The following is a 57,671-nucleotide window of genomic DNA, read 5'->3' on the forward strand; positions in this document are numbered from 1 at the left end:
GCTGATGATTTCTGCTTTTTCCTGGAACTTTTCCTCCATCAGCCTGATGATGACTGCAGCTGCTGTCAGTCTTTGTGTCTTTCTTTTCAAAGACTCAGCCCCCAAAAAAGGAGGTGCCGCCTCTTGATTTACTGGAGTTTATTTTGGGGATTTCTGCAGATCGGCTGTTTTTCCTTCGGAGGCGCCTACGGTGCCATTCCCCTGATCCGCGACCTGGTATTGTCCCGGGGCTGGCTTGAGGAGGATGCTCTGACTTATATGATTGCAGTAAGTGAAAGCACGCCGGGGCCCATTATGGTCAATCTGGCTACTTATATCGGAAGCAGCCAGGCTGGTTTCTTTGGCGCTGTCATTGCCACCCTGGCCGTTGTGCTTCCCTCCTTTTTGATTATTCTGCTGATCACTGCAGTTTTAAAAACAGCACTGAAAAACAAATACTTTCAGGCTGTTCTCCAGGGACTTAAGCCCTGCGTCATCGGCATCGTTCTGGCTGCCGGAATCCAGATGACCGCCCGATGCTGCATAAGACTGGAAAATGTCCCCTGCAAATCCATGTTCCTGCGCCCCGACGGAATTTTAATTGCTGCTCTTCTGTGGGCTGCCATGCTGCTCAGCAAAAAATTGCGGAAAAAGAAGCTGTCCCCTATTCAGCTTATTCTGCTTTCTGTTCTGGCAGGAATCATATTTTACAGCTAAGAAATGCCACTGCCTGAATATTACTCATAAAAAAGAAAGAAGGTTTCCCTATGATACAGGATATTGCACCGCACCATTTTGACAACGCTTACCGGCCTGCGCCGCCATCTCCAGACAGCTATGCCCTCTGTTTTCAGGAACGAAGAGCCCTGCTGCTTCGCAAAGAAGATGGCTCCTTTGACTTCCCCCGTTTCCGGGATTTGGAAAAGGAAAACGAAGATATTTACCAGAACAGTACCTACCTCTTCGCAGTTGACGGTCAGACCTTTTATCTGCTCCAGAACCTCAGCATTCCGGCGCCCTCCGGCTTCTCCCTGGAAAATATCCAGTTTTTCCGCAGCGCCGCTCCCCGCCACCTGGCTTTTGCCGGGATCACAGGGTATCAGCTTTCCCAGTGGTATGAAAGCCGCCGCTGGTGCGGACGATGCGGTTCTCCCCTCCAGCATGATGAGAAGGAGAGAATGATGCGCTGCCCCAAGTGCGGTCAGATGGAATATCCCAAAATCTGCCCTGCAGTCATCATTGCTGTGACAGACAAAAACCGCCTGCTGCTGTCCAAATATGCTGGACGCACCTACAAGCGGTATGCACTTCTGGCCGGATTTACAGAAATTGGAGAAACTCTGGAAGAAACTGTAAAACGTGAGGTTATGGAGGAGGTCGGTTTAAAGGTCACCAATATCCGATATTACAAAAGTCAGCCCTGGTCCTTTTCTGATACTCTGCTGGCAGGCTTCTTCTGTGATCTGGAAGAACCGGGGCAAATTCGTCTGGATGAAAATGAACTTGCTCTGGCCGAATGGTTTGAACGGGAGGACATTCCCCTGGAAGATGACGAGCACGCCAGCCTGACTCACGAAATGATCCGGTATTTCCACGATCAGGAATCGCGATAAGCCGCTTCTGTCAAATCCTCAATCAAAAGCAATCCCAAAGGCCCCAGAAAAAAACCGGCAATTCCAAACAGCTCCAGCCCCACATACATGGCCATAAGATTTTCCAGGGGAGACAGGCCCACCTGGCTCCCCATCATTCTGGCCTCCAAAAATTCCCGAAGCAGATAACAGATTCCATACAGAACCAGAAGCGCCAAACCGCCCTTCCATTTTCCCATAAAGAAATTTATAAGAGCCCAGGGAATCAGCACCGTCCCTGTCCCAAGAACAGGAAGCGCATCCAAAAGCCCTATCCCTGTCCCAAGCAGAAAATAATAGGGATTTTTCATCAGCCACAAACCGGCTGTACATACAGAAGCAGTCAGCACCAGTATCACCCCCTGAGTTTTCAGCCACGCACTGACTGTCCCAGACAGCCTCCTCACAATAATTTCGTATTCCCTATAAAACATGGATTTCTCCATTCTGACCTTCCATGCATCCATCTCCTGAAGACAAAGCCCTGTAGATACCAAAAGAAGCAGCAAACATACACTGCATCCAATTCCCAGCTTTAACATCAGCAGGGAATTGCTCATCAGATAAGGAACCGCGCCGTCTGTCACCACCGTCAGCAGCCCTCTCAACATTCTTCGCATCAAAAAAACCAGAACATTGCTTTTCAGGCACAGTATTTCCTCCATGCTGTGGCACACTGCCGTCAGCCATACGTCCAGCTTCTCTATCCAGCCCGGAGCTGCAGACAGCAGCAGGGCCATTTCCCTACACAGCTTCTGCCCGCCGCTGTAGACGGCAACTCCCAGAACCGCCAGTACAGCCAAAAGCTCCAGTACACCTGCTGCCCCCAGCGGTATTTTGTATTCCCTTCCACGAAAGCAAAGGCGGCACCGCTCTTGCAGCCACCGGGCAGATGGCCGCAGCGCCGCAGCAATTCCCCAGGACAGCAAAAAGGGAATCACAAGAGGCAGAAGGAAGCGAAAGCTTCCATAGACTGCTCCTGTCATTCCCATAATTATAAAAATTTTCTTCAGTTTCTTATTCGGCTTACCCATGGACTCACCTGTTTCTGTTTTGTACTTCCTTTGTACTAATCCTAGTATAGCCCAATTCTTTGATTTTATAAGCCGCTTAGAAACTTTTTATAATTCCATTTTTTTACGGTGAAGCTCAGATGAGCTATTAATGTTTATCAAATTAAACTAAATGCTTGTCTGCATAGTCCATAACGCAGTTCCAGTCATATTCATCCAAGTCATGATTTCCTGTCTTAAAGTGATATCCAATTTCTCCATCATGAACTGGCCGTTCAGGCTTTGGCTGCTTTATCAAAGGCATTCCAGTTTTTCCCAAAAGGCGATACACAGGAGTTGCCTGTACCAGTGACTCAAACTGTCCTGCCGGATCTGCCCAGCTGTCAAAGGTTTTCGATGTAGTATATACCAGTCTGGGGGCTGCCAGAGCAATCAGCATGTGCTGATCAAACGGCATCGCATCCTCATTCTCCGCATATTTCTGATAATTACGGCAAAACCAATAAGGAAATCTTGTGACAATATCCTTGATTCGTTCCCCTTTAGACTGACGAGCCAGCGCATCTCCCGAATTGCCTGCACAGCTGCTGAGAGCCATGGCAAAACGCTGATCCTGCGCCAGTGTCCAAAGCGCCGTCTTTCCGCCTCTGGAATGGCCTGCAACTACCGCTCTTTTTTCATTAATCAACGGCTCCTGTTCAAAATAATCCATCATTCGGCTGGCTCCCCAGGACCATGCACTGAGCGCTCCCCAGGCATCATCTGGTCTGTTTTCTTTCAGTTCCGGAAACAGTTTGTGGAAGCCCATAGAAAATCCCTCATCATAATCAGGTGCAATATCCTGAGTCAATATTACTGCAGCCGCATATCCTCTGGATACCATTGTTTCTGCTGGCCAGAAGGGACTTAAAAAGTGACGTGCCGGATCCCCATCCTTAATTCCCCGGTTGCAAATCGTCAAAAGCACAGGAACCGGTTTTTCCTGCTCTGCCGGAATAAACACGACTGCCGGAAAGCTAAAATGAATCCCGTTTCTCACTGCAGTAATTTCAATCGTTCTGCGGATCGCCCTTCCTTCCATAATTTCTTTTCCCTGTCTGGAATCTGCTATCCGAATATCAATGGAAACATCACTCATATCCGGCAGTCTTCCATATTCTTCCCGTTTCAGCATATCCAAAATCTCTGGTCTGCGCTTTTCAAACCATACTTTTTCAGAAGTCACCGGCGTTCCATCCAGGCAAGTCAGTAAATCAGGAAGATGCCTTCCACAATCAGGTGCTTGATACATATTCAATTCCTCCTTTATCAACTCTTTTTTTGCATTTTTGTTTCTGTAGGCGAATGTCCAAACCATTTTTTAAAGACCTGAAAAAAATACGTATAATCATGATAGCCCAGCATTTCTGCCACCTCATATACCTTATTCTGAGGATCCTGAAGCAGCCGTTTAGCCATATTCATTTTCACCATAGTCAGGTACGTTAAAAATCCAATCCCTACCTCTCTCTTAAACAGCTTGCTGAACCACGATGTTGAAATAGAAAGCTCTTCACAAATCACGCCCAAAGACAGCTCACTATACAAATTTTCATCGATATATTCCAGCGCAGTACGTACAGCGGGAGAATAACTGCCCTTCCTGTTTCTAATATCCAGAAGCTGCCGCTGGAGACTGCCCTCCGTCTCTTCTTCATGGGGAAATACCTGCTCTTTTTTCTCCCTGAACCGTATCTTTTCGATACTTTTTTCTAAATCCTCTGCAGAAACCGGCTTCGTAAGAAAATCACTGACACCGTATTGAATAGCCTTACGAGCATACTCAAACTCTTCATATCCTGTTATAATAATAAATTTCCCCGGATACCCCTGCTGAGTCAGTAATCGAATCAATTCCAAACCATTGTATCCTGGCATCCGAATGTCAGTAACAACAAGGTCTGGCCGAAACTCCCGGATTTTTTCCAATCCCTCATAACCATCACTGGCAGTTCCTACCACCTGACACCCCAGTCTTTCCCAATCTGTTGTTTTTACCAACGCCTGAACCGCCATCTGATTATCATCAATGATAATGACCGTATTCGTTTTCATTACCGCCTTTCCGTTCCCCCCTTTCCCTGCAGGGCAGATCTACCAGCACTTCTGTGTACACAGAAGGCTCTGACTGAATATGAAGCCCGTACTCTTTTCCATACAATAAATGAATCCGTTTATTCACATTCCAGATTCCGATTCTCTTTTCTGACAGGCTTCGCTCCCGAATTTCCTTCAACCGTTCTGGAGAAATTCCCGCTCCGTCATCCCATATTGTGATGCAGAGATTGTCCTTTTCCCGGAAGGTTCGGACTCTTATTGTACAGACGCCTATTTTATTTTCCATTCCATGTACCAGTGAATTTTCGACCAAAGGCTGAAGGACAAAGGTAGGAATCATCATCTGACTGAGTTCTTCATCCAAATCATATTCCACCTTTAATCTTCCCTGATAAATTTCCTGGTTCAGCTGTAAATAATTATCAATATAATTTAATTCATCCTGTAAGGTACAAAACACCTCTGTACGTTCAATATTTGATCGATACAGCCGCGCCAGCTTCATTACCATACTGCCCACTTCACTGTCTCCATTTAGCAATGCCAGTGCATGAACCGACTGTAGCGTATTAAACAGAAAATGAGGATTTACCTGGGCCTGAAGCACATGGTACTGAAACTGCAGCATCTGGTAGTGGGCTTCCTGCCTTTGTTTTTCACTTTCCGCAGTTTTTTTCATTAATTCCTGAATTCTGCTGCTCATGTAATTAATATGGAACGCTATCATTCCCAATTCATCCTGAGACTTTATTCCACATACAGAAGAAAAATCTCCTGCCGCTACCCTATCAATATCATTCAGCAAAATCTGAAGCTTTTTTGCTGTTCCTAAAAATATCATGATAATACAACAGCCTGACAGGGATACTACCCCCAGCCCTAAAAACATCAGCGTCTCCATTACTTCCCGAAAACGTTCATGCTTTTTCTGTAAATCAACTACAGAAACCAGCTTTAGCGTATTCTGGAACAGTGTATATTCTGACATCACATACTGCTTTTCCCATCCCTCCAGCTGAAACCTGCCATTTTGATAAGATGCAGCTAACGCTTCCAGCTGATTGTCTGAAATATAGATAGGCGCTTCATTTTTGTCGTAAAGGATATAATATCCCACCTCTTTTAAATCATTATTTAAGAACAGATCTTCGATATCATCGATTTTTAAATCTGCCATAACATATCCGCAAAATTCCAGCTTGTCCATATGGAAGATCGCCCGGATTAAAATGATTCCTCCATTTCCATCACTGAGCCACATGGTTTTTCCAGGTACAGAATAACAATTATCATAGTCTGCCCCTTCAAAAATCTCTGTCAGCCTTTTTCTCGGGGGCAGCTTTCCGCTCCCCCTTACATACACATTTCCATTGTTGTCCAGCACTGCTGTCCATAAAATCTGATGCTGGTTATACGGCCAGTTTTCCAGTACCTTTCCAATCTCAAACCTGGCCTTCAGGCGTTTTGAGGTATCTCCTGAGTTATTTAACACATCCAGATTATCGGAAAAATTTTTGGATAAATCAACAGATAGAAATCCATTATTTTCCATTACATTTAAACGGCTGCTGATATTCTGCCGTAGCTGCTGGGACAATGCTTCTGCATTAGAAGTAATTTCCTCTTCCAGCTGCTCTGTGCTCATTTGATAAGTTGTCATAAGAAAAATACCAAAAATAGCAGCAACTGCAACTCCCAGAAGCATAATCTTGAAATAAATTGATTTCTGAAACTGAATGTTTTTGTGTAAATAACCCATATGCCAGCTACCCTTTCACAGCTCCAGAGGTAATTCCACTGATAATGTATTTCTGAAGACATAAATAAAGAATTAAAATCGGTATCATTGATAATAAGAATAACGCAAACGCCAATCCAAGTTCAATATTATTCTCTCCAAAAAAGAAATACTGCGTCAACGGAATGGTTCTTACCTCTTTCTTCTGCAGCAGAGTTAAAGACATCTGAAAATCATTCCATACATTTAATGCATTCAGCACCACAGATGTAAATATAATCGGCTTCATCAAAGGAAATACGATTTTCCAGAAGATCCCATACACACCAGCACCATCAATAGACGCTGCTTCCTCCAGCTCCCTTGGAATGCTTTTCACAAATCCCGATACAAGAAGAACGGTAAATGCTATCTGAAAAGATATTTTCACCAGTGTAAAACCATGAAGTGTATTCAGCAGCCCCCACTTCGCCATATCTACATACAAAGGGGTCATGATTGACTGGAACGGAATAATCATTGCTCCCAGAAAAATATAATAGATTGTGTTATAAAACCGATTATTCTTTCTTGCAATCATATAAGCAGCCATTGTACAAATAATGGTAATTACAACTACCGAAATTACTGTTGTAAAAAAGCTGTTCTTCAATGCCAGACCAAAATTGGAGGTTTCAATCGCATTGGTGAAATTTTCCCAATGTATTTCTTTCGGCCATGCCAATCGATTTGTCACCAGCTCCGGCTTTGATTTTACAGAATAAACCACTGCTATATAAAACGGACTGATTACCAGAAGTGTTACTGCAATTTTCAAAATCGCAGAAATCCAAGTTTTTATTTTTCCCATTATAATTCCACCTCCCTAGCGCGCAGCGCCTTTGAAAGTAAGGTACTGCAAAGAAAAATAGCCAGTGTAAATACAATCGCTATGGCCTGACCATATCCTGCTTTATTATATACAAACAGATTATTGTAAATAAGCATAGCAATCGTTTCTGAGGAGCGCCCCGGACCTCCGCCCGTAGCCGCCATAGGATAATCAAAAACCTTCATTCCCCATGCCAACAGCAATGTAAAATTGGCTGTAATGGCCGGACCAATTAAAGGAAGAGTAATGTTGGTAAATTTTTTCCATCTGGAACAACCCTCAATATCAGCTGCCTCATAATAATCCTTAGATACACCCTGAATCGCCGCAATATACACTACCATGCAGTATCCTGCATCTCTCCAAACAGAAATAATCGCCAATCCTACCATTACCCATGTTGTACTTCCTAAGGGACTGGGAATTCCTGTAAATTCATAAAGGACATCACTATATACATATCTCCAGATGTATGAAGACAATACAAGGCTTAAACAATAGGGTACAAAAATACAGGTTCTCAGTACACTGTTCAGCCTTGAGGTTTTTGAAATCATCAATGCAAATAAAAGTCCCAGAAAATTAGAGAAGAACATGGTCAATGCTGTGAATATCAGGGTATTCTTTGTAGCATTCCATACATTGGCATCCTTAAAAATTTTCAGATAATTGCTGATTCCATTAAATGTCTTTACTGGGCTTAAACCGTCCCATTTTGTAAAAGATATGGGAAAGCCCTGTAAAAATGGATATACAACAAATACAAGAAACAGAATCATTGCCGGTAAAATAAACGTAAACTCCTGTATCCTCTTTTTATAATTGTGTTTCATTCCTTCACTCCTTCTTGCTTATATGAAAATGCAGGACACCGGCGAAATATGGTGCCCGGTGTCCTGCTTCTTCAATCCTTATTCTTTATTCACGAATAGTTTCCATCTCTGCATCAATTTCCTTTATCAAGGATGGGACATCTCTTTCAGAATCATCTAGTGTCACAAAATACTGAAGTTTTGTCCGGAAAGCTGTAGAGAACTCAGACGTATAATCCGGTACCAGGCCCTTAGGAACAATTTTTCCAGAATCAATATAGGATTTGATTTCCTGGATAAATGCATCTGCATCATCAGTAGAAACATTTGTATTGCTGGACATTAATTTTGCTGTTTTCATCCAGATTTCAGATGCTTCGTCTGTTGCAAAGAAATTCAGCAGTTCTCTTACTTCTGCTTCATGCTCTGTTGTCTCTGAAACAATAAACACATCATCGATACCAATCCATAACTTTGCATCTTCCGGGTTATCTGACCAAGGAAGTGGGAACATACCAAAGTTTCCATCCGGACTTGCTGCCAGCACGTCTCCCATCAACCATCCGCCATTGATATACATTGGACGTTGTCCTGCTGCAAAATTCTGAATTCCCTGTGCCTGATCCACTGCAGAATCTCCGGCATCTTTATAAGATGCCATTTTAGAGAACATTTCAAAAGCATCTGCAACAATGGGATTATCAACCAGGTTTGCCTCTCCATTCTGGGACTTCAGCCACACCTGCTCATTTCCTGTTGCAGCTGCCATGGATGTAAAAAATGCATCCATCTCATGAAATACACCATGAATGAAATTATATGGATGTACCATCGGATAAATACCTGCTTCCATAAAGGTATCACAGACTTTGAAGAACTCATCCCTTGTTGTCGGAACCTCTAATCCATATTCCTCAAACATATCTTTATTATAGAAAACAGCTTTTACCTGTCCATCGATCGGGAAACCATATACGCCGCCATTTAAAGTACACTCATCCTTCAATACATCCAACGTATTTTCAAAACATTCCCAGTCTTTAATATCTTTAAAATAGCCTGCCTCCACAAACTCAGTCATGGTCTGCGGCTTTCCAAACATGATATCCGGTGCTTCTCCTGCTGCAATATAGTTTTTGTAGGTTGCAATATAAGAGGAAGAATTTACATTTTCAATATCAACCGTAATGTTTGGATGGCTCTCTTTAAACACGGCTAACATTTCGTCCAGAGCATCTCTCTTTGTCTGCTCTCCCATATAATGTACCAGACGAATAGTAACCGGTTCCTCCGAAGATGCACTTTCTTCAGCGGAAGACGCCTCCACCGCAGCTGCACTGGTCGCATCCTGTTTTGCTTCTGCAGAAGTTTCTTTTGCCGAACCTCCGCCGCAGGCAGTTAATCCTGCAGCCATTGCTGCTCCTAACAGGATTGAAGTTGCTTGTTTCCACTTTTTCATAATGATCCTCCTTTGCTTTGTTTTCACGCAATTACTATGGTTTTATTATAATAAAACGGTGATTATTTCAAAATATTGTTTTTTTGTCCTTATATAGTAGTTTTTTGTCTTATTTCTAATAATTTGCATGAAAGAGCAAAAAATTTCTTTCTTTTTTTATTTATTATGAATAAAACTAGTTTTTTCTATAAAAAAAAGCTTGAAAATGTGTATTCATTTCCATACACCTTTCCAAGCTCTGATTATCTATTCTTTTCCAGCCCTATTATCCCATCATCAAATATGCAAAGTATGCGGCGTAACACACCAACATAATAATTCCGTGACTTCTTACCAGCTTTTTCTTACCAGCTACGCAGACAAGAAGAAGCACTCCTGCGCCAATGGCAACTGCCGTATCAATCACAAAATTCGGTGCAAACTCAACCGGAAGAATTAACGCCGCCGTTCCCACAACAAACAGAATATTGAAAATATTGCTTCCTACGATATTTCCGATTGCAATATCTGCCTTTCCCTTGATTGCTGCAGAAACAGAGGTAAACAGCTCCGGCAGAGAAGTTCCAAGAGCCACAATCGTCAGTCCGATAAAACGCTCGCTTAAGCCTGCTGCTTTGGCAATCGCTGTTGCTGCATCTACCGTCACATCGCTTCCCAGAACAATCAGCACCAGCCCTACAATCGACAAAAGCACCAGCTTCCAGAACGGCTTTGCCTCCTCTGTTTCAACTACCTCCTGCTTATCTCGCATAGCCATTACAAAAAGATATCCCAGATACATTAAAAACAGAACCCAGAGAATCACGCCTTCCATAAAGCTTACCTGATTTCCTGTATAGCCCAGCGCCAGCAGCACTGCTGTGATAAACAGCATCCAGGGGATCTCATAGCGGATTGTAGATTTCGCCACCGCTACAGAAACAATTGCAGAAGTAATTCCAAGGATAATCAAAATATTTAAAATATTACTTCCTACGATATTTCCAATTGTAATCTCTGCACTGCCCTTCAAGGCTGCAGTAATGCTGACTGCCGCCTCCGGCGCGCTTGTTCCCATTGCCACAATCGTCAGACCAATCACCAGCTGAGGCACGCCAAGCTTATCTGCAATACCGGAAGAACCGTCCACAAACCAGTCGGCACCTTTTACCAACATAAAAAATCCCAGCGCCAGCAGCAATAACTGAATTACCATTTCCATCTCATTTCCTCCTCGTTTTCCATCGAATTTTCTGGTTTCTGCAGAGTTCTCACTTTTTTATTTCATAGGACGTAATTTCCTATGAATAAAAAAAGCGAGTCCCTCTGCTGAAATCAAGCCGGAAGCACTGCTGTGCAGTGTCTCCACGCTCTCTTCCAACAAAAGTCTCGCTGCTTCGTTACGAACCGGAGCTTCCTTTGAATTCTCAGGAATAACTCGTACTGACGGCTTCGCAAACACCTGAAACCAGGTGCCAACTACTCCCTTTTCTATGTTCAACACTATATCAGAATTTTCCTTTTCTGGCTACACCCGCCCCTGCATTTTAACACTTTCTTAACGCGTTTTTACAATCCTTCTACCTCAACCAGATTGGTATGCTGAGGATTTCCCTTTGCATACGGCGTCGGATGCAGAGAAGTCAGCACATTGATGGAGCCGCCCAGATCCGTTCCTGTTTTATCGGGACGATACCAGGCCCCCTGGGACAGGGCTGTTACTCCACGCATAATCCGATCTGTAATTTTTACTGGAATCCTTATCTGCCCCCTGTCATTTCGCACCAGAACCATCTGACCGTCTCTCAGTCCCCGGGCCGCAGCGTCCTCTGCATGCATCCAGAGCTGCTGGGGATCCAGACTGTGCATCGCCTTGTTATTATCATGAATACTGTGACAGCGGCGCTTTGTATGCCATCCAATCAGCTGAAGCGGATATTTTTCTGTCAGAGGATCCGAAGGCCCTTCCGGCGGCTCCACATATCTGGGAATTGCCGGAACAAACTCCCGGTATCTGGTTTCATAAATCTTTCTGGAAAAAATCTCAATCCGGCCGCTCTCTGTCGGGAAGGGATAATGCTCCGGATCCTGACGTTCTTTTTCAAAGGCAATCACAGGAGCCGTTTTTTTGTAGCGGTAAATTCCCTCTCGCTTCAGAACCTCATACTCCGGAAGCTCAGTTTCCTTTTCCCTGAGCTGGTTATAGCAATATTCCAGCCACTGCCCAACCGTCCGCCCCTGGGTAAACGCTTCCCAAAGCCCCAGCCGCTCTGCTACCTCAGACAGCCATTCGTACTCCTCTTTCCCCTCATACAGCGGTTCTATGACTTTATTATTAAAGCCGACAAAATTTCCTGTCTGCCATGGAAGGGTAATATTTTCACATTCAAACATGGAAACTCCCGGAAGCAGAATATCTGCAAATTTTGCGCTGGCAGTCATAAACAGGTCACTGCAAACAATAAACTCACATTTCCTGGTATCCTTCAGGATTTCTGCTGTTCTGTTAATATCACTGTGCTGGTTGATCAGCGTATTTCCCGCCAGATTCAGGATCATTTTAATATCGCTGGAAAGATGCAGGTTTTCCGGTTCATCAGCTTTCTGGGAAGCCTTCTCCCCATCCATCTCCATCCCCGGTTCTCTGCCTGCCATATTTCCGCAGGAAACACCGTCCAGTCCATTCATCTCATGTCCCCGCTCAACTGCCTCTGTCCACAGAAATACAGGAATTTTCATTGGATACGGATTTTCCGGCATGGGAAATACCGGCTCTGCATGACGGGTACAGTCTGCCACACCGCTGGCCCAGCCGCCGCTGATTCCTACATTTCCTGTCATACAGGCCAGAAGAATTGCCCCCCGGGCGCTCTGCTCTCCGCAGGCATGACGCTGGGCTCCATAGCCCTGTATCAGTGCCCCCGGCCTTGCTGTGGCATACCGGACTGCCAGACTGCGAATGGTTTCAGCCGGAACCCCGGTGATTGGCTCAGCCCACTCCGGCGTTTTTTCAATTCCGTCCTGCTCTCCTGTCAGCCAGGACAAATAACACTCTGACGGCTCCACACCATCCGGCATATGTTCTTTATCAAAGCCCAGACAACACCGATCCAGAAAATCCTGATCCTGCAGCCCTTCCTTTACAATCACATAGGCCATGGCATCCATCAGCGCGCTGTCTGTAGCAGGACGAAGAGGAATCCACTCTGCATCCAGCTGAAGCACCGTATCATTTTTCCGCGGATCTATGACAATAATCGGAATCCCCTTTTCCTTTGCCTTCTTTAAATAAAACATGGAATCACTGTCAAATTTTGTTTCTGCTGGATTATGTCCCCACAGAAGAATCAGGTTGGAATTCAGCCAGTCCTCTCTGCTGTTTCCTGTTTCACAGGTACCATACATCAGCGGCGTGGCCTGACGGATACAGGCTGTACTGTAAGAATTGTAATAATCCAGAAATCCGCCGTCCAGGCTTAAAAGACGTTTGGCCAGCTGATTTCCTCGGACCAGGGCGCTGACTCCTGTAGCATAGTTGACATACCTGGAGCCAGGACCGTAAGTATCGCGGATGCGGATCCATTCCCCGGCAATGATGTCCACTGCTTCCTGCCAGGAAATCCTCTCAAATTTTCCTTCTCCCCGTTCGCCAACCCGTTTCATAGGATATTTCAGCCGATCCTCACCTAAAAACGTTTTATGGTAGTTCATTCCCCGCACACAGGCCGCCATGGGAAATTCACAGCCGGCAGCTCTGGCCTCTTCCAGGCTTTCTGTTGTCAGCCGCTTAATCTGTCCGTCCTCCACATGGGCGTGGATCAGACAGCGTCCTCCACAGTTATTGCGTCCTGTTGTATGTATAATCATTCTGTTTTTCCTTTCTTTTTCTCTAGGGTCTCTTCCTTCATCTTTAAAAATTCAGGAAAACAGGAAAATACAGCATTCTCCGGCAAATGGGAAAATGTCATGGTCTTCCCTGTTTCCGGATGGGTAAATGTCAGCTTCCACGCTGCCAGGGCAATCTGCTCCCTGCCCATCCGCCCGCTGTTTGTCTGTTCTCTGGACATCTGTCCGCTGCCGCTCTCCCCACAGTTCATTTTTTTATCCATACCCGCAGCCAAAGCCGTTCCTCCAAACTGCGGATGGTAACGGTTATCTCCCCATAAAGGCAGTCCATGACCAGCCATCTGCACCCGAATCTGATGATGGCGTCCTGTAAGCAGCTGTATTTCTGCCAGTGTCAACGTTCCATAAGGCTCAACCTCCCTTGTTTCCACTGACCGGAAGATTAGTTCCGCAAGTTTTCCACCTTTTATCCCCTTATCCACAATTTTTGATGTGTTAGATTTTTCATCTTTCAACAAGTAATCCACATATTTGTCCACAGTATCCACAGGTTTTCCACAGACCACAGTAAGATATGTTTTTGACATTTTTCCAGCTGAAACCTGCGCACTTAACGCAGCTGCAGCCTTTTTTGTCTTGGCATAAACCATAACTCCACTTACAGGCTTATCTAATCTGTGGATAACTCCCACATAAGGTTCTCCTGATTTTGGGGAAAACTTGTGTATATGACGCCGGATCTCACTAACCATATCCGCACCAAATCCACGGCTGGACTGAGACTCCAGTCCTACCGGCTTCCAAACCACAATCAAATCCCTGTCTTCATATAATACGTTCAGCATATTTTCTTCCTTTCCGCCAAGGCGGTATCATTTGCAATAAATTTTTTCTCCAGACTTGCATTTTTCCCCCGCAGGGTGTATAGTATATAAAATGATATGACATAGTTTTTAAAACTACATATAATAGTATTGATTATAACATAAAGGAGTGATTTCTATGACACTGAAAATCAAAGATCCTGGAAGCGCCCTGACTCATTTTATTGCCATGATACTGGCTCTCGGCGCATCCTCTCCCCTGATTATCAAGGCAGCTCGGACCCCTGGATATACCCATGTGCTTCCGCTGGCTATTTTTATTACCAGCATGATTCTGCTGTATGCAGCCAGCACCATTTATCATACTCTGGATATTTCGCCAACGGTAAACCAGATTCTCAGAAAAGTTGACCACATGATGATTTTCATTCTGATTGCCGGAACCTATACACCTGTGTGCGTTCTTGTTCTGGGTGACAAAACCGGCTGGTCTCTGCTGGCTCTTGTATGGGGAATCGCCATTGCCGGAATGATCATCAATGCGCTCTGGATCACCTGTCCGAAATGGGTCTCTTCTCTTATTTATATCGCCATGGGATGGGTCTGTGTCCTGGCCTTTGGGAAAATCACTGCTGCGCTTCCAAAAAGCGCCTTTATCTGGCTTCTGACCGGAGGCATCATCTACACTGTAGGAGGGATTATTTACGCCCTGAAGCTGCCAATTTTTAATGCCAGATTCAAATATTTTGGCTCCCATGAAATTTTTCATCTTTTCGTCATGGGAGGCAGCCTGTGTCATTATATTATGATGTACGCATTTGTTGCCTGACCGCCTTCTCGCCCCGGCAGTTCTTCTCAGAAAGACTGCCGGGATTCTATTAGTTTCAGCTTCTCTGCCCTGCTCAGCTGCTTCACCGCCCATTCCCGCTGCATGGCCTGCTGCTTTGTATCAAAGGTTTCCCAGTAAACCAGAGCCACCGGACGGCGGCTTTTTGTATATTTCGCTCCCTTTCCCGCATTGTGGGCCTCCACCCGCGCTTCCAGGTGATTCGTCCATCCGCAGTAAAATGTCCCATCTGCGCAGCGAAGCAAATACATATAATTCTTTTCTTCCTGATTCTCACTGACCATCTTTCTGGTTTCCTCCTCTCCAGACTCCTTCTGGCTTATCCTTCTGCCCGGACTTTCTTTCACGCTCAGCCAATCCTCATTCCTTCCAGCCTCTTCCTAAAATCGGAAATAAATAAAAGGATTGTAGCCGCTGGCCATCATCTCACAGACTGACAGGAAAAACAAAATAACCAGGACTCCGTCGGTCACAGCACCCAGTCCCTTCTTCTCCAACTTCTCACGGAGAACCCCAAAAAAGGGCGTACAGAACAACAGAGAAAGCACAAACTGAAGAATAAATTTCTTACCAGTAACCAGCTCTGCCAGTTCCCGATCCAGGCTTCCCATCAGACAGCCGGAAAACATATCCCGCAGATACCACAAAGCCTTTTCCATCGTATCTGCCCGAAAAAACACCCAGCCAATTTCTACTGTCAACAACGTATAGATATGTCGGAATATCGAAGGCAGGCGTTCCAGAACTCTCCGCAGCCAAAGCTTTTCCAGAATCAGAAAAAAGGCAAAGTACAGTCCCCAGAAGAGAAAGTTCCAGCTTGCCCCATGCCAGATACCAGTCAGCGCAAATACAATCAGAAAATTCCGGCAGTTTTTTGCCAGACTGCACCGGCTTCCTCCCAGAGGAATATACACATAATCGCGAAACCAGGTTGAAAGGGAGATGTGCCATCTCCTCCAGAATTCACTGATACTTTCAGAAAGATACGGGTGATTAAAATTTTCCAGAAAGCGAAAACCAAAAATCCGTCCCAGACCAATCGCCATATCCGAATATGCCCAAAAATCCAGATAAATCTGAAGTCCATAACAGATAATGCCAATCCATCCGTAGATCATTCCCATTCCCGGCTTCAGTCCAAAAGCCAGATCTGCCGCTTTTCCCACTGCATTAGACAGCAGAATTTTCTTTACAAACCCTGCCATAAACCGGAAGGTTCCCTCATATACATCCTCTGCCCGCACCTGTCTGCTGCCGATTTCCCGCGCCACATCAATATAACGCACAATCGGACCTGCAATCAGCTGGGGAAAGAGCATAATATACAGGGCCAAATCCAGAATATTTCTCTGGACCTCCACCTTATCCTGATAAACATCAATCAGGTATGACATAATCTGAAAGGTAAAAAAGGAAATTCCAATCGGAAGCACAATATTGGGAATCGGTGATTCCACACTGCTTCCAAGGAGGGTGCCTGCCAGCCATGCAGCCGTATCCCCCAGAAGATTCAGATATTTAAATACAATCAGAACTCCCAGATTCCAGACAATCCCCAGCCAAAATATCATCCGGCGTCTGGCACTGGCCTTTTTCCTGTTATCCCCTTCCTTTTCCCTCTCCATCAAAAGGCCTGCTCCCCAGTTTACTACAACAGAAACTGCCAGCAGTCCCAGATAATTCAGCCCGCCGTACCCGTAAAAGCATACAGAACAAAATAAAAGCACTGCATTTTTCACCCTGATACTGCGGGTCAGGGATGCCGCCCCATAAAGTGCCAGGGTACAGGGCAAAAATATAAATAAAAATACCGGTGATGAAAATACCATGTTATTTTCCTACTCTTCCCGTAAAATTTCCGGATGTTCCAGAACATAGTCAATAAAACCAAAGCTCATATCAGAAACTGCCGTTTCATTCACCTCCAGCACGACCAGATCAATATCCCGCAGACATTCTCTCATATCCGCCTCCTCGTAGCTGGAAAATTCCTTCACCTGTCCGAATTCTTCTGTAAAAATCTGCCTGTTTTCCATAGAAACATTTTTCCCGAAATAATGATTCTGAATCAGGCAGGAAAGGCTCTGTCCCATAAAGCTTCCTCCCCGGCAGAGAAAACCGGGCGCATCTGTCTCTTCATCAGTAATCTCAATCACAGGCTCATAATACTGATCATAAGGCTTCCCAATGGTATTAAACACTTCAAAAGAATCTGCATCCGGGTAAATCGGATTTTCACAGGGGTTTGCTGTAATGGTCATTTCCGGAAGATTATAACCGCTTTCCTGCTCCAAAAACTCCCCGAAGGCCGCTCCTGTCATGTTTCCCACATATACAGACCAGTGAAGTCCTGTTCTGTAGAACAGAGGAACCCGGCTGTCAAATTCTGACTTGTGCTCCTCTAAATACCGGATACTGTCAAAATACCGAATACGGCTTCCAGATAAAGCCTCTGTCAAAAGCTCATAATTTCCCTCTTTTCTCGGCGGCGCCATAGCCTTGTCCACCCAGGGAAGCTGATCCTCCGTGTAACGAATCTTACAGGGCGTAATAAACACATACATCTGCTTTCCTGCATCCTCCAGAAGCTTCTGGAGGCATTCCAGCTTTTCCACCAGCTCATATGCCCCCTCTTTTGAAACAGGCGCAAAGTACTGCAGGTAATAGCTGACATTTTCCCAGCTGAAGAGATTCTTATCCTTACTCATGCTGTAATTGATATTTGATACCGTATCCAGCAGAGAAAAGGTAATCTCGTTGCGAAGCCGGACCATAAAAGGCTTTCCTGGCAAATACTGCTGCACATAAGCCTCAAATTCCGTCTGCGCCTGACCGTCTAACAGCTTCTGATCCGTAATTTCCGGAAACTGGGCCTGATTTTCCACTCCGCTGAACCGAAATTTTTCATCTGTTCCTTTCAAAATCAGCGGAGACAGCATCACGGCAGCTGCAGCTGCCGGAAGCAAAAATAATCGAATTGGTTTCACGTTCTTTTCTTCTTTCTTCAAAATAAATGGGCGAAGACTGAGTCTCCGCCTGTACAGGCCGCTCCCTGCGGCAAAACTCTTCCAATACGAAATAATCCTACCACACCAGCCCAAAAAAGAAAAGAGCAATCCGCTCAGCCTCTATGTAGCAGCGCCGTGTCTGCGCACGATCACCTGCGCTGCTCAGGCATTGCCTGAATCTATAGAAAGCATCAGCTGAATGCGGATTGCTATACTTTATTATATTCTTATTTTTCTCTGTGGTTCCTCTTTCCAAACTCTACCGGACTATCTCCTTCACCAGAATCAGACTATCCCCAGGGTGAAGCTCCTCTGAGGTCAGTCCATTGGTTTCCATCACATGCTCTGCTGTTGTACGGAACCGCTTGGCAATATCCCACAGACTGTCCTTTTCCTGCACCACATACCCGACGATTCCTGGCGCCTCCTTCAGCTTCCTCCTGTCAAGTGGAGAGGTCTGTGCCTGAAGAATCACCGACTGACATACCGGCTGTAAAACCAGCACCTCCAGCAAAAGAACCGCCTTAATTTCCACGATGTCCCCTCCGGCCATTACAGCCGTCAGCTGCTCCACCCCCTGTTCCAGATACCAGACACTGTCCTTTGTAATTCCCGGGGCCTCTGCATCATAGTGAAACGGCAGCAGCTCTGTTACAGACTGAATGGGACAGCTGTCATCATCTGTAAGATACAGAAGCTTTACCTCCAGAACTCCATCTAAAGAAAGCATATCCTCCCCTGCTTCCGCCTGATCCAGCTTCACCAGGCCGCTGCTGTGACAGAACTGCAGCACCCGCTGCCCTCCCGACAGCTGTATCTTCTCAGAAATTTTACATTTTCCTGCATTCCGGGTCAAAATCTGATCAAAGCATGCTTCCCCAGTTTCCACAGTCAGCTCCCGGTTTACCCCGTACATATCACTGAGAATTTCCAACGGCTGCTCCTCATACAGGCGAATATCCAGCTCAATTACCGCATCCAGAGCCAGCTCTCTCATTTCGCCGTCATAATCCGGTTTCTCCTCAATACTTTTATGAACCAGACGCAGATCAATGGCCGGAATCATTTCCTCAACTGCGCCTGCCATTTCCACCTCGCCGGAAAAAGGAATGCTCTCCTCCAGCCACTGAACCGTCTCACTTTCCCCCTCACCTTCATAAATCAAAAATACCAGCAACGTTCCTTCCAACCGTATTTTCCCATCCAGCGGGCGGGCCAGAGCGCCGCTCAGCCGCATTTCCATCCATAAAATCCGTCCAATGGCAGGTTTGCTTCCAGAAAGAGTCATCTCCTCCTTTACCCGGTAAGTGTCCTTTCTTCGAAGAGCAATCGCTGCTGCATTCACAGCTCTCGTCTTTGTCGCAATCTGCGGAAACGTCAATTCACCAGAACCGTCATCCTCCTTCTGAAGGGCTCCAAGCGCCACTGCTGCCTCTGTATCAAACAGCGCCTCCACCCGCACCTCCAGCGTCACCACAGCCTGAATACTAAGCTTCCTGGAATTAATGATTCCTGCATTTAAATCCTCCATCTTCCAGGAAACACTGACATAATCCCGCTCCTCCAATCCCGGCACATTCACCATTTCCTCAAATGGAATCAACCCTCCCAGAGTCTGAAGACCGCCCTCCTCTTTCCGATACAGAACATGAAAGTCCAATTTTCCCCGAATCGTTACCTTCTCACTCTGAACTCTGGCCGGTTCCAGCTGTACCTCGCCCGAATCCAGAATTACCTGAGCAATGTCACTCATGGTATCCGGCACAATAAAATCATCATCCAGAGTTACCTGGGTATCCACCTGTGTTTTCCACCGATTCATATGTATGTTTTTTTTCACCAGCTCCAGCATAAAAAAAGCACCCACCTTACCTTCCAGATTTGATTCCGAGGCAATCCGCCGTCGAAATCATCTTCTACAGAAAGTTTATGTGAATGCTTTTCAAATTATGAACTACTGGTCATACTCTTCCAGAAAGTGATGACGTTTCCCGTCCTTCACATATCCAATGCAGGCATCCAGATTCACATTCTCCACACTCTTGAAAATATTCGTTTCAATGTGGGGATTTACCTGCCGGAAATGCTGAATCAGCTCCTTCATCTCCTGACGCTTGGAAGAATGAACCTCCTCCTCCAATGCTCTCTCCCGGGCAATCCGCTCTGTAAAGCGACAGGCGCACTGAAGAAATCTCAAATGGTTATATTCCTTCCAGGCAAGAATATCCTGCTCTTTCACCAGATACAGAGGACGAATCAGCTCCATACCTTCAAAATTCGTGCTGTGAAGCTTCGGCATCATCGTATTCACCTGCGCTCCATACAGCATACTCATCAATATCGTTTCAATCACATCGTCAAAATGATGGCCCAGAGCAATTTTATTGCAGCCCAGCTCCCGGGCATTGGCATAGAGATTGCCCCGGCGCATCCGCGCGCACAGATAACAGGGAGAACCGCCTGCATCCACTACTGTCTCAAAAATATCCGACTCAAAAATCGTAACCGGTATTCCCAGGAGCTTTGCATTCTCCTCAATCAGCTGACGGTTCGCCGGATGATATCCCGGATCCATCACAAGAAACTTCAGTCCGAACTCCATTTTCCCGTGGCGAAGAATCTCCTGCATACACTTTGCCAGAAGCATTGAATCCTTTCCGCCGGAAATGCAGACTGCAATATTGTCCCCTTCCTGAATCATATCATATTCATTAAGCGCTTTTACAAAGGGACGCCAGATTTCCTTACGGAAACGCTTGATAATGCTGCGCTCAATTTCCACTGTACGGGGATCAGACACCTTTCTTTTCCTCCAGTTCCGCGGTCAGCCGTCTGACCTCATTTTCCAGTTCCTTCACCCGCTCCTCCATTTTACAGAAATGCTCCAGAGTCATGGGCTTTTCCTTCGGCGCTACCGGAACCCCGGCTACCTTTACCGGCCGTGCCGGAACACCTACCGCTGTAGTATCATTCTCCAGAGGCTTCAAAAGCACTGCGTTTGCCGCGATCGTACAGTTGTCTCCCACCTCAAATGCACCCAGAATCTTAGCGCCGGAACCAACAGTTACATTCTTTCCCAGGGTAGGATGACGTTTGCCCTTGTTCAGACCTACGCCGCCCAGGGTAACTCCCTGATAAATCGTACAGTTATCTCCTACCACTGTAGTTTCTCCAATTACCACGCCGCAGCCATGGTCAATCAGAATTCCGTGTCCCATCTCCGCTCCCGGATGAATTTCAATCAACGTAAAAAAACGGGCAATCTGAGAAATCATACGGGCTATAAAAAACATTCTGTGCTTATAAAACCAGTGAGCAAACCGATGCCAAATCAGAGCATGAACCCCCTGGTACAGCAAAAGCACCTCCAACGCACTGCGTGCAGCCGGATCCCGCTCCTGAACAGCCTTAACATCCAGCCAAATATCCTTCAAAATCATAGTCAGCACCTTATCCTTCTTTTAGGCAGACCCGGCCGGCTTCCTTCCTCTCCCCAACAAAAAACCTTTTGAGAAATTCTCTGTCTGAATGGAGATGTACTGAAAGAAGCCGGCTTTTTGGTCATATCATCATTCTTTATGAACAGTTCTAATTTACCATATGTCCGCAAATCTGCCAAGTGAAATTTATCTCAGGAGCCAACAGATAAACATTGAAAATACAGTCTCCCTCAACCTGTCAAAAAGAAGGCCCTCTGCCATGATTTACTGAAAAATCACCGGATTTTCCAGATATTCTGTTTGAATCACCAGAAATGGATAGGATTTCTCAACGCCAACCTCTTCCCCCTTCTGAGGTCCCAGCAATTCCGTATCCACTACAATTGAATTTTCCGTCAGGTACAGTTCCCGCACAGCAATGCTATATCCCCCTGTAGCCTGTTCTCCGTATCCCACCACTATGTAAAGCCCCTGATCATTACTGTAGGTCAGTTTAAACGGCGCTGCCTTCTTCTCTGCCACCAGCTTCGCAAGCTCTTCCGGCAGTTCCGCTTCACTTACTACAGCAAACTCCAGATCCCTTACCTTATCCTGATCCTCCTTTTCCACACTGCAGCCCGTCAGAAATCTTGCCATAAATGCCCAAAGAAACAGAGCCGCAGTCAGAACAACCTTTCCCCTCCGCCTTTTGTCCATAAATCAGCCTCCCTATTGCTATGATTACTTATAATCTATTCAGGAGACAGACCTGTTTATGCATCTTTTTACAGAAATCGAATGACGGAAGGATTCTTTTATTTTATCGAATCATCATCTCGACTGCAGATAGCCAGCCGATGCTGATATTTTTCCTTTGTGGCCATACCGCCGCGAATATGGCGCTCCGACTTGTTAATATTTAAAATCACCCTGGCTCTGGCAGCCAGAGATGGATTGATGTGTTCCAGGCGTTCTGTTACGTCTTTATGAACCGTACTCTTACTAATCCCAAACTTCTTTGCTGTCTGCCGTACTGTTGCATGATGCTCAATAATATAGTTGGCAATGGCTGCCGCCCGCTCTTCAATGTAATCCTTCATGGGCTTTTCCCCTGAATACGTTTTTTACATTGTATGAGCCTGCGTCAGACATCTATGACAAAAACAGACGCCCTTACTTCATCGCCGTAAACCGCAGAGACAGGCAGCTCAGACCGCCGTCAATCTTCCGAAATTCCGAGGTGTCCACCAGAATCACCTCATATCCCATTTCCTTCACCAGCTTCTCCACCGTCGGATAACCGGCCGGGACGAGTACCTTATCATTCACCCAGATACAGTTAGCCGCATAAGCCTCATTTTCCGGAATCTCATAACGATTGTAAGCGGCAAACTCTGCTTTATCCTTAAACTCTCCGGAAACCAGCATATTGTTGTTCTCCAGATAATTGACCCCTGTCTTTAAATGAAGTACCTTTTCCAGCGGAACCTCTACAACCGTATAACCGTATTTTGCCAGAATTTCAGAAAACTGGCGGATTCCCTCCTCATTCGTTCTCGCAGAACGGCCAATATAAAAGGTATCTCCCACCATCATCACATCTCCGCCCTCCATCGTACCAGGAGACTGAATATACTCAATGCACTCCTCCGGATAAAACTGTTTAATCACCGGAATCATAGCTTCCGTCTCCTTTGTCCGGGTGGCAGCGCCAGGATTGGAAATCACCGCACACTTTTTCGTCAGGACTGCTGTATCCTCAACAAAACAGCTGTCCGGAAAATTTTCATCTGCCGGAAGCACAGTCACCTCCACGCCGCATTGCTTCAATGCTGCAATATAGCTTTCATGCTGCTTCAGCGCCTTCTCATAATCCGGCTTTCCCAGCTCCGGAGCAGAAGTAATTCCTTTTGTAACAGCCTTACACGGTGTTTTTACAATCACATTCTTAAACATATTCTTTCCCCTTTTCTCTTACACTCTTAATATTCACAGGTATGCTTCCTTATATCATAGCATCTTTGATAAAAATTCCTTCAGCCGTGGATTCTTCGGATTGGAAAATAACTCCTCGGGCGTATTCTGCTCCTTAATCTGTCCCTCGTCCACAAACATGACTCTTGTCGCCACCTCTCTGGCAAATCCCATTTCATGGGTCACAATTACCATCGTCATACCCTCGTCTGCCAGTTCTCGAATCAAATCCAGCACCTCTCCAACCATTTCCGGATCCAAAGCAGAGGTCGGCTCATCAAACAGCATAACCTCCGGATTCATAGCAAGCGCCCGGACAATGGCAATCCTCTGCTTCTGACCGCCTGACAGCATAGCCGGATAGGTATCTGCCTTGTCAAGAAGACCGATTCGCTCCAGAAGGCGTCTTGCATTCTTCTCCGCTTCTTTTCTGGTCTGCAGCTTCAAATGAACAGGCACCAGAATAATATTTTCCAAAACAGTCAAATGAGGAAACAGATTAAAATGCTGAAAAACCATTCCCATTTTCTGACGCATCCTATCAATATCCACATTCACATCCGTCATATTCACGCCGTCAAACCAGATTTCCCCCTCCGTCGGAATTTCCAGAAGATTCAGACAGCGGAGAAATGTGCTTTTTCCAGAGCCGGAAGGCCCAATTACCGCAATCTTTTCTCCCTGGGAAATATGCTCTGTAATGCCATTCAGCACTGACAGTTCCCCAAACTGCTTTTTCAGATTTTTAACCTCTATCACTTCTCGCCAACCTCTTTTCCAATTTTGAAACACCTGTCGAAAGCCCGTATACCAGCAGGAAATAAATCAGCGCTACTGCCAGCAGCGGAAAATAGGGCTGCATGGTACGGCTGCGCACCAGATCACTGGCCCGTGTCAAATCCACAACTGCAATCAATCCCACAATCGACGTTTCCTTTAAAACGGCAATAGCCTCATTGCACAGAGCCGGAAGGATATTCTTCAGAGCCTGAGGCAAAATAATCAGCCGCATCGCATCCACACGATTCAGACCTAAAGAGCGTCCCGCCTCCATCTGGCCGCCATCCACTGACTGGATACCTGCACGGATTACCTCTGACACATAAGCGCCGGAATTCAAACCAAAGGCAACAATAGCAACCACCATTCCATCCGATACGCCTCGAAGAACAATAAACGCCATAATCATCAGCTGAATTGCCAGAGGAGTGCCGCGAATCACAGCCACATAAGCTGCCATCAGCCGGTCTATAACTCCAATCACTGCGCTTCCAAATGTCCGTTTCTTTCTCGGATCCTTCTGAGAGGCCATATAACGAAATACTGCAATCACAACACCTATCAGAATACCAATAGCTGCTGCTGCCAGTGTAATGATCATGGTATTCACAAAGCCCTTCAGAAAAATCTTCCAGCGGCTATCTACAATAAATGCCTTTTGAAACTGAGATAAAAAGCTCTCAAACAAACTCATATCCTGCCTCCTGAAATCCCCGGCTACTGCTCAAGCAGCGATGCCAGTTCTTTGTGCTTCTCAATACTTGCGTCAATGCTTCCGTTTTCTACCATCGGCTTAATCGCCTCATTGATCGCCTTTACCAGCTCTGTATTAGACTTCTTCACACCGATGCCATATTCCTCCTTTGTGGAAGAGCCATCTGCGTATTTCGCTTCAAAACATGTTAAACCGTCATTCACCGCACAGAAATTCTGGGCTGCAAGGAGATCCAGCATCACTGCATCTACATCTCCCTTCTGAAGAGCAAGACATCCCTCTGTCAGGTTTTTATACTGAACCACTTCCGCTCCCGTATCCTTCAGGCATCCATCTGCAATTTCATCAGAAACAAGAAAATCACCTGTAGTTCCCAGATGAACAGCCACCTTCTTTCCCGCCAGATCCTCAATAGTCTTTACCGAAGTATCCGCCTCATTCACAATAATGTACTGGGTCGATACTGTATACGGATCTGAAAATGCCATCTGTTCCTTTCTCTCATCTGTAATCGTCATAGCCGCAATCACAATATCTGCCTTGCCATTATCAAGATACTGAGGAAGGGTATCAAAGGCTGTATTGATAATCTCCAGTTCCACTCCCCATTGATCCGCAATCGCCTGAGCCAAATCAATATCTGAGCCAACCGGCGTGTCCGTATCAGCAATATACTCAAACGGAGCCCACGCAGCATCTGTAGCCATCACAAGCTTTCCCGCCTTTTTAATATCATCCACAGTTTTACTTTCATTTTTTGCTCCGCAGCCTGCCAGAGAAGCCGCCATCATCATCCCAACTACCAAAGCCATCGTTTTTTTCATAATATTCTCTCCCTCGTTCTCTTTGTCGTATATTCTTACACTTTTCTGTGTGTTTACGCCAGATTATACATTAATTATACATATATGTCAAGTATTTTTCATTTAATATTCACTTTATTTAATTATATAGAATATTTATACATTTGTTCTCTTCTGAAATTTATACCAGACAGGACAGATTTTCCTGTCCCCCTTTCTGCCTTTTATGCTATACTGTTCATAAGATACAACAGCAAACGATTCCAAAAAACAAAGCACAAGAAAAGGATTGAAAATACATATGCCGTCAAAAAAGAAAGCCCTTTTAGTTACCACAGTCAGCGGCTTTGTTCCCCAATTTGAAATGAACAATGTCCGCCTCCTTCAAAATATGGGATTTGAAGTTCACTATGCCTCCAATTACAATACACCTTCTTACGGAACAGACAATCATCGTCTGGACGGAACTGGAATCATCCGCCATCAGATTGATTTCGTCCGCAGCCCTTTTAAACCAGAAAATATCACAGTTTTCCGGCAGCTAAAGGCCGTTATGGAACGGGAACAGTTTCAGCTGGTTCACTGTCACACTCCCATGGGAGGCGTCATGGCACGGCTGGCCGCCCACACCACTCACACCGGGCCTGTAATATACACAGCTCACGGATTCCATTTTTTCAAAGGCGCAAAACCAGTAAACTGGCTCTGTTATTACCCGATGGAGCAATTTCTTTCCCGCTTCACAGATCAGCAAATCTGCATTAACCATGAGGATTACCAACGGGCAAAGAAACACTTTCATGCAAAATATGTAGACTATCTGCCCGGAGTAGGAATGGATTTTTCCAGGATTCCCCACTTATCAGAAGAGGAAATCTGTCAGAAAAAAGAAGAGCTGGGAATCCCATCAGAAAAACTTCTTCTTCTGTCCTCCGGAGAACTGATTCCCCGTAAAAATCACGAAACCATTCTCCGGGCGCTGGCTCAGCTAAAAGACATGACGCAAATTCATTACCTGCTCTGCGGCCACGGAAAACTGGAAAAAGAGCTTCACCAACTGGCCAAAGAGCTGGGAATCTCCCATATGGTCACCTTCGCCGGATACCGGGAGGATATGCTGGAAATCCTGCAGACAGCAGATATCTTCCTCTTCCCCTCCTATCAGGAAGGCCTTCCTATGGCACTTTTGGAAGCTATGGCCAGCGGACTCCCCGTTATCTGCTCTGATATTCGAGGCAGCCAGGATCTGATGGGAGAAGTTCTCTCCCAGACCGACACCGCCAAAGTCTGCTCCGGCGGAATCATGATCAAAAAAGCAGATGACGTCTCTGCCTACAGTCAGGCCATCCGTCATCTGCTGGATACGCCGAATCATCTGCCCGCCCGTCTCCGAGAGCTGGGCCAGAACAACCGGCGTCTCAGCGAAGCATTCAGCTCCGATTCCGTTGTAAAAAAAATGAAAGCCATTTACGAAAGGCTGTGCAGGGGATAATACGATTCCCCTGTACAGCCTTTTCCTTCATCTATCTGGCACATGTGTGCACGTTCCGTCCCCTGTCTATACATCCTTCTGCGCAAGCCACTCTTTCACAGCTTCCACACTAAAACCAACCGCCTGGGCAATCTGTTCCACGGACAAGCCCTGAACTGAAAGATTCCTGGCAGTCATCTGGGCCTGTTTTTCCCGGCCCTCTGCAAAGCTCTCTTCCCGCAAGTCCTCCATCACCTTACACATCTCTTTCACTCCCTTCGGGTTCTCCTTCAAATAACGCGTCTTCTCCGCAAGAATCTCGAAATTCATATCATCTGCATCAGTACAATTAAAATCATGCATCAGCTTGCCAAGATCTGAATCATCCCGGTACTCTCCATTTACATACAGAATGTGCGCTCCATCATCAAAAGGCTGATTCAGCGTAAGATTCCTGTTTTCAATCACATAGAGCGGCTCTCCTGCCTTATAGTAGTCATTTTCCGTAATAAATATAACATATGTGTCCGGAAGCTCTCTGTAATCCTGTTTCTCATCCAGATTCTCCACATCCATCATACTGGAATGATATCTCGCTCGATGTGGATCTACTCCATTATCTGAGCACTGCACCTCAATGTCATATTTCTTTCCGGTACTGTCTGTTGCATAAGCATCCAGACAAATCGACCGCGCCCCGGTAACACGCTTGAAATCCGCCTGTGTTTCGCACTTTATCAGAATCAGATCCTGTTTTCCTGTAATAATGCGAAGCACAAACTCTGCCAGCGGAATATTTTCCTTAAACAAACCGCGCATAAATGTGTCATCAATCGGACGGAAGCCCTGCAGCCGCTGAAGATCCTCCTGATGTCGCTGTTCCTGTCTCTGCCAACCAGTTACACCCATGTGCCACCATCTCCTGTTCTATGAATCATTTCTATTGCTCTCTGTTTTTTCATCCTATCATAGAACAAATGGCTCCGCAATCTACTGCTGCTATAATCTCTGGAAGCGGCTTATTGGATATACTCTCCGCTCTCTCTTTTATTGTACTATAAATCTGACCATCAGAAAATAGAAAGCCTTTCCTGGTTCCTAGTAACACCTGTCATCTTCCTAAACTGCCTTCTGTGCAAGCCATTCCTTCACAGCTTCCACACGAAAACCAACCGCCTGGGCAATCTGTTCCACGGACAAGCCCTGAACTGAAAGATTCTTGGCAGTCATCTGCGCCTGTTCCCTGCGGCCTTCTTCCTGGCCTTCTGCAAAGCTTTCTTCCCGCAAGTCTTCCATCACCTTACTCATCTCCCTCACTCCCTTCGGATTTTCCTTCAAATAACGCGTCTTCTCCTCCAATTTACCTCTGTCAATCCTGCTGCCCAAGGATTTCCCAGACAGAGGGAAATTCCTTCTGATAATATTGCAGCTATAACAGAGAAAACAGCTACTCTTTTCTGGATTTATGTCACTACTTTATCTCTCCAGCTCTTCCTTCGCCATCACAAGTGCAGACTCAATCACCTTATCCATATCATAATACTTATACTCACCCAAACGACCGCCAAAAATCACATTCTCCTCCTGAGCCGCCAACTCACGATATGCCTGATATACAGCTCCGTTCTTCTCGTCATTCACCGGATAATAAGGCTCATCTCCCGGCTTCCATTCTGAACTGTACTCCCGGCTGATAACCGTTTTTGGCTGTGTTCCAAACTCAAACCACTTATGCTCAATGATTCTGGTCCACGGTGTCTCCGCATCTGTATAATTCACCGCCGCATTTCCCTGGAAATTCGGCTTGTCCAGCACCTCTGTCTCAAAACGAACAGAACGGTACTCCAGAGCACCCAACCGGAAATCAAAATATGCATCAATAGCACCTGTGTAAATCACCTTTTCCGCCAGACTGTCGTACTCCTCCTTATGCTCCAGATAATCCACACCAAGGCGAACCTCAATTCCCTCCAGCATATTAGCAACCATTTTTGTATAACCGCCTACCGGGATTCCCTGATACAGAGCATTAAAATAATTATTATCAAAGGTAAATCGAACCGGAAGCCGCTTGATAATAAAAGATGGAAGCTGATCGCAGGGCCGTCCCCACTGCTTCTCCGTATATCCCTTAATCAGCTTTTCATAAATATCCGTTCCCACCAGGCTGATAGCCTGTTCCTCCAGATTCTTCGGCTCTGTAATTCCTGCTGCCTTCTTCTGCTCCTCAATCTTGGCTTCCGCCTCTTCCGGAGTCACTACGCCCCACATCTTGTTAAAGGTATACATATTAAAGGGCAAAGAATACAGTTCTCCATGATAATTCGCTACCGGGGAATTGGTAAACCGGTTAAACTCTGCAAACTGATTTACATACTCCCAGACCTCTTTATTGTTCGTATGAAAAATGTGGGCACCGTACTTGTGCACATTGATGCCCTCAATCTCTTCTGTATACACATTTCCCGCAATGTTCGGTCTGCGATCAATCACTAAAACACTCTTTCCTTGCTTCTTTGCCTCGTGAGCAAATACTGCGCCGTAAAGGCCAGCTCCTACAATAAGATAGTCGTACATAATAGTTTTCTCCTTCTCCTTAAAATCACCTAGAATAGGTAGAGATTTGCATCTCTGGTTATGTCTTCTTTCTGAATCCCAAATAAATTATCACCCTCAAAATATCCATTTGCTATTTTACCAGATATTAACTCAATCCAAAATCATTATTTTTAACCACTCTCACAGTCCACAATTATGACTCTCAAAATCTGGATAAATGACCAGCAAGTCTCCGAATAATCATACAATTCTTTATATTCTCACAACACCTTTTTAAAATTTGTTAATATCATAGAATGCATAATTTTATAATTAGACTTTTTTTAAGCAGTTAATATATCTTCCAAACCGTTCTAGTATTTTCTCAATTTCCAATAATAAATATGAAATCAGAAAAGAACCTATGAAAACTATTAAAATCACAATTGGTGCATAATTCAATCGAAGAACTACTGGTGATACAGTATTTTTCAACATCTCATATACCACCGCATCTAATATCCATGAACTCAAATACATTCCAAATGCACATTTTGAAATAACACCAAGCACAGTACGAATTCTACATGGTATATCATCTGTTTTAACCGACAGGCATAGCATAAAAATAACCGGTGCAAGTACTGCACATTCAAAACCATTATATGAAGAAAAAGCTCTTTCTGTAAAAACAGCACCATAATCGTAATAAAAATTAAATGCAGTAAATATAAACAAAGCTCCCAACAAACAAATCATAAGATTTCGTTTTTTTATATCACATCCATATTCCCGCAAATATGTTCCCAGATAGTAATAGGTAATTGGATATATTCTCACCCACCAATCAGGTAATATATTATATTTTATATTAATACTTGGCAGTACTGTCACTACAAGAAATGTACCTATTAATATCTTTTTCATGTACCTTGTTTCTAATCCGTTATATAAAACATTTAAAAAAGGAATTAATAAAAACAAACTAATATACATATTTACATACCATGCGTAAGGTGCTGCTGAAAAATTAAAAATGGAAGTCACTATCCCTAAAAACGTCAGTTTCTCGTTTAAATAAAATATTTTGAATAATATACAACATCCGCAAACAAGCAAGTATGTTCGTAATATTTTTAAGCCACCATAATAATAACTCCGTGTCAATTCCTTTTTGGAATTTAAATATCCTGTCAACATAATAAATAACGGAACACAGTTAAGAAAGATTGTTCTCATAAATGTCATAACAAACATTCGTTTTCCAGATAATATTGTTTCATAATACCCGCAGTAAAATAAAAAATGAACACTTATAACGCTTATAATAGCGACTGTTCGAATTAAATCCAGCCTACTATCTCGATTCTTATTCATAACTTTATTTTCCCTCCATTGATTGTTATAAAGTTATTAAAACCTTCTTGCCATAGAGCAATCCATCTATCTTGCTAACTTCGGCAGAACTACAGACAAGATATTTCCAGCACAGATATACTTATTACAAACCATTATCCATTCTACTATTTCCGTAAGAATTTCATTTAATAGTTTTTAAAGCAAACAATACTTTACACCATCATTAAATTCTATAGATAAATCACTTCTTTTGAATCACTTGATAATACTGTAAAATTCTATAATCGTGTATCCATTTTGTATAACTATTTTGCTCATCCATATCATGCCAGATTTCATCATCTCCCATATAACCAAAACTGTTAATTACCGGCACATGCTGTTGCATTTCATATAAAAAGTCAAACCAGTTCGTTGTTTTAAGCCCTGCATACTTTAATAACTTCGCCACCAAATAATTAGGACTGCTTACCTGCCCATCTTTACCAGTCACTGGTTCGTTTACTGAATAATTGGCCCATATAAAATAAGGTGTCATATAATACCGCTGCTGATTAGCTAACTCTGATTGGGTTTGATCCCATTCAAAAATCTGCTCTTCAAATTCTGTACTTAAACAACCGGGCTGATGATCTCCAAACACACACAAAATTATTGGTCTGTCTATCTTCCTGAGTTCATCAACTAAATACTTCAATGCATTATTAGACTCCTTTATTAACGATAAGTACATCCACGCACTATCATATTGCTCCAAATCTGAATCTATTTTAATGCGTTCATAGGAGGGATTAAACTGAGCCATATCATAATCTCCATGATTCTGAATTGTAACATTAAAAATAAATAATGGCTCATCTTTATTACTGTTTTCCAATCGTTTTATAATCTCTCTATAATTATCCTCATCCGATATTCTGTCTAAAAATACCTTTTCATACTTATCATCATAACTATCAATGCTATAAAATTCATCAAATCCCATTTCTTTATATACGCCCTGACGCCGATAGTTTGTTGCACTCGCAGGATGCATTGCCACTGTTTTATATCCCAAGTTCTTCAATTCATTAGTTAAAGATGGTATCTCGTTAAAACTATATTGTGTATAAGGATATAAATCCTTAAAAAATCCCATGGAATTCCCTGTCAGAAATTCAAATTCTGAATTACAGGTTCCACCGCCCCGAACAGACATAAAGGTTTTTCCCTTTTCTAAAAAATCATCCATAGAATTCAGATACCACATTACATCTTCTGTTTCTCCCAGACTCCCCAGATCATTTAAATCACTCAATGACTCATTCATAATTGCAATAATAACTGGTTTTTCTTCTTCACCTTCAATTATATCAGAAGTATACTTATTTAAAATGTTTTCTGCTTTTTCTTTTGAATATCCATCTGGCTCTTCTATGTTCATTCTTTGTACTGAAGTAATAAATGATACTAAAAAGCCATATTTACTATAAGTCTGAGTTGTATCCCAGTTATCCCATGCCACATGGAACGTCTGCTGAAAATCAATAAAGCGGACTACGCCCAATTGTAGAAACAGCATTATTATACCGGTAAACATGCGCTTTTTTACCTTTACAACAGTCAAAGGCTCTGCCGGAATATAAAAATGTACTAAACTAATTAATACAATCAAAATCAAAAATCCATATACAATCTCATTTGACAAATAATACTGATAATCACCAGCTACAGCCATGCCTGTTTTAAACTGCATCAGATCCCCAAAGGTCAATGCATATTTTTTAAATTGAATCACATAATAATTCCCTACAGATATAACAAATGCACTTAAAAAGCTCAAATACCATCCTAAATTTTTAAAACAAATTACATTTACTGTGATAAATAAAAAAATAGAGGTGATGACAATCCCTAAAACTATCATCGAACCCTTTAACTGTGATATATTTACATTGCTGATACACTCAATCATAAAAAAACATAATATAGGTGTAATTGCAATTACTATATATCGGCTCCAAACTTTTTCTATTCCAATTTCCAAGGAATAAAACACTAATAGTAAAAATAATATTCCCATCACGCTCTTGGAATCTGGTAAATACGGATTCGCAAATTGATATAATGAATAGACGAAACTCACAGCAAGTGTTATATAATAGAATCTGTGATTTTGAACTTTACTTTTGACAAACAGAAAATACATCATAAAAAGTGCAAAGAGCATATAACCAATCATGTTAAACGCATCAGCTATTCTGCAGAAAACAACTGTATTAATAACCACTAATCCCCAGTTATTCTGTTTTGACTCTCTATGCTTTTTATCTATGCAACGCAATAATATCAGAAGTATGCCTAAACTCAGTATACTGACAATCAGATTTTCTGATTCTAACATTACTGGTTTTATATTTTTCACATCGTATACAACGCTGCCGGTCTGATCACATAAATTTAATTCTGTATATTCATCTCCATCATAAATTCCAAGACCGCCACTCCAATCATGTTTCCAAAAAGTGATTCTTACAGATTTTGCGTTGTTAAAACAGAGTTCCAACATATCTTCGTCCTGTGAATCAGAAGGTACGTATACAATATTTTCATTTATATACTCCCATTTTCCAGATAAAGGATATGTTTTCAATGAATCTTTTTGTCCATTAATTTCTATATCTGCTATCCATACTTCTCCTACCGACTCAACTCCACCAGTTAAATAAATGGTAGTTTCTGTAGACCGGGGAAAAGCAATCAAAAACACAATTAATACAAATACACTAATTATTTCCAGAATATATTTTTTCACAAATTAAACCTTTCTCATCTTTAACTTTGTCAGACGCATCAAAAGACACTTCTGACAAAGTTAAGTACTTCTTATTATACTCCCATATAAGCTAATTATTCTGTCTCATATTTGTTCTTTTCCATTACACTATCTTTCATATTTCGTAATGGTTTCGTTAGTTTCCAGCTAGTTGAAGATATTGCCTGTTCATATAATTGCTTATAATCATAAATACCTTTAGGATCAATTTTTGTACTCTTTTTTCCCTTTAAGCAATCCAAAATTTTGCGTAAAGGCTTTGTCATTTTCCAACTAGTTGAAGATACTAGTTCATAATATAATTGTTTAAATCTTGCCTGTTCAAAACTATTTAGATCACTACACGCCTCATCAGATATACATGCATTTACTTTCCTCAGTCTTTCTAATAAATCCCATGTAAAATAATGTTTGAGTACTTCATATCTGTAATTATAAGACGACTTATCTTTATCCAACCAGTTTCCATCGTAGTGATGATTTGCGATACACATTCCATCAGAAAAATTCACTGTCATCATATTGGCACTGTATATTTTAATATTTCCATCCAAAATCTGCATTTTTCCATTTTTCACCAAATTTGTTTCTTTACTTAGTATTTCAGTAATTCTCATGGGTATGGTTTTGGGTATATTCTTTACTTCAACGCAAAACTCATCATTTTGGTAACTAGTCATTATTTTATATATAAGATTATGATGTGGTACAGCTCCAATAATTCCAGCATGAATGAAAATAGGCGTTTCAAATGCAAAAAAAGCATTTTGATATAAACATGGTTCCAGTGGTTTCATTAATTCCATGTCCGTATCTAAATAAACCCCTCCCATTTCATATAATACTTTTAAACGAAAATAATCAGATACAAATGCCCACTTTTTATCCTCATATGCTTTTTCTACATACTTATTTTCATTAATATCACAATTATCTTCATTCCATTCAATAATCTCGAAATCAGGCGCATACTTTTTCCACGATTCTATACACATTAAGATCAAGTCACTTTTAGGGCCTTTTCCAAACCAGCAATAGTGTATTATCTTAGGAATCTTATCCAGTTTTTCAAAATTTAATAAATCTCCATTCTCAATAGCTTCTTCTATATAATCATTGTTTTCAAATTCACTTTTATGCAACAGATAATAGTCCTGGCTATATTTAGTAAATCCATCCAAAAAATTAGTACTGAAGAAATTAAGACTCCAATATACCGCATATTGAATTTCTTTTTTTAATAGAGGATTTGTTTCATTTAAAATTCTATTCCAGCAGTCATATACCCCCTTTAATCTCTCATCCCCTGACTTAATAGAAGTAATAGAACCGCTTCTTTGCCTGTAATAATATAATCCTTGATTTAAATATGCTATCTTATTTGCATTTGTTAACCAAATTGGAATTGTTGCCAAATCTTCGTAAAATCCCTCAGGAAACTGAATTTTTTTTATTAACTCTATATCAAAAAGTTTCGTGACCGCATTCACAACACCATATTTTGTTGACTGCTTAATAATTTCAAATCTATCACTCTTTTTAGGCAAACTGTGAACGTATTCTTTTCTTCCATCTTCCCAAAATGCAATATAGTCACAGATAACACAATCCGCTTTTTCTTTCGAAGCAAATTTATATAACTTTTCAAACATTTTCAAATCGACAAGATCATCAGAATCTACAAATCCTACATATCTTCCTCTCGCTTTCTGTATACCATAATTTCTAGCCATTCCAAGACCTGAATTCGGTATTGAAAATGCTCGAATCTTATCAGAAAACCTATATACATAATCATCAATAATCTCTTGGGAGCGATCTGTAGAACCATCATTAACAATAATAATTTCTATATCCTCTAATGATTGTTCAACCAATGTGTCAAGACATTCTGTCAAGTACTCTTCCATATTATATACTGGAACTACTATAGACACTTTAGGATTTTCTTCATAAATATTAGGCTGCATTTGTTTTTCGTCCATCTCCTCCGACTCATCAAACAACTCAATCAGCTGTTTCCTTACACTGTCGTTATCATATTTATAGTTTTTTAAATACTCTTTTTTCTGTTCATACTCAGATGAATTCTCTATAATTTCTTCCAGTTGATTTATAATAGCAAAAATATTATTATCAATTATCCAGCCACCCTGTGTATCAAAAATCTCATCTACCCCTGTAGATTTTGTTGCTAATACCGGAGTTCCTGATAACATTCCCTCAATTACCGTCAGACCAAATCCCTCATATTCTGACAAAAGCCCTACAATATCTGCATGTCTCATATATGCATATGGATTTTCTCTATAGCCTAAAAATTTCACATTATCAAGATGATACTTCTTACAACGCTCTTTTAATTCTTCATACTGATAGCCTTTTCCTAAAAAGAACCAATTTATTTTTTCTTTCTCTTTTAAAATCTTTGCTATATCAATTGCTCTATTGTATGCCTTTTGTGGTTCCAATCTCCCAACTAACAATACATTTAATTCATACGGGTTTTTATTAAATATTTCTTCGTCTATATTTTCTAATGATTTTTCTTTTATCTCTTTTTCTTCTACCAGATTATATACGGTTTTACATTTTTTTTCATACTCCGGAAATATGTCAACAAAACCATTTTTTGCCCCCTCAGAAACAAATACAAACCGGTCAAAATTTTTATATATTTCCCTTTCCTTTTCCAGATCAAGATCAACTTTCTCTGCCCAATATTTGTAATCAATATGAATCCATTGTATTTTTTTTATCTTTGTTAACTGGGATACCTTTTCTTTAAATTGAGAATTTTCAAATGGTACTATTACATAGTCAAATGCTTTATAATCTTCTTTTTCAAGAATTTCTACCCTTTTATTCAAATACCTTAATGTTTCTTTATTTACTTTTACAGGAGAAAAAATTGACACTTTTATATCATTTTCACACCAGGTATTTGCTATATTAAATGTAACAAAATGCGCACCACCCCTGTAATTAATATCATCCATTACAATCAGTACTTTTTTCATTTTCCCTCCTACCTTTCATTTTTTACCGGGAATTTTTCTTATTGTATAGTTTATCTATAATACTAATACCCATATACAATATACCGTATATAAGTAACCATGCTGCTCCAAATGATAGTATTTGCCAACCAATATTAGTAGTTCTAGGAACTTCTATAGAATACACTACGTTATCTCCATCTTTATCATACAAATCTATAGTCTCATTAACCCCATTAGTACTATCGACACCAACAATTCCAGACCACTCATGTTTAATAAATCCAATTTGTATAACTCTCGCTTTTCTAAAAGAAAACTCTAAAAAGGACTCTCTATCTTTTGGAACTGCATATAAATATTCCGTGTTCTTATCATAAGTCCACACATCATCATGCCAGACTGTACTTAAATCCACATTTTCATCATCTGCAGTTATTTCCGAAATCCAGATTTCTGTCCCTTGCGAATTTTCATTTTTCTCTCCTGTAGCAGTAATATGAATAGTAATTTCATCTTGCGGGAATGTTATTAACATATTGTCTTTACAAATCCAAGATATACAACCAGATGCAAAAATCAGCAATATTATCATACCAATACTATATGTTTTTTTCATTCTAAAAATCAAATGAATAATAACTGACAACATAAGGATAAAATATAAAAACACAAATAGAAATTGCCCTTTTCCCTCAATATAATTATTTGCCAAAAATATTTCTGCTCCATAAAAGGCAAGAAACATAACTATAAAAATATTCACTATAGATTTTAGTTGTCTCATTAATTCACCATCTTTCCACCTATACTATTTAATCAACTTTTCAATTTTTTCTAATGATTCAAGATTATGAGTTTTATATTCCATTCCAAACTGCGTTTTATTAGTCTTTTGTAATAATTCCAACTCTGGAAGGTTTAACGGCGAATATAACTCACTATTCTCATATCTACTTATTTGCTCCGCTATACCACCGACTCTCGGTGCAATCACTCCAATCCCCAACACCATAGCCTCATCTATCGTAACTGGAGTTCCTTCATACTTAGAAACCAATACTAGTGTATCGCACTTAGACATCACTGGATACGGATTATTTAAATGCCCCAAAAACTGAACCTGATTCTCCACGTCCAGTTCCCGACTTCTCTTTTCCATTTCTATTCGCTGAGGACCGTCTCCAATAATATACCACATAAACGATATATTTCTTTTCTTTAACTGGCTTGCCAGTTCCAATACCTTGTCTATTCGTTTTTCTCTATCAATTCTAGCTACAGTCACCAGATTAAGGTTTTCTGGATTTATCATCACCGGGCAGATTTCTGCAGCCAATTTAATAACCCGATCTCCGTCAATCAAATTAGGGATAACTACTATCTTATTTGCCAGTTCAGGAAATTTTTCTGCCATTCCCTTTCTGCAATGTTCAGACAGAACCACAATATAATCAAATTTAGAATAAATAAAAGAATCTTTTTTAGTAACTGCCCTACTCCATTCAGAAAACTGACTCCATCGGGCATAATCTGTATGAATCCATTGAATCTTTTTTGGATGACTCAATTCTGAGACCAATCTCCGTAATTTTGAAGCCTCACTAACAACTATAACTGTATCAAACTGCTCCATGAGCGGTTTCAACTTTTTCTTAATCTGCCACTCAAAATAAGCATCCCCAAAGCCACAGCGAAGACTAATTGCGTACAATATACGAGAAATTTTTTGTAAAACAGAATAATTTTTGCTTTGTAATGCCTGTTTAAACGAAGCTGCATAAATTTCTGTGATTCCCCAAATGTACGGCTCCAACACATGAGCATCCCCCAAAAAATCCAAGGACTCCTTTGGCCTAGCCAATGACAAAAGGTAGATATCATACTCCTGTTGCAGTTGTTTCATCTGCAGTAGCGTAACAGCTTTTGCACCGCTATTATAGTTGATATCATCAATAATATATAACAATTTCTTCATATACTTATCTCTCCAACAGATCTTCAAACTCCAATATTCCCAAATTTTGAGTATTATCCAATATCAAATTTTTCTTAATCTTATTTTGAAGTTCCAAATCGTTTAAAAACTCCTCAATCTCCTCTGCAATTTCCTCAACTTGAAATGATGTAATAATTCCTGTTTCTCCATTAACAATCTGCTCCTGTGCCCCAGAAGTATTCGTTGCAATCACCGGAACTCCCAGTAATTTAGCCTCAGATATAACAAGTGACCACGACTCATGATCAGACAATACCATAACAGCCTTTGCCCGTTTCATATATTTATATGGATTATCATCTGCACCGCACAAAATAAAATCATCCTTTAATTGATACTTCTCTAAAAGCTCAGATACTTCTCCATATACATTTTTATCTACCGTAGAGCCAATACAAATCCATTTAATCGGAATTTTTTTCTTCTTCAAAATCCTCATAACTTCGATTTGTCTTGGATAATTCTTCTCTACTCTCAGATTTCCAACACTTAATAAAAAGGAATCGTTCGCCTGAGGTAAAGTAACATCTTCTGCAGAGCGAGATAAAATATTTTGCCTATTTAGAATATTATGTACAACTATAGATTTTTCTGTCATCTGAGGACAACGATGAATGGAACTCTGCCGCGATTTCTCAGAAGCGAAAATATATCCCGTAATTCTTGAATCATATTTCACCAGTTCTTCTTTGTTTACAAAATCCGCTTTGTCTAAATCAATATGAATCCACACATATTTTTTCACAGCATTTACTTTTTTTACCAAAAAGGCTGGTGACAGCCATTCTCCAAAAGAAATCGCCACATCATATTTTCGATTCTTTACAAAATCGACTGCTGATTTAACATAGGTCTCGGTATGAAAAAGGCGGCGGTATATTTTTCCGGCCAACTGCTCTAACTTTACTCCATTCCCCCGATTCTTTACTGCATCAAAAACATGGATCCACTCCGGCACTTCCCCCATAAGAGAAGTTGCATCCTGGTATTCTATTTGATTTAGTACCAAAAAATCCACTTCATATTTCTGTGAATCCAGACAATGGAACAGATTCAGCAAAGATGTTTCTGCTCCACCTTTATAAAACTGTGTAATTACAAATAAAATTTTTTTCTTCATCTATACTCTCTTATATTTTTTCATACGCAGAACATACTGTCTCAGTATCTCCAAACATCACTACCTCACCATGATCCAACCACAATACCTTATTACAGATATCTCTCACCTGGTTGACAGAATGGGAAACAAACAGTACTGTCGTTCCCGAATTGATAATCTCTTTCGTTCTAGCAAAGCTCTTTTCCTGAAACTTAAAATCACCTACCGCTAATACCTCATCTAGTATAAGAATATCCGGAATATTCATAGTAGCAATTGCAAACCCCAGACGCGCCTTCATTCCTGATGAAAAATTCTTTAAAGCTGTGTTTGTAAATCCTTCCAATTCTGCAAATTTAATAATATCATCATATCTGGACATCATATATTCTTTTGAATATCCTAAAATAGAACCATTTAATAAAATATTTTCTTCTGCTGATAAATCATCATCAAAACCAGCGCCAAGCTCAATTAATGGGGCTATACTTCCCATGGTTGCTACGTGACCTTTTGTTGGCTTTAGTACTCCTGCAATTACTTTTAAGAGAGTACTCTTACCTGAGCCATTTAATCCAACAATTCCTAATGAGTCTCCTTTTTTTAATTCAAAAGATACATTTTTCAAAGCCCAAAATTCATGAAACATCAGTTCATGCTTTAACATTTTTATGATGTATTCTTTAATATTGTCAACCTTTTCCTGACTCATATTAAACATCATCGATACATCTTCTACTTTTACAACCGTGTTCTCCATCTCAGTTCCTCTTAGATATACAAAATAAAGTTATCCTGTTTTTTATAAAAAACAAACATTCCGATTATTACCATTATAACTCCCATCATTAAGCAAACCAAATTTTCCTTTAAGCTCGGAAAAGTGCCATGTAAAATCAAATTTCTCATATAGTCAATATAATGATATAATGGATTTAGCTGCATTAATTTTCTTGCAAAATCTGGCAAAATCTCAATGGGATAAAATACAGGAGTAAAATAGTTCCATGCAATTAACAATACAGAATAAAAATATGCGATATCTCTAAAATAAACGGTTACTGCAGACAGCAATAATCCCAACCCCACAGAAAACAAAAATGCATAGGCAATTGGAATCGGCAGCAATAACAGTGTCGGCAAAAATGGTACTCTTAATATAATCATGACCAAAAACATTGCTATCAATGAGAATATTAAATTCACTAATGCTGATCCCGCCTTAGATAATGGAAATAAGTATTTGGGAATATATACTTTCTTTAACAACGGTGCATTACCAATAATTGCATAGGTACAGTTATTAGTAATCTCAGAGTTCAACGTGAAAATAAGGTTTCCAGCCAAAAAATAAATGGGAAAATTCTCAATTGTTGATTTAAACAGCGTAGAAAATACAATTGTCATAACAATCATCATTAATAACGGATTCAATACCGTCCACAGCATTCCTAGAAAAGACTTTCTGTATCTCACTTTTATATCTCTGGATACCAGATTATACAGTAAATCTTTATATTGAAAAAACACATCCAATCTTACTTTTAAACCTTTTAATGTATTCATATGCTTTCTATTTCCTCTTGATAAATTACTCGTAGTTGCCTAATATATTCTTCTGGAGTTATAAATCCCTCAGCTCTTTCCAAAGCTCTTTCCTGCCACTTTTGATATTCCTGCCCATCATTCAGAAGAAGCAAAATTTTCTTAATAAAATCTGTTTCATCCGCACATAATTCTATTGCATTTTCTCCAAATATTTCTGTAACACCTCCTGTCCTTGTTGAGAGAACTGGAACGCCCAAAATATTGGCTTCTGCTGCAACCAATCCATATCCTTCCCATAAAGATGTAACACATAAAAGCTTTGATTTTTTCATAAACTGATAGGGGTTTTTCTGAAATCCAAGAAGTTCTATATTATCCTGCAGATTGTTCATCTTAATCAGAGCCTTACATTCTTCCTCTAACTCCCCTGCTCCCACCATAGCACATCGAACAGGTTTTCCTGTCGCCGTTAGTCTCCGCACAATTTCAATAAATGTCTGTGGAGACTTTTGCTCTGCAAATCTCCCCACAAACAAAATATCATATTGCTTTCTTTTCTCATTTTCTCCCATAGACAAGATATACTCCTTATCAATAGGATTTCCTATCATCTGCATTTTATTTTTTAAAATGTCAGAAAACACAAGATTTTGATAAGCCCGCTGAGATACTGCTAAAATCTTTTCAATTCTTTTTCCTAAAACAGCAAAAATAATTGTTTTTAAATCCCATTTTCTGGCCCATGGTGGATCGTAGTGTAAGTGAGAAATCACACGATAATTTCCACATAATAAACTCATCACTGTCGCTGAAAAATCGTGAGCATGTATTATATCAGGTTGAATTCTATTTAACGCGTTCTTTAAATTTCGTCTGTTAAATTTTTCCAATAATATAAAGGGAATTTTTTCTTCCTCTAGCTTTTCCCTAATTGGTCCCTCTGTAGCAATATATACAAATTCATATTCCTCTTGAAGTCCCTTTATAATAGTCAAAGCTACGTTTTCAGCACCAGAATAAATTGATGATTTCAATACATGTGCAATTCTTCTTTTCTTTTTTCTATCCATCTTTTCTTCTATCATACTGATTCCTATCTGAAATTTCTGATTCTATACTTACGCCTTCTGTACTTTCTTTCAAAAACATAATTTTTGGTGTCATAAGAATCAGCTTCAAATCCAGCATTAATGAATATTTTCTAATATACATCAAATCCAATTTCAGTTTATCATAAGAATTCGTGTTATATTTTCCATAAACCTGAGCAAATCCCGTAAGTCCTGCTTTCACTTTTAATCGATATCGAAATTCAGGAATCTCTCGTTCTATTTCAGCTGCTAACTCTGGACGTTCCGGGCGTGGACCTACTAATGACATTTCACCCTTCAAAATATTTAGTATTTGAGGTAATTCATCCATACGAGTTGCCCGTAATATTTTTCCTATTGGCAAGATCCTCGGATCCCGTTCTGACGCTAAGACTGGTCCTGACATTTTCTCTGCATCTACAACCATAGTACGAAACTTATAAATCATAAAATGCTTTCCATCTTTTGTCAGCCGTTCTTGCTTATAAAAAACAGGTCCCCTATCGGTACATTTAATTCCAACAGCTGCCAGCACAAATATAGGAGAAAACACAAGAAGCATCAATGTAGCAATAAGCAAATCCTCTGCCCGCTTCATCCATTCCTGCTCCACACTAAGCCCCATATTTCTCGACAACAAAAGTGGTGTATCAAAAAGATTCAGCTCATCCGAGCTGCGCAACAGTACATCGGATATTTTCGGCACACTGTAACTGCGGATTCCTGAAATATAACAGTATTTCAGCAGAAGATTTCTCTCATGTGAAGGCATATCGCCAATCACCACTGCATCATACAGTTCCATTTTCTTTTTGATTGTTTCCAGATTCTTTTTATAGGAAACAACCTCGCAGATCTGATATTTATCTTCCCGTGCATTGATTTTATCCATCAAATGATAATCCTTCCGATCTCCCTCAATAAAAAGCATTCTCCGGGGCGGAAACATATTCCGGTAAATCATCTGAAATATCATTGTCCAGACTACAATAAATATAAGCTCAAGGCCTGTCATAGGAAGCAGATATGCCGGATTTACCAGTCTTCGGTCAATGACTGCCACCTGAAGATAGGTCACAAGATTCGTAAACAATACCGCCATAATCTGTGAATAGATCAGGTTTCCATTTTTCAGATATCCAATTTTAAATCCACCGTATGTATTCATGAAAAAGACCAGAAGAATTCCATATATCAGAATCATCATCCAGTTTCCACGGCGATAAAACGGCATCTGCAAAATTGCCTTATTATAATAACCGCTCCAGGCTACAGCATACAGCATACAAAGTCCCAGCAGCATCACAGCAGCAAAACTCAGCTTAATCAGTCGCTTATACCGCTCTCTTGTTTTTCTGTTTCTCTTCATTTATATTCACTCAATTCCTTATATCTCTGTAACGATTCAGCTGTCTTTCTCTTAAATGGACTATCCGGCAGGGAAATTCGTCATTCAAAACAGCCATCCTTCTCTATAGAAAAGAATCCTGCAGCTGCAGGATTCTGCGCATATTTCCTACATAAAAAGCATATAAAATCTCAGTACAGTATAACATTTAATGCCCTTTTTCGCAACTTTACAATGGACGAAAACATTTGGAAATCCTTTAATTATTTATTAATAAAGGAGAATTTTACCATTTTCTCTGGCGTGTATCGCGCATCTTTTCGGAGCACTTTTATATCACAGGTTGAATTTTCCTATGATATGAAAAAAGCCCTGGGGCTCTCTCTGGCTGACCGCCAAAAATCCCCCAAAGCCTTTTCTTATGTTTTTATAGCTTACTGTCTAAACGCCAGGATTCCTCTATCTGATTTTCCACGCTTCTTCCGTCTAAAGCTGCTCTGCTTCTTTCTAACACTCTCTATTTCTTCTGACCAGGCCAATCCCCACACTCAGCCAGAACCACAGCATCGGTGTAACAATTGGAAGATTCAGGTTTACAATCGCCTGTACTCCGTAGCAAAGCACTCCTGTCATGCAGGCCAGGATATAGGGATTCTTCCGATAAGCCTTCACCATTGTCCTGCAGGAACCAACCAGGAACACCAGGTATCCCAGCAAAGCAATCGGCCCTATGGTCAGCAGATATTGAATGTATTCATTGTGCGCAGTATCAAAAACAAGGCCTGTCTTTTCCAGCATATCCCCCATAAATCCTCTGGTTGCCAGAATTCCAAAGGTATCCGGCCCGTAGCCAAACAGCTTATGGAGAATCGGGAAATCCTGGTATACTTCTATAGACTTTCTCCAGATATATCCCCGATCTGTTCCCCAGCTGTCGCTGAACACAAGATATTTTTCCAGAGCCCCATATCGTGCGCCATTTTCGTTGAAATTGGCATCAAATACCATTCCAATCACAGCCAGAACTGCAGCGGCTGTCATAATTCCCCAGGTCTTTACCAGATACCCGCAGATTCTCTCCTCCTGCTCTGTTCCCCGGCGGCACCAGATATACACAGCCGCCACAATCAACCAAAGTCCACAAACTGCAACCGGCAGCCCGGAAAATCCGGCAAGAATTCCAAACAGGCTGTCCAGACCTATTACCATATCTGCAAACGCCTGATTCATCCAGTCAATGCACTGAATCACGGTGGCAAATGTGGCCGCCATGATTCCATACCGCAGAATCCCCTTTTTGGTAGAAAACATAATAAACGGCAGAAAAGCAAACATAGCGCCCAACGCCAGATACGCATTATCGCTGCAGCCCATAATAATTGCACAAAAAGCCACGGTCATGCAGACATAATACCAAATCGTCTGAAGCCTCCCTTTTGCCGCTGCAAATCCTCCAGCTGCAACACCCATCACAATCGCCACATATGCTGTGTAAGTATTAATATTTCCAATTGTTGAGGTAAAAATGGCGGACTGCTCCGGTCTCATATTTCCTCGAAAATTCAGTACGTCAAGCTGAAAATAATCCGTAATTCCAATCAGGCACAGAATCATTCCACTTGCCAGAAAAGCTTCCAGAATCCACGTTTTTACATTCCAGTACCGGCTGACTATAAAATAAAACACCACATAAATCGTTATCAGGAAAAACCCGGAGTATCTTCCTTCATTTCCCCAGAATGCTTCATACAGCCACTCAGACTGGAGTGTGGAAATTCCTGCAAATGCCCAGAAGGCTATAACACCTGCATCTGCCAAAGTGAAGGTTTTCTTCCAGTTCCTGGGCTTTAATGCAGAAAAAAGCTCGCCGGAATAAATACCGCTGTTTTCTTTTTTATCAACCAGCAGCATAATCAGCGCCAATATTCCCACAATCACTGCCATACCAATTGCAATCACACAATAGGTCCAATATTTTGTCTCCAGAATATCGGCATAGCCTCTGTGGTAAATCAACGGAAATACCGTCACCAGCATAAAAAGAAAGAAGGTGATTGTACCGCTGATAATAGATGAGCAGGTGGTCACAAAGCTGTCCTCCACTCTCCTGTTCTCTGTTTTTGCCATCGCAAATGCCTCCATTTTACTATTTTCTGTCTTGTTTTATGTTTGATTTTGAATCGCTTTTTACAGTATATCATTTTCCCCTTCATCCTGCAACGGCGGATTCCCAAACGCCTTATTATCTACTTCCGATAATTTACCTTATAGGAAGTATAATTACCTCGTAATGCAATTTAGGAATTTCGAAAGAATTTCAAAAAAGAAAAAGGAGAGTGCATTCATTATGAGAAAGCAGACAAAAGTAGTTGCAGTTGCATCTGCAGCAGCCCTGCTTGCTATCGGCGCTTCCATGACTTCTTTCGCAGCTACTGGCTGGGTTGAGGAAGATGGACAGTGGTATTTCTACGACAAAGATGGCAACAGAGTAGAAGACGAGTGGAAAAAATCTGGTGACAACTGGTACTGGCTGGACAGCGAAGAAGGCGGCGCCATGGCAGTTGACAAACTGGTTGAAGATGACGATGACACCTACTATGTAGATGGTAATGGTGTTATGGTTACCAATACCTGGGTTAAGGTAGTAAACGAGGATCAGGATGATGACGATGATCCCGCTGAGTATCGTTACTACTATATGCAGTCCAATGGTAAGGCTTATCGCCAGACTGGTTCTTCCAGCAACCTTAGCAAGAAGACCATCGACGGTAAGAGATACGCATTTGATGATGAAGGACGTATGCTGTATGGTTGGGTAACTGCTGATGGTACTATGGTCAATGATGATGACGGTTGGAATACTTCTGATGTACTGTACTACTTCGGTGGTTGGGAAGATGGATCCATGAAGACTGGTTGGCAGAAAATCAGCGTGTATGACTCTTCCAAGGAAGATGATTATGATTACTGGTTTAACTTCAAATCCAACGGTGAGAGACGTGGATACAATGAGAAAAAGAAAATCAATGGTAAATATTACGGCTTCGATGAGAGAGGCGTTATGATTTACCAGTGGTATCAGGCTACTGAATCTGATATGGCTTCTCCTTCTTCTTGGAACTATTTCAGTAGTCCAGAAGACGGTGCTCGTTATGTAAAGGGCTGGTTCAAGGTTGCTCCGCCAACTGAGGATAACACATTCTTAGAGACTGAGGATACCTTCGCAAAGGGTGATTCTGATGATGAATCCGAGAGATGGTATTATGCCGATGATGATGGCTTAGTATCTGGTGAAATCAAAAAGATCAAGGGCAAATACTATGCATTTGCTCCAGAGGGTGATAATGCCGGACGTATGCTGAGCGGTCTTTGTGCTCTGAGAATGGACGGAAGCACTATCGTTGAAGTTTTAGGTAAAGGCATGGATTCTGATGATCTGGATGATTTCATGGATGAATATGGTGCTGAGGCTCAGGAAGACATTTTCCTGTACTACTTCGGTGATGGTGAAGACGGTGCCATGAAGACTGGTAACGTTAACATCAGTCTGGACGGCGATTCTTATAGCTTCTACTTTGGTAAAAATGGTGGTTCCGAGAGCAAGGGTCGTGGTCTGAGCGGTAAATATGATGATTATATCTATCAGTACGGTCAGAAAGTAAAAGCTGACAGCGATGAGAAGTATTTAATGGTATACGCAAATGGTAACACTGGCGATAGCAATGTTATTGTTGAAAGCTTCACCGGAAGCGATATCAGAAACATTGCAAATGGCAATGGTGATAATAAAGGTATTGAGTTGGGTGACCTGAAATACGAAAGAACCGCTACTACAAACAGTGATGATGAAACTGTAAGCTATGTAAAAGGATTTGCTGATGCTAATCTGTACATCGTTAATACCAGCGGTAAGATCCAGGATGGCAAGCTGTCTGCTAAGAAGGATGGCGATGACTGGTACTGGTACTCCCTGAAGAGCAAAGATGGCAGTGGCTTAAAATACTATGCTAACAGTAAAAACCTGAAAGAAACTGAACTTGAAGGCTGGGATGATTAATTTTTAGTCTAATTTGACTTAAGCATCTCTACGGAGGAGCTGTGCACATTGTGCAACAGCTCCTCTTTTATGTTGCAAAATCACTTTGTTCCGGCTATCCTTTCCCGCCCTCTTCCACTCAAAATTCCCTATTCCCCTTTATTTCTCCCTCACTGTATAATAATAGGACGATATTACGACTGTTTATGTGGAAATATCGAAATAAAATACAGATAGGAATAGGAGGAAACAGAATGAACGAGACGTTCAAAGAGTATCTGCAGAATCAAAACTTGTCCCAAAACACAATTATCTCTTATACGAGCACGCTGGAACAATATCACAACCAATTCCATACTTTCACCCGAAAAAATCTGCGGGAATACAAATATTTTCTTATGGAAAATTACAAGCCTCAGACTGTAAATCTGCGCATCCGTGCCATCAACTGCTATCTGGAATCCATCCATAAAGAACAATGGAAATTAAGCGGCGTAAAAGTGCAGCAGAAGCCCTTTCTGGAAAATGTAATCAGCGAAGCCGACTATCTGTATTTTAAAAACTGTCTCAAACAGGATCAGGAAATGTATTGGTATTTTGTCGTTCGTTTTCTCGCTGCAACCGGAGCCCGCGTTACAGAACTGACTCAAATGAAGGTAGAACATGTGCGAATGGGATATCTGGATCTTTATTCAAAGGGAGGAAAATTGCGCAGAATCTATATTCCTGCAAGACTTCAAAAAGAAACCCTGCAGTGGCTTTCTGAAGAAAACAGACAAAGTGGTTTTATTTTTCTCAATAAACATGGGGAACGTATTACATCCAGGGGAATTGCAGGACAGCTGAAGCATTTTGCTGTCCGGTACGGCCTGGATCCCTCTGTAGTCTATCCCCATTCCTTTCGCCACCGCTTTGCAAAAAGTTTTCTGGAACGATATAACGATATTGCCATGCTGGCAGATTTAATGGGACATGAAAGTATTGAGACGACAAGAAGTTATTTGAGGAAAACAAGTACAGAACAAAAAACGATTATCAATCAGATTGTTGACTGGTAAAAGAAAAAACCGGCTGACCTCTCATATACATGAGAATGTCAGCCGATCCTTATAGACTATTCAGTTAGCCAGTCGTCCTGTCGAAAACCTCGAAATAAATTATTTCGCGTTGTCGAAGTAGGTGTGCCAGCCGTTGCCCTTCAGCTCATCGTAGTCAGAGATGTTCTTGTCGTCTGCATAGAACTTAATGTTGTCCTTATACATGAACCAGTACATATCGTAACCATCCTTGGTGCCGGACTTGGTGCCAGTCTGGATTCTACCGCTGGTGTTAACCAGGTACCAACCATCCTGTGCGGTACCGAAGCCATAGTAACCTCTCAGGTTATCCTCATCGCTGTCTTTTTTAGCTGCCAGGTCGAAAGCCTTAACGCCATCGATACCCTTGATGTCAGCGTTATCGAAGTCTTCAACTACAACGTTGCTGTCGTTGATGTTACCATTTGCGTATACCAGAGTATACTTGTCATCAGAGTCAGCTTTTACCTTCTGACCATACTTGTAGATGTACTTACCATCATCAACACCGTTCACACCACGGCCTCTGCTGTCAGCAGCACCGGTCTTCTTGAACAGGAAGTTGTAGGAATCGCCATCCAGGTTAACAGATACAGAACCGGTCTTCATAGAACCATCGCTGTCTGCATCATCACCGAAGTAGTACAGGTAGATACCGGTCTCTTCCTGAGACTTGGTTCCGTAGGTATCCATGAAATCGTCCAGATCATCGCTGTCCATATCGTCCATGATAACCTTATCGATCTTGGAGCCGTCTTCTTTGTTCATCTCCAGTGCGCACAGACCGATCAGCATACGACCGCCCTTTACACCGTCATCCGGCCAGAAGCCATAGTATTTACCTTTGATCTTCTTGATCTCACCAACTACAAGGCCGTCGTCCTTGCTGTCGGAGTAGTACCATCTCTCAGACTCGTCATTAGAATCTTTCGTAGCGAAAGTAGCGTCGCTCTCTAAGAAGGAGTTATCCTCAGTCGGAGCTACTACCTTGAACCAGCCCTTGGTTACACGAGCGCCATCCTCCGGGCTGCTGAAGTATGCCCAGTTAGAAGCACTTGCAGAGTTGGTGCTAGCGGTCTCAAACCACTGATATACCATTACACCACGCTCGTCGAAGTGGTAGTATCTGCTGTTGGATTTCCAGGTGTCGTCTGCGTTAGCATGAGCACGTCTCTCACCATTGGACTTGAAGTTGAACCAATAGTCATAGTCGTCATCCTTACCGTCCTCGTTGTCATGAACGGTAATCTTCTGCCAACCAGTCTTCATGGAACCATCTTCCCAACCACCGAAGTAGTATTTAACGTCGGAAGCGGACCACTCGTCTTCGCCGTTAGCCATGGTACCGGACTCGGTTACCCAGCCATACAGCATAACGCCATCCTCATCGAATGCGTATCTCTTGCCGTCGATGGTCTTCTTGCTTACGCTGGTACCGTTGCCCTTGTAAGCTTTACCATTGGACTGCATGTAGTAGTAGTGATACTCAGCGGGATCGTCGTCATCATCCTGATCCTCGTTTACTACCTTAACCCAGGTATTGGTAACCATAACACCGTTTCCATCTACATAGTAGGTGTCATCGTCATCTTCAACCAGTTTGTCAACTGCCATAGCTCCGCCTTCTTCGCTGTCCAGCCAGTACCAGTTGTCACCAGATTTTTTCCACTCGTCTTCTACTCTGTTGCCATCTTTGTCGTAGAAATACCACTGTCCATCTTCCTCAACCCAGCCAGTAGCTGCGAAAGAAGTCATGGAAGCGCCGATAGCAAGCAGGGCTGCTGCAGATGCAACTGCAACTACTTTTGTCTGCTTTCTCATAATGAATGCACTCTCCTTTTTCTTTTTTGAAATTCTTTCGAAATTCCTAAATTGCATTACGAGGTAATTATACTTCCTGTAAGGTAAATTATCAATAGTTTTTTTACATTTTTTCTTAAGATTGGAATAAATGTAAACTGCTGATATTCTGGGAAGTTACCACCTCTCCATCACACTTGACAGTATAATATACTTTTTCCAGAAATGCTATAACGAAACCCTAAGCGTTTTCTTACGAAATTCTTACAAACACCGTATTTTTTCCACAATTTGTATTAATATTCATACAATCTTCTTTTTCACTGGGATTTTATCCCATGATGTGCTATACTGTTCATTAGTTTTATTATTTTTATTTTTTTGAACAATATGGCAGCTGTAATGAAATAGGAGAGTTATTATGAATCGAACTGGCCTGATATGCCGTTATTTAAAAGAGAATCCTCACTGTACTCAGAGAGAGCTTGCGCAAAAAATGGATTTGTCTCTGGGTACAGTAAACACATTACTTAAGGAATGTATTCAAAACAAACTTCTGGCGCCGGGAAAAAGTGTAGCCGGTACCTGCGAGCTGACCGATAAGGGGCTGGAGTTTCTTCAAAATTTTCAGGTAGACGGAGCCTTGATTATTGCCGCAGGCTTTGGTTCCCGTTTTGTTCCCCTGACCTTTGAAACTCCCAAAGGGCTTCTGGAGGTATTTGGAGAACGCATGATTGAACGGCAAATCCGCCAGCTTCATGAAGCCGGTGTCTATGATATCACAATTGCCGTAGGTTATTTGAAAGAAAAATTTGAATATCTGATTGACAAATATCAGGTAAAGCTGCTTTATAATCCGGAATATTCCTGTAAAAATACTCTGGCAACCATCTACCGGGCCAGAAAGGTGCTTCAGGGGCGAAATATGTACGTACTGTCCTCCGATAACTGGATTCGGGACAATATGTTTCATTCTCATGAATGCGGCGCCTGGTATGCTTCTTCCTATATGAAAGGAGACACCTCAGAATGGGTTCTTTCTTATAATAAGAAGGGACGAATCACAGATATCCAAATCGGAGGCAGTGACTGCTGGGTCATGTACGGTCCTGTTTACTTTTCCAGAGAATTTTCTGAAAAGTTTCTTCCGCTGTTGGAAAAGGCTTATCACACACCTGGAACAGAACAGTTTTATTGGGAGCATATTCTGATGCAGAATATTCACCATCTGGAAATGGATATTAACCGTCAGCCGGAAAATCAGATTTATGAATTTGAAAATCTGGAAGAGCTCAGACAGTTTGATCCCCGGTATCAGACACGCTCAGACAATAAAGCTCTGGAACTGGTATCAACAGTTTTTCAGATTCCCGAATCCGATATCCACAACATCCGTTGTTTAAAATCAGGAATGACAAACAAATCCTTCCTTTTTCAGGTAGGAGAACGTCATTATATTTGCCGGATTCCCGGTCCTGGTTCTGAGCTTCTGGTAAACCGACGCCAGGAAGCTGCTGTCTATGAAGCGATTCGTGATCTTGGGATTTCCGAACATGTCGTTTATCTGGACAGCCGAACCGGTTATAAAATTTCTGAATATTATGAAGGCTCCCACAATGCCCGGGCGAATCATCCGGAAGAGATAAAAGCCTGCATGGCCATTCTCAGAAAGCTCCATGGTTCTGGCCTGACTGTAAATCATTCCTTTGATATTCGGGAACGAATTGATTTTTATGAGCGGCTCTGTATGGCTGGAAAGGGAACGCTTTTTGAAGATTATGATTCTGTTCGGGAGAAAATGGAACGGCTGATGAATCGGCTGGAGCATCTGGACCGCCCGAAAACCCTTTCTCACATTGACAGCAATCCTGATAATTTCATCTGTCTCCCTGACGGCTCTGTACGTCTCATTGACTGGGAATATGCGGGAATGTGTGATCCGCTGATTGACATCAGTATGTGTGCGATTTATGTATATTATACGGAAGAACAGATGAATCAGCTGGCAGAGCTGTATCTGGAACGTCCTGCGGATGATGAAGAACGAATGGTAATCTATTCTTACGCAGCTCTCGGCGGATTTCTTTGGGCTCTCTGGGCCATTTACAAGGCTTCTCTGGGTGAAGAATTCGGAGAATATACCCTGATTATGTATCGCTATGCCAAGGATTATTACAAAAAAGCTGATATTCTCTGGAAACAGCTCTTTTCTTCCAAAGAAAATCCGGACAGCATTTGATCCGGAATAGCATAAATTTTTACAAATATTGTAATAAAATTGTTATTATTTCCATTCTCTGATGTGCTATAATAAAAATCAGTTCAATATTTTTAAATGATTAAGCATCACAAGGAGGTTTCGACTATGAAAAACAGACGAGGTCTGACTGCCGTTGCTATGGCCGGCATGATGGGAGCGATGACTCTTGCTTCCAGTTTTTCTGCCTATGCCGCAGCCGGATGGGTTCAGAGCGGCAACACTTATGTTTACTATGATTCTGACGGTTCCCTGCACAAAGGCTGGGTTAACGCATCCAATGGATATTATTACACCGATCTTTCTACCGGTCAGATGGTGACTGGATGGAAACAGATTAACAACAACTGGTACTACTTCCAGGCCGACGGTCTGATGGCAACTGGATGGGTTCAGGACGGCGGCAAATATTACTATACTCTGACAGACGGAACCATGCACAAAAATGGCTGGGTCAACATCGGATCTGACTATTACTACATGGGAAGCGATGGCGCTATGGTAACCGGATGGCAGACCATTGACGGCGGCAAGTTCTACTTTAACCCGTCCGACGGCAAATGTATTGTGAACAGAGCCTGCGAGGTTGACGGAAACTGGTATCTGTTCGGAACTGACGGCAAGATGCAGACCGGATGGCAGAAGGTTGACGGATATTATTTCTATTTCCACACTGACGGCAAGATGCTTTTAGGCTGGCTCAGTGACGGAACCAACAAGTATTACATGGATCCGGCCAGCGGACGTATGACTACCGGCGTTTCTGTGATTGATGGCTATTACTATTATTTCAATGAGTCTGGACATCGTCAGACCGGATGGGCCATTGTAGACGGCGTATATTATTACTTCGATCCGGCTGCTGACGGACGGATGGTAGCAGGTACCACCATGAATATCGGCGGAACCAACTATCAGTTTGCAGCAAACGGCGCCTGCACCACCAATGGCGGCGCTACCAACAACGTTTACAACAGTAACCAGAGCAGCCAGAACAACAACCAGAACCCCAACGGCGGTTCCTCCAATCAGAACAACGGATCCAACAACGGAACCATTACTGTAGGCGGATCTTCCAATGACAACAGCGGTTATGTAAACAGCGGCCCTGGAGCTTCTGGAAACAACAGCTCTGTTGGTTCTTCTGTTCCGGGCAATCCTTCCGGAACCTCTTCTACACCAAGTGGTTCTTCTAATGGCACTAGCCTGCAGCCAGGTCAGACCGGTGGTCCCAGACCATAAAAGAGACGATTAAAAATTAAAGAACAAAATCTCCCATTGAATATCAGCTATTAAAATTACTGATTTCTATGGGAGATTTTTATTTTGTCTAAACCGTTACTATTTATATCCTGTACAAATTCTGCTGTTTACATATAGAACAGTCTATTAACCGCACTAAAGATACCGCGGATAGAAGACTTGGTAATATTGGAGCTAAGACCAACACCGTAGGTTACACGGCCGGTATCCTGATCCATCAGATGAATATAGGATGCTGCCTGTGCGTTGGAACCGGAACGCAGTGCGTGCTCGTTGTAGTCCAGAACCTTGATATTGATTCCCAGTTCCTTCTCCAGTCCCCGCTGTACTGCATCGATCGGTCCATTTCCAACACCCTCGAAAGTCTTTTCCATGCCATGATCGGTGTAAACCACCTTGATCAGAGTTGCATATACGCCATCCTCCACCTCGGTATCGGTAATCTGGCACTTCCGGAAATGAATTGGCTCCTTCCGTTCCAGGTAGCAGCTTCTGAATTCGTCCATGATCTGCTCCGGAGAAACCTCGCCCTGCTTCTCGGAAATCTTCTGAATCACATCTGCAAACTCCTTGTGCATTCCCTTCGGAAGCTTGAAGCCATAGAAGGTATCCATTACAAACGCTACGCCGCCCTTGCCGGACTGACTGTTGATTCGAACAATGGGCTCGTACTGTCTGCCAATATCGGACGGATCGATAGGAAGATATGGCACCTCCCAATATTCTCCGTTTCTCTCGTGAAGGGCCTGCATACCCTTGTTGATCGCATCCTGATGAGAACCGGAAAATGCTGTAAATACCAGCTTTCCTGCATATGGATGACGGGGCGGGATCTCCATCTTGGTACACCGCTCATAAACCTCAGCCAGCTCGCGGATATTTTCCACCTGAAGCTGGGGATCAATCCCCTGGGAAAACATATTATAAGCCAGTGTAAGAATATCGACATTACCGGTACGCTCACCGTTTCCAAACAAAGTACCCTCAACTCTGTCCGCTCCGGCTAACAGTGCCAGCTCTGTAGCTGCCACACCAGTACCCCGGTCATTGTGCGGATGAACGCTCAGAATAATACTGTCGCGATTCTTGAAATGGCGGTTCATCCACTCAATCTGATCGGCATATACATTGGGCGTATTCATCTCAACGGTAGAAGGAAGATTAAAGATAATCGGCTTCTCCGGAGTTGCCATTCCCCAGGTTTCCTGAACAGCTGTACATACCTCCAGAGCATAATCCAGCTCTGTGCCTGTAAAGCTCTCAGGAGAATACTCCAGCATCAGATCTCCATCATAGTCCTTCGCATACTTCTTCACCAGCTCTGTACCTTCAATGGCAATCTGCTTAATCTCCTCTTTATTCTTGTGGAAAACCACGTCTCTCTGCAGAGTAGAGGTTGAATTGTAAATATGTACTACTACCTTTTTGATTCCCTGAATCGCCTCAAAGGTTCTCTTGATCAGGTGCTCGCGGCACTGTACCAGAACCTGCACCCGAACATCATCCGGAATCATCCGCCGCTCTACCAGCTGACGCAGAAAATCATACTCAATCTGGGAAGCTGCTGGAAATCCTATCTCAATCTCCTTAAAGCCCATCTTCACCAGCATATTGAAAAATTCCATCTTCTCTTCCACAACCATGGGCTCGATCAGCGCCTGGTTGCCATCTCTTAAATCCACGCTGCACCAGATAGGTGCTTTTTCAATCTCCTTATTCGGCCACTCCCGCTCCGGATAATCAACTACCGGGTTTCTTTTATATCTTTTATAATTTAACATGACTCTTTCTCTCCTTCTGTTCTATATTTTGTACGCATTGCGCTTTCACAGCCTCCCCTGGCGTTCCTCTACCTGTCAATTACAGATATGCAGATACGCGGATGTCTTCTTACTCAGCCCGAAACGGGCAGTCGTTCAATCACACCATAATGCTGTACAATGAACAGTACTGAGCCTATTGATTCAGCCCCATCCTTCATCATCCCTTTTCATAGTAAAGTGTTAAAGCTATAAATTTTCTATCATTCTACCACATTTCCTACGGGCGTGCAAGCAATTCTCCATGTTTCCCTAAAAAAGAAATGATAGATACAAAAAGCTGCGGTAACAGACTTTTTCTGTCTGAAATCCACAGCTTTATCGCTTTTTATTTTTTTTCTTTTTTAGAAGATATAATACCTATGGAATCTCCCTGGTATATCTCAGGACGCATCATAAGAGAATAGTCTCTTTCATTACATTCCCCTCTGTTGATCATCTGCAGCAGCAGCTTTGCCGCCTGAGCGCCCAGCCGATATGCCTGATGAATCGAGCAAGTAATTCTTTCCTCCTCCCATTTATCTGAAGAATAATCAAAACAGACCATAGAATAATCCTCCGGCACCCGCTTCCCCATACGTTCCAGAACGTTCCGCACCAAGCGGTAAATTCTGTAATTGCAGCAGACAATTGCTGTACATTTTGGCACACTTTTCAAAAATTGAATAATGTTTTTTCCAAACCTATCATCATGGGCTTCATTTGAGATACACCATTTGATATAATCATCCTGAAATTCCACACCATGCCGTCTCAGGGATTCATACATTCCATGAAATTTTTCCACACTTTGATAATTATCAAACACGAAAACTCCTGCAATATGGCGATGTCCTGCCTGAATCAGACGTCCTACCAGCTGCTCTGCACACACCATATTATTCACCCCTACCTTGGGACAGCGCAGATTCTGGTAGTAATTATTATAGAAAATCAACGGAATCCCGTGGCGCTGCAGTTCCCGATAACAATCCAGATTCGGGCTCGCCATACTCGCCTTTACTCCGTCTACAATAAAACCGCTGAAATTCTGGTGCATTACAGTCTGGAGGCATCTGCGTTCATTGGCGAATTTATTATCCGTAAGAAAGATCTTCAGTTCTGCCTGCTCATCTATCTTCAGCATACTTCGGACGCCCCGAATCAGTTCCGACTCTGCGCCTCCGTCCTGTCCTTGAAGAATCAATCCGATTTTTATTTGGAAATCTGCCCGGGACAGTTCCCGGGACATAGCCACCTCTTTGTTAAAATATGTTCCGCTCCCCCTGACGCGGGTAATCAGATTTTCCTGCTCCAGCTGATCCATTGCCAGTCTTACAGTTTCACGGCTGACACTCAGCCTTCTGCACAGCGT

48 protein-coding genes (2 of these 48 cut by a window edge) are annotated in these 57,671 nt (G+C 42.2%); 9 read left to right on the top strand and 39 right to left on the bottom strand.

The window, feature by feature from the left end:
• The 3 genes in view from ACESON_RS01555 to nudC are tightly spaced (at most 50 nt apart) and all read left to right on the top strand, a layout consistent with a single transcriptional unit that may run on beyond the window.
• A protein-coding gene (locus tag ACESON_RS01555; RefSeq protein WP_373108178.1) for a chromate transporter crosses the window boundary here: on the top strand, positions 1-127 show its final stretch. 452 nt of this gene lie to the left of the window's left edge; the window shows 127 of its 579 coding nt (coding positions 453-579); its start codon lies beyond the left edge, outside the window; the stop codon is at positions 125-127.
• The gene (locus ACESON_RS01560) at positions 124-696 is read left to right on the top strand and encodes a chromate transporter (RefSeq protein WP_373108179.1); all 573 of its coding nucleotides are present in this window, start codon (positions 124-126) and stop codon (positions 694-696) included. Before ACESON_RS01555 ends, ACESON_RS01560 begins: the two co-directional genes overlap by 4 nt.
• A gap of 50 nt (positions 697-746) precedes the next feature.
• Positions 747-1,592 carry an NAD(+) diphosphatase gene (nudC, locus tag ACESON_RS01565; RefSeq protein WP_373108181.1) on the top strand — a complete coding sequence of 282 codons (846 nt, stop codon included), beginning with the start codon at positions 747-749 and terminating at the stop codon, positions 1,590-1,592.
• Here the strand turns inward: nudC and ACESON_RS01570 are convergent.
• The 10 genes from ACESON_RS01570 to ACESON_RS01615 all read right to left on the bottom strand — a co-directional run bounded on the left by ACESON_RS01570 (position 1,577) and on the right by ACESON_RS01615 (position 14,270).
• Positions 1,577-2,644 (bottom strand): AI-2E family transporter, encoded by a 1,068-nt coding sequence (locus ACESON_RS01570; RefSeq protein ID WP_373108182.1) that lies wholly within the window; start codon positions 2,642-2,644, stop codon positions 1,577-1,579. The genes nudC and ACESON_RS01570 overlap by 16 nt on opposite strands.
• Positions 2,645-2,786: 142 nt before the next feature.
• A complete protein-coding gene (locus ACESON_RS01575; protein WP_373108183.1) occupies positions 2,787-3,914 on the bottom strand; it encodes a prolyl oligopeptidase family serine peptidase in 1,128 nt (375 codons plus the stop codon).
• A gap of 17 nt (positions 3,915-3,931) precedes the next feature.
• Entirely contained in the window at positions 3,932-4,717 is a 786-nt protein-coding gene (locus ACESON_RS01580; RefSeq protein ID WP_177959897.1) for a response regulator, read from the bottom strand.
• A complete protein-coding gene (locus ACESON_RS01585; RefSeq protein ID WP_373108185.1) occupies positions 4,689-6,479 on the bottom strand; it encodes a sensor histidine kinase in 1,791 nt (596 codons plus the stop codon). The genes ACESON_RS01580 and ACESON_RS01585 overlap by 29 nt, the downstream gene beginning before the upstream one ends.
• Before the next feature lie 7 nt (positions 6,480-6,486).
• Positions 6,487-7,308: an ABC transporter permease subunit gene (locus ACESON_RS01590; RefSeq protein WP_177959895.1), complete on the bottom strand. Its 822-nt coding sequence runs from the start codon at positions 7,306-7,308 to the stop codon at positions 6,487-6,489.
• The gene (locus tag ACESON_RS01595; RefSeq protein WP_373108188.1) at positions 7,308-8,162 is read right to left on the bottom strand and encodes a carbohydrate ABC transporter permease; all 855 of its coding nucleotides are present in this window, start codon (positions 8,160-8,162) and stop codon (positions 7,308-7,310) included. Before ACESON_RS01595 ends, ACESON_RS01590 begins: the two co-directional genes overlap by 1 nt.
• Before the next feature lie 85 nt (positions 8,163-8,247).
• Positions 8,248-9,600, bottom strand: a complete 1,353-nt coding sequence (locus ACESON_RS01600; RefSeq protein WP_373108189.1) for an ABC transporter substrate-binding protein — start codon at positions 9,598-9,600, stop codon at positions 8,248-8,250.
• Between the two features lie 265 nt (positions 9,601-9,865).
• Positions 9,866-10,801 (bottom strand): calcium/sodium antiporter, encoded by a 936-nt coding sequence (locus tag ACESON_RS01605; RefSeq protein WP_177276132.1) that lies wholly within the window; start codon positions 10,799-10,801, stop codon positions 9,866-9,868.
• A gap of 347 nt (positions 10,802-11,148) precedes the next feature.
• A complete protein-coding gene (locus ACESON_RS01610) occupies positions 11,149-13,446 on the bottom strand; it encodes a DMSO/selenate family reductase complex A subunit (protein WP_373108192.1) in 2,298 nt (765 codons plus the stop codon).
• A complete protein-coding gene (locus ACESON_RS01615; protein WP_177959179.1) occupies positions 13,443-14,270 on the bottom strand; it encodes a pseudouridine synthase in 828 nt (275 codons plus the stop codon). Before ACESON_RS01615 ends, ACESON_RS01610 begins: the two co-directional genes overlap by 4 nt.
• A 157-nt stretch (positions 14,271-14,427) precedes the next feature.
• On the opposite strand from ACESON_RS01615, the gene ACESON_RS01620 reads away from it, so the two are divergent.
• Positions 14,428-15,078: a hemolysin III family protein gene (locus tag ACESON_RS01620; RefSeq protein WP_177959178.1), complete on the top strand. Its 651-nt coding sequence runs from the start codon at positions 14,428-14,430 to the stop codon at positions 15,076-15,078.
• 26 nt (positions 15,079-15,104) lie between these two features.
• On the opposite strand, the gene ACESON_RS01625 is transcribed toward ACESON_RS01620, so the two are convergent.
• The 12 genes from ACESON_RS01625 to ACESON_RS01680 all read right to left on the bottom strand — a co-directional run bounded on the left by ACESON_RS01625 (position 15,105) and on the right by ACESON_RS01680 (position 25,816).
• A complete protein-coding gene (locus tag ACESON_RS01625; protein WP_177276137.1) occupies positions 15,105-15,380 on the bottom strand; it encodes a GIY-YIG nuclease family protein in 276 nt (91 codons plus the stop codon).
• Positions 15,381-15,476: 96 nt separating this feature from the next.
• On the bottom strand, positions 15,477-16,925 hold the full coding sequence (locus ACESON_RS01630) for an MBOAT family protein (RefSeq protein ID WP_177959177.1): 1,449 nt from the start codon (positions 16,923-16,925) through the stop codon (positions 15,477-15,479).
• Positions 16,926-16,934: 9 nt separating this feature from the next.
• A complete protein-coding gene (locus ACESON_RS01635) occupies positions 16,935-18,083 on the bottom strand; it encodes a hypothetical protein (protein WP_373108196.1) in 1,149 nt (382 codons plus the stop codon).
• Positions 18,084-18,363: 280 nt separating this feature from the next.
• Positions 18,364-19,956: an SPOCS domain-containing protein gene (locus ACESON_RS01640; RefSeq protein ID WP_373108297.1), complete on the bottom strand. Its 1,593-nt coding sequence runs from the start codon at positions 19,954-19,956 to the stop codon at positions 18,364-18,366.
• Positions 19,957-20,058: 102 nt separating this feature from the next.
• Positions 20,059-20,904, bottom strand: a complete 846-nt coding sequence (locus ACESON_RS01645; protein ID WP_177276139.1) for an ATP-binding protein — start codon at positions 20,902-20,904, stop codon at positions 20,059-20,061.
• Positions 20,897-21,544: a serine O-acetyltransferase gene (cysE, locus tag ACESON_RS01650; RefSeq protein ID WP_177276156.1), complete on the bottom strand. Its 648-nt coding sequence runs from the start codon at positions 21,542-21,544 to the stop codon at positions 20,897-20,899. Before cysE ends, ACESON_RS01645 begins: the two co-directional genes overlap by 8 nt.
• 264 nt (positions 21,545-21,808) lie before the next feature.
• Positions 21,809-22,180, bottom strand: a complete 372-nt coding sequence (locus ACESON_RS01655; protein WP_373108299.1) for a protease complex subunit PrcB family protein — start codon at positions 22,178-22,180, stop codon at positions 21,809-21,811.
• Positions 22,181-22,338: 158 nt separating this feature from the next.
• Positions 22,339-22,623, bottom strand: coding sequence for a sporulation transcriptional regulator SpoIIID (gene spoIIID, locus ACESON_RS01660; protein WP_177276141.1), 285 nt, complete (start codon positions 22,621-22,623; stop codon positions 22,339-22,341).
• 73 nt (positions 22,624-22,696) lie between these two features.
• Positions 22,697-23,479, bottom strand: coding sequence for a dimethylarginine dimethylaminohydrolase family protein (locus ACESON_RS01665; RefSeq protein WP_373108198.1), 783 nt, complete (start codon positions 23,477-23,479; stop codon positions 22,697-22,699).
• 54 nt (positions 23,480-23,533) lie between these two features.
• Entirely contained in the window at positions 23,534-24,256 is a 723-nt protein-coding gene (locus tag ACESON_RS01670) for an amino acid ABC transporter ATP-binding protein (protein WP_373108200.1), read from the bottom strand.
• A complete protein-coding gene (locus ACESON_RS01675; RefSeq protein ID WP_177276144.1) occupies positions 24,243-24,971 on the bottom strand; it encodes an ABC transporter permease subunit in 729 nt (242 codons plus the stop codon). The genes ACESON_RS01670 and ACESON_RS01675 overlap by 14 nt, the downstream gene beginning before the upstream one ends.
• Positions 24,972-24,994: 23 nt before the next feature.
• Positions 24,995-25,816 carry a transporter substrate-binding domain-containing protein gene (locus ACESON_RS01680; protein ID WP_177276145.1) on the bottom strand — a complete coding sequence of 274 codons (822 nt, stop codon included), beginning with the start codon at positions 25,814-25,816 and terminating at the stop codon, positions 24,995-24,997.
• Positions 25,817-26,096: 280 nt separating this feature from the next.
• On the opposite strand from ACESON_RS01680, the gene ACESON_RS01685 reads away from it, so the two are divergent.
• Positions 26,097-27,287 carry a glycosyltransferase gene (locus ACESON_RS01685; RefSeq protein ID WP_177959173.1) on the top strand — a complete coding sequence of 397 codons (1,191 nt, stop codon included), beginning with the start codon at positions 26,097-26,099 and terminating at the stop codon, positions 27,285-27,287.
• Positions 27,288-27,353: 66 nt separating this feature from the next.
• On the opposite strand, the gene ACESON_RS01690 is transcribed toward ACESON_RS01685, so the two are convergent.
• From ACESON_RS01690 to ACESON_RS01755, 14 genes are all read right to left on the bottom strand, one after another.
• The gene (locus tag ACESON_RS01690; protein ID WP_373108203.1) at positions 27,354-28,175 is read right to left on the bottom strand and encodes a PD-(D/E)XK nuclease family transposase; all 822 of its coding nucleotides are present in this window, start codon (positions 28,173-28,175) and stop codon (positions 27,354-27,356) included.
• Positions 28,176-28,385: 210 nt separating this feature from the next.
• On the bottom strand, positions 28,386-28,604 hold the full coding sequence (locus ACESON_RS01695) for a hypothetical protein (RefSeq protein ID WP_373108205.1): 219 nt from the start codon (positions 28,602-28,604) through the stop codon (positions 28,386-28,388).
• A 138-nt stretch (positions 28,605-28,742) separates the two neighbouring features.
• Positions 28,743-29,843 carry a UDP-galactopyranose mutase gene (gene glf / locus ACESON_RS01700; protein ID WP_373108207.1) on the bottom strand — a complete coding sequence of 367 codons (1,101 nt, stop codon included), beginning with the start codon at positions 29,841-29,843 and terminating at the stop codon, positions 28,743-28,745.
• 294 nt (positions 29,844-30,137) lie between these two features.
• Positions 30,138-31,181, bottom strand: coding sequence for an acyltransferase (locus tag ACESON_RS01705; protein WP_373108208.1), 1,044 nt, complete (start codon positions 31,179-31,181; stop codon positions 30,138-30,140).
• Between the two features lie 223 nt (positions 31,182-31,404).
• Positions 31,405-33,957, bottom strand: coding sequence for an LTA synthase family protein (locus ACESON_RS01710; RefSeq protein ID WP_373108210.1), 2,553 nt, complete (start codon positions 33,955-33,957; stop codon positions 31,405-31,407).
• 95 nt (positions 33,958-34,052) lie between these two features.
• Positions 34,053-36,998, bottom strand: coding sequence for a glycosyltransferase (locus ACESON_RS01715; protein ID WP_373108212.1), 2,946 nt, complete (start codon positions 36,996-36,998; stop codon positions 34,053-34,055).
• Positions 36,999-37,020: 22 nt separating this feature from the next.
• A complete protein-coding gene (locus tag ACESON_RS01720; protein ID WP_373108215.1) occupies positions 37,021-37,764 on the bottom strand; it encodes a hypothetical protein in 744 nt (247 codons plus the stop codon).
• Positions 37,765-37,788: 24 nt separating this feature from the next.
• A complete protein-coding gene (locus ACESON_RS01725) occupies positions 37,789-38,955 on the bottom strand; it encodes a glycosyltransferase (protein WP_373108217.1) in 1,167 nt (388 codons plus the stop codon).
• A gap of 4 nt (positions 38,956-38,959) precedes the next feature.
• Positions 38,960-40,096, bottom strand: coding sequence for a glycosyltransferase (locus ACESON_RS01730; RefSeq protein ID WP_373108219.1), 1,137 nt, complete (start codon positions 40,094-40,096; stop codon positions 38,960-38,962).
• A 10-nt stretch (positions 40,097-40,106) separates the two neighbouring features.
• On the bottom strand, positions 40,107-40,838 hold the full coding sequence (locus tag ACESON_RS01735; protein WP_177958587.1) for an ATP-binding cassette domain-containing protein: 732 nt from the start codon (positions 40,836-40,838) through the stop codon (positions 40,107-40,109).
• Between the two features lie 11 nt (positions 40,839-40,849).
• Entirely contained in the window at positions 40,850-41,644 is a 795-nt protein-coding gene (locus tag ACESON_RS01740) for an ABC transporter permease (RefSeq protein WP_177958586.1), read from the bottom strand.
• A complete protein-coding gene (locus ACESON_RS01745; protein WP_373108222.1) occupies positions 41,641-42,711 on the bottom strand; it encodes a glycosyltransferase in 1,071 nt (356 codons plus the stop codon). Before ACESON_RS01745 ends, ACESON_RS01740 begins: the two co-directional genes overlap by 4 nt.
• Positions 42,689-44,086 (bottom strand): sugar transferase, encoded by a 1,398-nt coding sequence (locus tag ACESON_RS01750; protein WP_373108224.1) that lies wholly within the window; start codon positions 44,084-44,086, stop codon positions 42,689-42,691. The genes ACESON_RS01745 and ACESON_RS01750 overlap by 23 nt, the downstream gene beginning before the upstream one ends.
• A gap of 486 nt (positions 44,087-44,572) precedes the next feature.
• Positions 44,573-46,192, bottom strand: a complete 1,620-nt coding sequence (locus tag ACESON_RS01755; protein WP_373108226.1) for an O-antigen ligase family protein — start codon at positions 46,190-46,192, stop codon at positions 44,573-44,575.
• Between the two features lie 220 nt (positions 46,193-46,412).
• Between ACESON_RS01755 and ACESON_RS01760 the strand changes: the two genes are divergently transcribed.
• Together ACESON_RS01760 and ACESON_RS01765 are read left to right on the top strand one after the other, a co-directional pair.
• Positions 46,413-48,122 carry a cell wall-binding protein gene (locus ACESON_RS01760; RefSeq protein WP_373108228.1) on the top strand — a complete coding sequence of 570 codons (1,710 nt, stop codon included), beginning with the start codon at positions 46,413-46,415 and terminating at the stop codon, positions 48,120-48,122.
• Between the two features lie 233 nt (positions 48,123-48,355).
• Positions 48,356-49,159 carry a tyrosine-type recombinase/integrase gene (locus ACESON_RS01765; RefSeq protein ID WP_373108230.1) on the top strand — a complete coding sequence of 268 codons (804 nt, stop codon included), beginning with the start codon at positions 48,356-48,358 and terminating at the stop codon, positions 49,157-49,159.
• A gap of 99 nt (positions 49,160-49,258) precedes the next feature.
• Here ACESON_RS01765 and ACESON_RS01770 read toward each other — a convergent pair whose 3' ends face one another.
• The gene (locus ACESON_RS01770) at positions 49,259-50,998 is read right to left on the bottom strand and encodes a cell wall-binding protein (protein WP_373108232.1); all 1,740 of its coding nucleotides are present in this window, start codon (positions 50,996-50,998) and stop codon (positions 49,259-49,261) included.
• Between the two features lie 400 nt (positions 50,999-51,398).
• Here ACESON_RS01770 and ACESON_RS01775 point away from each other — a divergent pair, with 400 nt between their 5' ends.
• Positions 51,399-53,216, top strand: a complete 1,818-nt coding sequence (locus tag ACESON_RS01775; protein WP_177958758.1) for a phosphotransferase — start codon at positions 51,399-51,401, stop codon at positions 53,214-53,216.
• A 126-nt stretch (positions 53,217-53,342) separates the two neighbouring features.
• Positions 53,343-54,476, top strand: coding sequence for a cell wall-binding protein (locus tag ACESON_RS01780; protein ID WP_373108234.1), 1,134 nt, complete (start codon positions 53,343-53,345; stop codon positions 54,474-54,476).
• Between the two features lie 128 nt (positions 54,477-54,604).
• Here the strand turns inward: ACESON_RS01780 and leuA are convergent, their stop codons facing one another.
• On the bottom strand, positions 54,605-56,278 hold the full coding sequence (gene leuA, locus ACESON_RS01785; RefSeq protein WP_177958756.1) for a 2-isopropylmalate synthase: 1,674 nt from the start codon (positions 56,276-56,278) through the stop codon (positions 54,605-54,607).
• Between the two features lie 367 nt (positions 56,279-56,645).
• Positions 56,646-57,671: the 3' portion of a substrate-binding domain-containing protein gene (locus ACESON_RS01790; protein ID WP_177958755.1), read on the bottom strand. It continues 102 nt past the right edge of the window; only the last 1,026 of its 1,128 coding nucleotides appear in the window; its start codon lies beyond the right edge, outside the window — the gene reads right to left on this strand; the stop codon is at positions 56,646-56,648.

This window comes from Lachnoclostridium sp. Marseille-P6806 (assembly GCF_964238185.1).
Lineage (GTDB): Bacteria > Bacillota > Clostridia > Lachnospirales > Lachnospiraceae > Brotaphodocola.

Bases quoted from the DNA above. Each gene is read 5' to 3' on its own strand.
- ACESON_RS01630 (WP_177959177.1), bottom strand. From the start codon at position 16,925: ATGGTATTTTCATCACCGGTATTTTTATTTATATTTTTGCCCTGTACC.
- ACESON_RS01640 (WP_373108297.1), bottom strand. From the start codon at position 19,956: ATGCTGGAGCTGGTGAAAAAAAACATACATATGAATCGGTGGAAAACA.
- ACESON_RS01615 (WP_177959179.1), bottom strand. From the start codon at position 14,270: ATGCTGAACGTATTATATGAAGACAGGGATTTGATTGTGGTTTGGAAG.
- ACESON_RS01665 (WP_373108198.1), bottom strand. From the start codon at position 23,479: ATGTTTAAGAATGTGATTGTAAAAACACCGTGTAAGGCTGTTACAAAA.
- ACESON_RS01780 (WP_373108234.1), top strand. From the start codon at position 53,343: ATGAAAAACAGACGAGGTCTGACTGCCGTTGCTATGGCCGGCATGATG.
- ACESON_RS01680 (WP_177276145.1), bottom strand. From the start codon at position 25,816: ATGAAAAAAACGATGGCTTTGGTAGTTGGGATGATGATGGCGGCTTCT.
- ACESON_RS01750 (WP_373108224.1), bottom strand. From the start codon at position 44,086: ATGAAGAGAAACAGAAAAACAAGAGAGCGGTATAAGCGACTGATTAAG.
- ACESON_RS01605 (WP_177276132.1), bottom strand. From the start codon at position 10,801: ATGGAAATGGTAATTCAGTTATTGCTGCTGGCGCTGGGATTTTTTATG.
- ACESON_RS01745 (WP_373108222.1), bottom strand. From the start codon at position 42,711: ATGATAGAAGAAAAGATGGATAGAAAAAAGAAAAGAAGAATTGCACAT.
- ACESON_RS01690 (WP_373108203.1), bottom strand. From the start codon at position 28,175: ATGGGTGTAACTGGTTGGCAGAGACAGGAACAGCGACATCAGGAGGAT.
- ACESON_RS01685 (WP_177959173.1), top strand. From the start codon at position 26,097: ATGCCGTCAAAAAAGAAAGCCCTTTTAGTTACCACAGTCAGCGGCTTT.
- ACESON_RS01705 (WP_373108208.1), bottom strand. From the start codon at position 31,181: ATGAATAAGAATCGAGATAGTAGGCTGGATTTAATTCGAACAGTCGCT.
- ACESON_RS01620 (WP_177959178.1), top strand. From the start codon at position 14,428: ATGACACTGAAAATCAAAGATCCTGGAAGCGCCCTGACTCATTTTATT.
- ACESON_RS01725 (WP_373108217.1), bottom strand. From the start codon at position 38,955: ATGAAGAAATTGTTATATATTATTGATGATATCAACTATAATAGCGGT.
- ACESON_RS01600 (WP_373108189.1), bottom strand. From the start codon at position 9,600: ATGAAAAAGTGGAAACAAGCAACTTCAATCCTGTTAGGAGCAGCAATG.
- ACESON_RS01595 (WP_373108188.1), bottom strand. From the start codon at position 8,162: ATGAAACACAATTATAAAAAGAGGATACAGGAGTTTACGTTTATTTTA.
- ACESON_RS01625 (WP_177276137.1), bottom strand. From the start codon at position 15,380: ATGGTCAGTGAGAATCAGGAAGAAAAGAATTATATGTATTTGCTTCGC.
- ACESON_RS01575 (WP_373108183.1), bottom strand. From the start codon at position 3,914: ATGTATCAAGCACCTGATTGTGGAAGGCATCTTCCTGATTTACTGACT.
- ACESON_RS01760 (WP_373108228.1), top strand. From the start codon at position 46,413: ATGAGAAAGCAGACAAAAGTAGTTGCAGTTGCATCTGCAGCAGCCCTG.
- ACESON_RS01580 (WP_177959897.1), bottom strand. From the start codon at position 4,717: ATGAAAACGAATACGGTCATTATCATTGATGATAATCAGATGGCGGTT.
- ACESON_RS01740 (WP_177958586.1), bottom strand. From the start codon at position 41,644: ATGAATACATTAAAAGGTTTAAAAGTAAGATTGGATGTGTTTTTTCAA.
- ACESON_RS01610 (WP_373108192.1), bottom strand. From the start codon at position 13,446: ATGATTATACATACAACAGGACGCAATAACTGTGGAGGACGCTGTCTG.
- ACESON_RS01735 (WP_177958587.1), bottom strand. From the start codon at position 40,838: ATGGAGAACACGGTTGTAAAAGTAGAAGATGTATCGATGATGTTTAAT.
- leuA (WP_177958756.1), bottom strand. From the start codon at position 56,278: ATGTTAAATTATAAAAGATATAAAAGAAACCCGGTAGTTGATTATCCG.
- spoIIID (WP_177276141.1), bottom strand. From the start codon at position 22,623: ATGAAGGATTACATTGAAGAGCGGGCGGCAGCCATTGCCAACTATATT.
- ACESON_RS01715 (WP_373108212.1), bottom strand. From the start codon at position 36,998: ATGAAAAAAGTACTGATTGTAATGGATGATATTAATTACAGGGGTGGT.
- ACESON_RS01770 (WP_373108232.1), bottom strand. From the start codon at position 50,998: ATGAGAAAGCAGACAAAAGTAGTTGCAGTTGCATCTGCAGCAGCCCTG.
- ACESON_RS01730 (WP_373108219.1), bottom strand. From the start codon at position 40,096: ATGAAGAAAAAAATTTTATTTGTAATTACACAGTTTTATAAAGGTGGA.
- ACESON_RS01590 (WP_177959895.1), bottom strand. From the start codon at position 7,308: ATGGGAAAAATAAAAACTTGGATTTCTGCGATTTTGAAAATTGCAGTA.
- ACESON_RS01585 (WP_373108185.1), bottom strand. From the start codon at position 6,479: ATGGGTTATTTACACAAAAACATTCAGTTTCAGAAATCAATTTATTTC.
- ACESON_RS01755 (WP_373108226.1), bottom strand. From the start codon at position 46,192: ATGGCAAAAACAGAGAACAGGAGAGTGGAGGACAGCTTTGTGACCACC.
- ACESON_RS01775 (WP_177958758.1), top strand. From the start codon at position 51,399: ATGAATCGAACTGGCCTGATATGCCGTTATTTAAAAGAGAATCCTCAC.
- ACESON_RS01570 (WP_373108182.1), bottom strand. From the start codon at position 2,644: ATGGGTAAGCCGAATAAGAAACTGAAGAAAATTTTTATAATTATGGGA.
- ACESON_RS01720 (WP_373108215.1), bottom strand. From the start codon at position 37,764: ATGAGACAACTAAAATCTATAGTGAATATTTTTATAGTTATGTTTCTT.
- nudC (WP_373108181.1), top strand. From the start codon at position 747: ATGATACAGGATATTGCACCGCACCATTTTGACAACGCTTACCGGCCT.
- glf (WP_373108207.1), bottom strand. From the start codon at position 29,843: ATGTACGACTATCTTATTGTAGGAGCTGGCCTTTACGGCGCAGTATTT.
- ACESON_RS01655 (WP_373108299.1), bottom strand. From the start codon at position 22,180: ATGGCAAGATTTCTGACGGGCTGCAGTGTGGAAAAGGAGGATCAGGAT.
- ACESON_RS01765 (WP_373108230.1), top strand. From the start codon at position 48,356: ATGAACGAGACGTTCAAAGAGTATCTGCAGAATCAAAACTTGTCCCAA.
- cysE (WP_177276156.1), bottom strand. From the start codon at position 21,544: ATGATTTTGAAGGATATTTGGCTGGATGTTAAGGCTGTTCAGGAGCGG.
- ACESON_RS01675 (WP_177276144.1), bottom strand. From the start codon at position 24,971: ATGAGTTTGTTTGAGAGCTTTTTATCTCAGTTTCAAAAGGCATTTATT.